Origin of the sequence: Pseudomonas sp. MWU12-2319, assembly GCF_023242525.1 — a bacterium.
Classification (GTDB): Bacteria; Pseudomonadota; Gammaproteobacteria; order Pseudomonadales; family Pseudomonadaceae; genus Aquipseudomonas; species Aquipseudomonas gingeri_D.
On sequence record NZ_JALJES010000002.1, the window covers coordinates 228,750 to 283,102 of the forward strand.

Annotated in this window: 56 protein-coding genes, 1 tRNA gene and 1 pseudogene (2 of these 58 cut by a window edge); 28 read left to right on the forward strand and 30 right to left on the reverse strand. The window is 63.0% G+C overall.

The genetic code is table 11. From position 1 onward, the window contains the following. Positions 1-97, reverse strand: partial view of a transglycosylase SLT domain-containing protein gene (locus M5C01_RS03715; protein WP_103497819.1) — the start only. Its footprint begins 1,310 nt before the window's first position; the window shows 97 of its 1,407 coding nt (coding positions 1-97); the start codon lies at positions 95-97; its stop codon lies off the left edge, out of view. Positions 98-195: 98 nt separating this feature from the next. Further along, positions 196-975, reverse strand: coding sequence for a hydroxyacylglutathione hydrolase (gene gloB / locus M5C01_RS03720; RefSeq protein WP_152737338.1), 780 nt, complete (start codon positions 973-975; stop codon positions 196-198). A gap of 74 nt (positions 976-1,049) precedes the next feature. On the opposite strand from gloB, the gene M5C01_RS03725 reads away from it, so the two are divergent. From M5C01_RS03725 to M5C01_RS03740, 4 genes are all read left to right on the forward strand, one after another. Beyond that, positions 1,050-1,808: a methyltransferase domain-containing protein gene (locus M5C01_RS03725; protein ID WP_103497821.1), complete on the forward strand. Its 759-nt coding sequence runs from the start codon at positions 1,050-1,052 to the stop codon at positions 1,806-1,808. A gap of 94 nt (positions 1,809-1,902) precedes the next feature. After that, positions 1,903-2,355 (forward strand): ribonuclease HI, encoded by a 453-nt coding sequence (rnhA, locus tag M5C01_RS03730; protein WP_100942753.1) that lies wholly within the window; start codon positions 1,903-1,905, stop codon positions 2,353-2,355. Continuing rightward, positions 2,348-3,103: a DNA polymerase III subunit epsilon gene (gene dnaQ / locus M5C01_RS03735; RefSeq protein ID WP_103497822.1), complete on the forward strand. Its 756-nt coding sequence runs from the start codon at positions 2,348-2,350 to the stop codon at positions 3,101-3,103. The genes rnhA and dnaQ overlap by 8 nt, the downstream gene beginning before the upstream one ends. Before the next feature lie 165 nt (positions 3,104-3,268). After that, positions 3,269-3,841, forward strand: a complete 573-nt coding sequence (locus M5C01_RS03740; RefSeq protein WP_100942751.1) for a GNAT family N-acetyltransferase — start codon at positions 3,269-3,271, stop codon at positions 3,839-3,841. A 12-nt stretch (positions 3,842-3,853) separates the two neighbouring features. Here the strand turns inward: M5C01_RS03740 and M5C01_RS03745 are convergent, their stop codons facing one another. Continuing rightward, on the reverse strand, positions 3,854-4,744 hold the full coding sequence (locus tag M5C01_RS03745) for a LysR substrate-binding domain-containing protein (protein WP_152737339.1): 891 nt from the start codon (positions 4,742-4,744) through the stop codon (positions 3,854-3,856). Between the two features lie 99 nt (positions 4,745-4,843). Beyond that, entirely contained in the window at positions 4,844-5,080 is a 237-nt protein-coding gene (locus tag M5C01_RS03750; protein ID WP_103497825.1) for a hypothetical protein, read from the reverse strand. A gap of 217 nt (positions 5,081-5,297) precedes the next feature. Between M5C01_RS03750 and M5C01_RS03755 the strand changes: the two genes are divergently transcribed. Beyond that, a complete protein-coding gene (locus M5C01_RS03755; protein ID WP_103497826.1) occupies positions 5,298-5,858 on the forward strand; it encodes an NADPH-dependent FMN reductase in 561 nt (186 codons plus the stop codon). Here the strand turns inward: M5C01_RS03755 and M5C01_RS03760 are convergent. Next, the gene (locus tag M5C01_RS03760) at positions 5,855-6,517 is read right to left on the reverse strand and encodes a TetR/AcrR family transcriptional regulator (RefSeq protein WP_152737340.1); all 663 of its coding nucleotides are present in this window, start codon (positions 6,515-6,517) and stop codon (positions 5,855-5,857) included. The genes M5C01_RS03755 and M5C01_RS03760 overlap by 4 nt on opposite strands. Before the next feature lie 53 nt (positions 6,518-6,570). Between M5C01_RS03760 and M5C01_RS03765 the strand changes: the two genes are divergently transcribed. Next, a complete protein-coding gene (locus tag M5C01_RS03765; protein ID WP_152737341.1) occupies positions 6,571-7,674 on the forward strand; it encodes a DUF2855 family protein in 1,104 nt (367 codons plus the stop codon). A 125-nt stretch (positions 7,675-7,799) separates the two neighbouring features. On the opposite strand, the gene phnX is transcribed toward M5C01_RS03765, so the two are convergent. Together phnX and M5C01_RS03775 are read right to left on the reverse strand one after the other, a co-directional pair. Then, positions 7,800-8,627, reverse strand: coding sequence for a phosphonoacetaldehyde hydrolase (gene phnX / locus M5C01_RS03770; protein WP_103497830.1), 828 nt, complete (start codon positions 8,625-8,627; stop codon positions 7,800-7,802). 155 nt (positions 8,628-8,782) lie between these two features. After that, positions 8,783-9,892 (reverse strand): 2-aminoethylphosphonate--pyruvate transaminase, encoded by a 1,110-nt coding sequence (locus M5C01_RS03775; protein ID WP_152737342.1) that lies wholly within the window; start codon positions 9,890-9,892, stop codon positions 8,783-8,785. 113 nt (positions 9,893-10,005) lie between these two features. Here M5C01_RS03775 and M5C01_RS03780 point away from each other — a divergent pair, with 113 nt between their 5' ends. Then, positions 10,006-10,890: a LysR substrate-binding domain-containing protein gene (locus M5C01_RS03780; protein WP_103497833.1), complete on the forward strand. Its 885-nt coding sequence runs from the start codon at positions 10,006-10,008 to the stop codon at positions 10,888-10,890. Here the strand turns inward: M5C01_RS03780 and tssI are convergent. Further along, entirely contained in the window at positions 10,836-12,668 is a 1,833-nt protein-coding gene (gene tssI / locus M5C01_RS03785; protein WP_152737343.1) for a type VI secretion system tip protein TssI/VgrG, read from the reverse strand. The two genes, M5C01_RS03780 and tssI, sit on opposite strands and share 55 nt — an antisense overlap. Positions 12,669-12,882: 214 nt before the next feature. Between tssI and M5C01_RS03790 the strand changes: the two genes are divergently transcribed. Next, positions 12,883-13,587 (forward strand): YebC/PmpR family DNA-binding transcriptional regulator, encoded by a 705-nt coding sequence (locus M5C01_RS03790; protein ID WP_100942741.1) that lies wholly within the window; start codon positions 12,883-12,885, stop codon positions 13,585-13,587. A 44-nt stretch (positions 13,588-13,631) separates the two neighbouring features. Here M5C01_RS03790 and M5C01_RS03795 read toward each other — a convergent pair whose 3' ends face one another. From M5C01_RS03795 to M5C01_RS03835, 9 genes are all read right to left on the reverse strand, one after another. Next, on the reverse strand, positions 13,632-14,942 hold the full coding sequence (locus M5C01_RS03795; protein WP_152737344.1) for a leucine-rich repeat-containing protein kinase family protein: 1,311 nt from the start codon (positions 14,940-14,942) through the stop codon (positions 13,632-13,634). 88 nt (positions 14,943-15,030) lie between these two features. Then, on the reverse strand, positions 15,031-16,176 hold the full coding sequence (zapE, locus tag M5C01_RS03800; RefSeq protein WP_103497836.1) for a cell division protein ZapE: 1,146 nt from the start codon (positions 16,174-16,176) through the stop codon (positions 15,031-15,033). Between the two features lie 315 nt (positions 16,177-16,491). Further along, on the reverse strand, positions 16,492-17,544 hold the full coding sequence (locus M5C01_RS03805; protein WP_103497838.1) for an ABC transporter substrate-binding protein: 1,053 nt from the start codon (positions 17,542-17,544) through the stop codon (positions 16,492-16,494). A gap of 33 nt (positions 17,545-17,577) precedes the next feature. Beyond that, entirely contained in the window at positions 17,578-18,693 is a 1,116-nt protein-coding gene (locus M5C01_RS03810) for an FAD-dependent oxidoreductase (protein WP_152737345.1), read from the reverse strand. Further along, positions 18,690-20,045 (reverse strand): FAD/NAD(P)-binding oxidoreductase, encoded by a 1,356-nt coding sequence (locus M5C01_RS03815; protein ID WP_152737346.1) that lies wholly within the window; start codon positions 20,043-20,045, stop codon positions 18,690-18,692. The genes M5C01_RS03810 and M5C01_RS03815 overlap by 4 nt, the downstream gene beginning before the upstream one ends. A gap of 54 nt (positions 20,046-20,099) precedes the next feature. After that, entirely contained in the window at positions 20,100-20,390 is a 291-nt protein-coding gene (locus M5C01_RS03820; RefSeq protein WP_152737347.1) for a (2Fe-2S)-binding protein, read from the reverse strand. A 7-nt stretch (positions 20,391-20,397) separates the two neighbouring features. Continuing rightward, positions 20,398-21,192 (reverse strand): ABC transporter permease, encoded by a 795-nt coding sequence (locus M5C01_RS03825; protein ID WP_100942727.1) that lies wholly within the window; start codon positions 21,190-21,192, stop codon positions 20,398-20,400. Then, positions 21,193-22,068, reverse strand: coding sequence for an ABC transporter permease (locus M5C01_RS03830; protein WP_152737348.1), 876 nt, complete (start codon positions 22,066-22,068; stop codon positions 21,193-21,195). Further along, positions 22,065-23,093, reverse strand: coding sequence for an ABC transporter ATP-binding protein (locus M5C01_RS03835; protein WP_103497848.1), 1,029 nt, complete (start codon positions 23,091-23,093; stop codon positions 22,065-22,067). Before M5C01_RS03835 ends, M5C01_RS03830 begins: the two co-directional genes overlap by 4 nt. A gap of 242 nt (positions 23,094-23,335) precedes the next feature. On the opposite strand from M5C01_RS03835, the gene M5C01_RS03840 reads away from it, so the two are divergent. Beyond that, positions 23,336-24,175: an IclR family transcriptional regulator gene (locus tag M5C01_RS03840; RefSeq protein ID WP_178129769.1), complete on the forward strand. Its 840-nt coding sequence runs from the start codon at positions 23,336-23,338 to the stop codon at positions 24,173-24,175. Between the two features lie 164 nt (positions 24,176-24,339). On the opposite strand, the gene M5C01_RS03845 is transcribed toward M5C01_RS03840, so the two are convergent. Together M5C01_RS03845 and M5C01_RS03850 are read right to left on the reverse strand one after the other, a co-directional pair. Continuing rightward, complete coding sequence (locus M5C01_RS03845; protein WP_152737350.1) at positions 24,340-25,089, reverse strand: anti-sigma factor; 750 nt, start codon at positions 25,087-25,089, stop codon at positions 24,340-24,342. Next, entirely contained in the window at positions 25,086-25,592 is a 507-nt protein-coding gene (locus M5C01_RS03850; RefSeq protein ID WP_152737351.1) for a sigma-70 family RNA polymerase sigma factor, read from the reverse strand. The genes M5C01_RS03845 and M5C01_RS03850 overlap by 4 nt, the downstream gene beginning before the upstream one ends. Before the next feature lie 185 nt (positions 25,593-25,777). Between M5C01_RS03850 and M5C01_RS03855 the strand changes: the two genes are divergently transcribed. After that, positions 25,778-26,857: a catalase family peroxidase gene (locus tag M5C01_RS03855; RefSeq protein WP_152737352.1), complete on the forward strand. Its 1,080-nt coding sequence runs from the start codon at positions 25,778-25,780 to the stop codon at positions 26,855-26,857. Continuing rightward, on the forward strand, positions 26,854-27,393 hold the full coding sequence (locus M5C01_RS03860) for a cytochrome b (RefSeq protein ID WP_152737353.1): 540 nt from the start codon (positions 26,854-26,856) through the stop codon (positions 27,391-27,393). Before M5C01_RS03855 ends, M5C01_RS03860 begins: the two co-directional genes overlap by 4 nt. A 139-nt stretch (positions 27,394-27,532) precedes the next feature. Here M5C01_RS03860 and M5C01_RS03865 read toward each other — a convergent pair whose 3' ends face one another. Then, complete coding sequence (locus M5C01_RS03865; protein WP_152737354.1) at positions 27,533-28,747, reverse strand: MFS transporter; 1,215 nt, start codon at positions 28,745-28,747, stop codon at positions 27,533-27,535. 98 nt (positions 28,748-28,845) lie between these two features. Here M5C01_RS03865 and M5C01_RS03870 point away from each other — a divergent pair, with 98 nt between their 5' ends. After that, positions 28,846-29,298 carry a helix-turn-helix domain-containing protein gene (locus tag M5C01_RS03870; RefSeq protein WP_103497860.1) on the forward strand — a complete coding sequence of 151 codons (453 nt, stop codon included), beginning with the start codon at positions 28,846-28,848 and terminating at the stop codon, positions 29,296-29,298. Between the two features lie 137 nt (positions 29,299-29,435). Here M5C01_RS03870 and M5C01_RS03875 read toward each other — a convergent pair whose 3' ends face one another. Then, complete coding sequence (locus tag M5C01_RS03875; protein WP_103497862.1) at positions 29,436-30,152, reverse strand: FadR/GntR family transcriptional regulator; 717 nt, start codon at positions 30,150-30,152, stop codon at positions 29,436-29,438. A gap of 353 nt (positions 30,153-30,505) precedes the next feature. On the opposite strand from M5C01_RS03875, the gene M5C01_RS03880 reads away from it, so the two are divergent. The 4 genes from M5C01_RS03880 to M5C01_RS03895 all read left to right on the forward strand — a co-directional run bounded on the left by M5C01_RS03880 (position 30,506) and on the right by M5C01_RS03895 (position 35,240). Beyond that, the gene (locus tag M5C01_RS03880) at positions 30,506-31,861 is read left to right on the forward strand and encodes an MFS transporter (RefSeq protein WP_178129748.1); all 1,356 of its coding nucleotides are present in this window, start codon (positions 30,506-30,508) and stop codon (positions 31,859-31,861) included. Between the two features lie 28 nt (positions 31,862-31,889). Further along, complete coding sequence (gene gudD / locus M5C01_RS03885) at positions 31,890-33,242, forward strand: glucarate dehydratase (protein ID WP_152737355.1); 1,353 nt, start codon at positions 31,890-31,892, stop codon at positions 33,240-33,242. Between the two features lie 242 nt (positions 33,243-33,484). Further along, positions 33,485-34,477 (forward strand): diaminopimelate epimerase, encoded by a 993-nt coding sequence (locus M5C01_RS03890; protein ID WP_103497865.1) that lies wholly within the window; start codon positions 33,485-33,487, stop codon positions 34,475-34,477. A 172-nt stretch (positions 34,478-34,649) separates the two neighbouring features. Then, the gene (locus M5C01_RS03895; RefSeq protein ID WP_152737356.1) at positions 34,650-35,240 is read left to right on the forward strand and encodes a hypothetical protein; all 591 of its coding nucleotides are present in this window, start codon (positions 34,650-34,652) and stop codon (positions 35,238-35,240) included. A 6-nt stretch (positions 35,241-35,246) separates the two neighbouring features. Here M5C01_RS03895 and M5C01_RS03900 read toward each other — a convergent pair whose 3' ends face one another. The 3 genes from M5C01_RS03900 to M5C01_RS03910 are packed head-to-tail and all read right to left on the reverse strand — an operon-like array spanning position 35,247 to position 38,262. Then, positions 35,247-36,218 (reverse strand): hypothetical protein, encoded by a 972-nt coding sequence (locus M5C01_RS03900; RefSeq protein ID WP_103497869.1) that lies wholly within the window; start codon positions 36,216-36,218, stop codon positions 35,247-35,249. Next, positions 36,215-37,459: a cytosine deaminase gene (gene codA, locus M5C01_RS03905; protein WP_152737357.1), complete on the reverse strand. Its 1,245-nt coding sequence runs from the start codon at positions 37,457-37,459 to the stop codon at positions 36,215-36,217. Before codA ends, M5C01_RS03900 begins: the two co-directional genes overlap by 4 nt. 26 nt (positions 37,460-37,485) lie before the next feature. Next, positions 37,486-38,262 (reverse strand): helix-turn-helix transcriptional regulator, encoded by a 777-nt coding sequence (locus M5C01_RS03910; RefSeq protein WP_152737358.1) that lies wholly within the window; start codon positions 38,260-38,262, stop codon positions 37,486-37,488. A gap of 110 nt (positions 38,263-38,372) precedes the next feature. Between M5C01_RS03910 and M5C01_RS03915 the strand changes: the two genes are divergently transcribed. Then, positions 38,373-39,182 (forward strand): sulfite exporter TauE/SafE family protein, encoded by an 810-nt coding sequence (locus M5C01_RS03915; RefSeq protein WP_152737359.1) that lies wholly within the window; start codon positions 38,373-38,375, stop codon positions 39,180-39,182. Positions 39,183-39,304: 122 nt separating this feature from the next. Here the strand turns inward: M5C01_RS03915 and uvrB are convergent, their stop codons facing one another. Continuing rightward, entirely contained in the window at positions 39,305-41,320 is a 2,016-nt protein-coding gene (gene uvrB / locus M5C01_RS03920; protein WP_152737360.1) for an excinuclease ABC subunit UvrB, read from the reverse strand. Between the two features lie 325 nt (positions 41,321-41,645). Between uvrB and M5C01_RS03925 the strand changes: the two genes are divergently transcribed. Both M5C01_RS03925 and M5C01_RS03930 read left to right on the forward strand, forming a co-directional pair. Further along, positions 41,646-42,842, forward strand: a complete 1,197-nt coding sequence (locus tag M5C01_RS03925) for an amino acid aminotransferase (RefSeq protein ID WP_152737361.1) — start codon at positions 41,646-41,648, stop codon at positions 42,840-42,842. Positions 42,843-43,187: 345 nt separating this feature from the next. Beyond that, on the forward strand, positions 43,188-44,516 hold the full coding sequence (locus tag M5C01_RS03930) for an OprD family porin (RefSeq protein WP_178129749.1): 1,329 nt from the start codon (positions 43,188-43,190) through the stop codon (positions 44,514-44,516). On the opposite strand, the gene M5C01_RS03935 is transcribed toward M5C01_RS03930, so the two are convergent. Genes M5C01_RS03935 through M5C01_RS03950 form a run of 4 tightly spaced genes read right to left on the reverse strand, consistent with a single transcriptional unit; the run spans position 44,517 to position 47,549 of the window. Beyond that, positions 44,517-45,332, reverse strand: a complete 816-nt coding sequence (locus tag M5C01_RS03935) for a GGDEF domain-containing protein (protein WP_103494200.1) — start codon at positions 45,330-45,332, stop codon at positions 44,517-44,519. A 22-nt stretch (positions 45,333-45,354) separates the two neighbouring features. Continuing rightward, a complete protein-coding gene (locus M5C01_RS03940; protein WP_100942705.1) occupies positions 45,355-45,744 on the reverse strand; it encodes a DUF1987 domain-containing protein in 390 nt (129 codons plus the stop codon). Positions 45,745-45,763: 19 nt separating this feature from the next. Continuing rightward, on the reverse strand, positions 45,764-46,333 hold the full coding sequence (locus M5C01_RS03945) for a SiaB family protein kinase (protein ID WP_103494199.1): 570 nt from the start codon (positions 46,331-46,333) through the stop codon (positions 45,764-45,766). Then, positions 46,326-47,549: a SpoIIE family protein phosphatase gene (locus M5C01_RS03950; protein ID WP_247263017.1), complete on the reverse strand. Its 1,224-nt coding sequence runs from the start codon at positions 47,547-47,549 to the stop codon at positions 46,326-46,328. Before M5C01_RS03950 ends, M5C01_RS03945 begins: the two co-directional genes overlap by 8 nt. Before the next feature lie 311 nt (positions 47,550-47,860). Between M5C01_RS03950 and M5C01_RS03955 the strand changes: the two genes are divergently transcribed. From M5C01_RS03955 to M5C01_RS03995, 9 genes and pseudogenes are all read left to right on the forward strand, one after another. After that, positions 47,861-48,133 (forward strand): DUF2282 domain-containing protein, encoded by a 273-nt coding sequence (locus M5C01_RS03955; protein WP_103494197.1) that lies wholly within the window; start codon positions 47,861-47,863, stop codon positions 48,131-48,133. Continuing rightward, a pseudogene (locus tag M5C01_RS03960) lies at positions 48,130-48,563 on the forward strand (DoxX family protein). The gene M5C01_RS03955 and the pseudogene M5C01_RS03960 overlap by 4 nt, the downstream one beginning before the upstream one ends. A gap of 56 nt (positions 48,564-48,619) precedes the next feature. After that, positions 48,620-49,384 carry an alpha/beta hydrolase gene (locus M5C01_RS03965; RefSeq protein WP_152737362.1) on the forward strand — a complete coding sequence of 255 codons (765 nt, stop codon included), beginning with the start codon at positions 48,620-48,622 and terminating at the stop codon, positions 49,382-49,384. A 58-nt stretch (positions 49,385-49,442) separates the two neighbouring features. Further along, the gene (locus tag M5C01_RS03970) at positions 49,443-49,709 is read left to right on the forward strand and encodes a hypothetical protein (RefSeq protein ID WP_103494194.1); all 267 of its coding nucleotides are present in this window, start codon (positions 49,443-49,445) and stop codon (positions 49,707-49,709) included. 206 nt (positions 49,710-49,915) lie between these two features. Then, on the forward strand, positions 49,916-50,761 hold the full coding sequence (locus M5C01_RS03975) for a DUF692 domain-containing protein (RefSeq protein WP_152737363.1): 846 nt from the start codon (positions 49,916-49,918) through the stop codon (positions 50,759-50,761). After that, positions 50,758-51,504 (forward strand): DNA-binding domain-containing protein, encoded by a 747-nt coding sequence (locus M5C01_RS03980; protein WP_152737364.1) that lies wholly within the window; start codon positions 50,758-50,760, stop codon positions 51,502-51,504. The genes M5C01_RS03975 and M5C01_RS03980 overlap by 4 nt, the downstream gene beginning before the upstream one ends. Before the next feature lie 98 nt (positions 51,505-51,602). Further along, positions 51,603-51,884, forward strand: coding sequence for a metal-sensing transcriptional repressor (locus M5C01_RS03985; protein ID WP_103498967.1), 282 nt, complete (start codon positions 51,603-51,605; stop codon positions 51,882-51,884). Between the two features lie 64 nt (positions 51,885-51,948). Continuing rightward, complete coding sequence (locus tag M5C01_RS03990; RefSeq protein ID WP_152737365.1) at positions 51,949-53,256, forward strand: MFS transporter; 1,308 nt, start codon at positions 51,949-51,951, stop codon at positions 53,254-53,256. Positions 53,257-53,329: 73 nt separating this feature from the next. After that, positions 53,330-53,405: transfer RNA gene (locus tag M5C01_RS03995), tRNA-Asn, on the forward strand. A 104-nt stretch (positions 53,406-53,509) separates the two neighbouring features. On the opposite strand, the gene M5C01_RS04000 is transcribed toward M5C01_RS03995, so the two are convergent. Beyond that, a protein-coding gene (locus M5C01_RS04000; protein ID WP_152737366.1) for an aldehyde dehydrogenase family protein crosses the window boundary here: on the reverse strand, positions 53,510-54,353 show its 3' portion. The gene runs 548 nt beyond the window's last position; only the last 844 of its 1,392 coding nucleotides appear in the window; its start codon lies beyond the right edge, outside the window; its stop codon occupies positions 53,510-53,512.

Consider the following 54,353-nt stretch of genomic DNA (forward strand, 5'->3'; position numbering starts at 1 on the left):
AACAGCCGGCCAGGGCTGCGGACACAGCCACGGCAACAGCTTGAGCCAATCGCGTCAATGCGTCTGAATGGGTGGGTTTTCGGTTGGATGACGACATTGGCTGGAAGTGAGTTCCGGGCGAAAATGTCGGGCGATTCTAGAAAGCGCTCAGGGTGCGGTCAACCATTCAGATTTTTTGTGTTGACCGCACCTCGATCAGAAGCTGTCTTTCCAGCGGCGCAGGGCCGCAAAAACCTCACTCGGCGAGCCGTTGTCGAGGCCGTTCCGTTCGTCTGCTTTTTCTTTAACAGATGTTTCGCCGACCCGCAGAAACGGGTTGGTCTTCAATTCCAGTGCCAGGTTCGAGGGCAGGCTGATGCGTCCCTCGGCCCGCCATTGGCTGACCTGTGCCATTCGTTCGGCGATGTCCGGGTTCTGCGGTTCGACCGCCTGGGCAAAACGCAGGTTGCTCAGGGTGTACTCGTGGGTGCAGTACACGCCGGTGGTCGCCGGCAGCGCCGCCAACCGGCCGAGGGAATGGTGCATTTGTTCTGGCGTGCCTTCGAACAGGCGACCGCAGCCGGCGGCGAACAGCGTGTCGCCGCAGAACAGCAGCGGGCGGGCGGCATCGCCATGGTAGAAAGCGATATGCCCCAGGGTATGACCGGGCACGGCGAATACCTGGAACTCGAGGCCGAGCACCGTGACGCTGTCGTTATCGCTCAGTGCCAGGTCGCGAGCCGGGATGTTTTCGCTGGCCGGACCCAGTACCCGGGCGCCACTGGCCTGTTTCAGGCGCTCGACACCGCCGACATGGTCGTGGTGGTGATGGGTGACCAGGATGTCCTCGAGTTGCCAGCCCGGATGCTGTTCCAGCCAGGCCAGCACCGGCCCGGCATCGCCCGGGTCGACCACGGCGCAGCGGCGGCGGACGGTATCCTGTAACAACCAGATGTAGTTGTCGGTGAAGGCGGGCAGCGCGTCGATCTGTATCATGGTGCAATTCCCAAGCGCAAAACAATGGCGCATCTTAGTGCTTGTAAAGCACCTGTGGCGAGTTGGAGAAGGCAATGACCGATAAAGCGTTCGCTCAGGCTGATCCTGACTGGCTGGCACTGATCAGCGCGGCCCGCGACTGGCTGTCCGGTCCCCTCGGGCAACTGCTGCTCGATGAGGAGCGGCGCATGCTCGAGGACGAGTTGGGGCGGTATTTCGGCGGCTACCTGGTGCATTACGGCCCCTCGGCCGAGACCCCGCCGCAGGCCGACCAGGTGCGCCGCAACGTGCGCCTCGGCGCGCCGCTGCCGGGGGTGGAGATCGTCTGCGAGGAGCAGGCCTGGCCGCTGAGCGAGCATGCCGCCGATGTGGTGGTGCTGCAGCACGGCCTGGATTTCTGCCTGTCGCCCCATGGCCTGCTGCGTGAGGCGGCCGCCGCCGTGCGTCCCGGTGGGCACCTGCTGATCCTCGGCATCAATCCCTGGAGCGCCTGGGGGCTGCGCCATGTTTTCGCCCATGACGCGCTGCGCCAGGCCCGCTGTATTTCACCCTCGCGGGTGGCTGACTGGCTCAACCTGCTGGGCTTCGCGCTGGAGAAACGCCGCTTCGGATGCTATCGTCCGCCGCTGGCGTCGGCCGCCTGGCAAGCGCGGTTGGCGGGCTGGGAGCGGATCGCCGGCGGCTGGCAGCTGTCGGGTGGCGGCTTCTATCTGTTGGTCGCGCGCAAGATCGTGGTCGGCCTGCGGCCCGTGCGCCAGGTACGCCGCGAACCGGTCGGCAAGCTGGTACCGCTGCCGATGGCCAAGGTCAACCGGCGACAAAGCGAAGAGTAAGCATTTTTTTCCTTGAGGGTCGAGCCTGCTCGGCCCGGGATGCGTCGGTCAGTTACCGGCGCGCCACGGGGTCATTTTCGATGGAAAGGTTGTAATGAGCGATACTGTTGAACTCTTCACCGACGGTGCCTGCAAGGGCAATCCCGGCCCTGGCGGCTGGGGTGCCTTGCTGGTCTGCAAGGGCATCGAGAAAGAACTCTGGGGCGGCGAAGCCAACACCACCAACAACCGCATGGAGTTGATGGGGGCGATTCGCGGCCTCGAAGAGCTCAAGCGTCCCTGCGAAGTGTTGCTGGTGACCGACTCGCAGTACGTGATGAAAGGCATCACCGAGTGGATGGTCAACTGGAAGAAACGCGGTTGGAAGACCGCGGCCAAGGAACCGGTGAAAAACGCCGACCTTTGGCAGCTGCTCGACGAGCAGGTCAGTCGGCACACGGTGAAATGGAAGTGGGTCCGCGGGCATATCGGCCATCACGGCAACGAGCGTGCCGACCAGTTGGCCAACCGTGGCGTGGATGAAATACGGGGGATCAAACATGCGTAGCGTGGTGCTCGATACCGAAACCACCGGTATGCCGGTCACCGACGGCCATCGTGTCATCGAGATCGGTTGCGTCGAGTTGATGGGGCGCCGCCTCACCGGCCGGCATTTCCACGTGTACCTGCAACCTGACCGCGAAAGTGATGAAGGCGCCATTGGCGTCCACGGTATCACCAACGAATTCCTGGTGGGCAAGCCGCGTTTCGCCGAGGTGGCCGACGAGTTCTTCGAATTCATCAAGGGCGCCCAGCTGATCATCCACAACGCGGCGTTCGACGTGGGGTTCATCAACAACGAATTCGCCTTGATCGGTCAGCAGGACCGTGCGGACATCACCCGCCACTGCAGCATCCTCGACACCCTGATGATGGCCCGGGAACGTCACCCGGGGCAGCGCAACAGCCTCGATGCCCTGTGCAAGCGCTACGGCGTCGACAACTCCGGCCGCGAACTGCACGGCGCCTTGCTCGACTCGGAGATTCTCGCCGACGTCTACCTGACCATGACCGGCGGTCAGACCAGCCTGTCCCTGGCCGGCAACGCCACCGATGGCAATGGTTCCGGTGAAGGTTCGGGTAACCAGGCCAGTGAAATCCGCCGCCTGCCGGCCGATCGCCAGCCGGCGCGGATCATTCGTGCCAGCGAAAGCGACCTGGCCGAACACCTCGTGCGTCTCGAAGCGATTGCCAAGTCCGCCGGCGCCCCGGCGCTCTGGACCCAACTGGCCGAGGCCGACGCGCAACGCCACTGAGCAGCGCGCGGATGATCTTTTGTGCAGCGGCGATTGACCTTCTAAGCTGAAGGGACCGGTGCAGCGAGGTCCACTGTCCGGGGACCGGATGTCCCCGGACAGGAGCCCGACGTTTCTCCTCCCGATCGTGCACCGTGACATCAAGGCTTGAGGATGATTGGCCCAATGCATTTAGTCACGAACCCGAAGTATCCCGAGGTATCGGTCCGTGTAGCTGACGCTGGTTTCTCCGAGTACATCTGGGGCAGCGATTTCAGTTTTCAGGTCAAGGCCCATGGCTTGGCCGAAATCGGCAAGCGGGTCGACCAATGGCCACTGGTGCCGGTGGCGCCCTATCGCAAGTGTTATGGCATCGACCCCGAGGAGTTCGCCAGCTATCGCGCGGCGGTGGACAGCGAAATCTTCATGGCCTACCTGGACGGTCGTGCGGTCGGCCATGTGGTGGTCAGTACCAACTGGAACGGTTTTGCCCATGTCGACGAGCTGGCGGTCGACGCCTCGGCGCGGCGCCACGGCGTGGCCCGGGCGCTGCTGGATGTAGTGCGCTTCTGGAGCCACAAGAAGAACCTGCCGGGGATCATGCTGGAAACCCAGAACAACAACCTGGGCGCCTGCCGCCTGTACGAACGTTGCGGTTATGTACTGGGCGGGATCGATCATCTGCGTTATCGCGGAATCGATGCGCAAACCGCCGAGGTGGCGGTCTTCTGGTACCTGTTGTTTGCCGGACAGCCCTGACGGGCGGCCGGCTCAGAGCAGCATCGCGGTGGCTTTCTCGCCGACGATTTCCAGCAGGGCCTTCAAGGCGGCGCTCGGTTCGCGGTCCTTGAGGGTCAGGGCGTACAGGGTGACACCAATGGCCGGTGACATCGGGCAGACATCCAGTCCGCCGGCCCTGGCCCCGACCGCTGTGAACGGGTCGACAATCGCCAACCCTTCACCGGCTTCGACCATGCTGCGCATCATCTGGTAGGTCTGCACCCGCGTCTGTACCTGGGGCGCCGGCCGCAGGGCCTGCAGCTTGCTGTCGAGCATCAGGCTGAGGGTGTCCTGCTCCTCCAGGCCGACCATCGATTGCCCGGCCAACTCCTGCAGGGCGATGTATTTCTGCTTGGGTTGCAGCCAGCCGTGGGGCGCCAGCAATTGCAGCTTGCCCTCGGCCAGGGCCTGGGCGTGGATCTGTGGATGATCGGGATTGTGCAGGCTCAGGCCCAGTTCGACCTCCCTGAGCAGTAGCTCACGGACGATCTCGCGGGTGTGCTGGCTGGCGAGGGTGCAGGGGGTTTCGCGAAAGCGTCGGCGCAAGGCCGCCAGGCTCTGGGGCAGCAGTTGCTGGGCCAGGGTCGGTGTACAGACCACCCGCAGGGCGGGGTCCTGATGTTGACGCAGGCTGCCGGCCAGTCGCCGCAGCGGTTCCACTTCCGCGTACAGGCGGTGGAGCAGGGGTTGCAGCTCGCGGGTTTCCCGGGTCGCCTGCATCCGCCCGCGCACGCTGGCGAACAACAGGAAGCCCAACTGCTGCTCGGCGTCCTGCAGGGTCGCGCTGACGGTGGCCGCTGGCAGTTGCAGCAACTCGGCGGCGGTGCCGAGGTTGCCGGTCTGCAGGAGGGCCTGGATTACTTCGATATGGCGTAAACGCATGCTTGAAGTCCGTGTCCAGCCGGGAGGGGGTCAGTGGACTGATCCTAACTCAAGTCTGCGCACATGACTTCAGGTGGCTGTTGCGCCTGTTGTCCCAGATCAGGAAGCGGTCGAGGTCTCGGGTTCACGGGTGAGCGTGACCCCGGATTGAACCAGCTGAAATGAGTTGTGGTCGATTTTGTTGACGCGATCGCCAATGGCCAGTTTGTAGGTGGTGACAGGCTCCGTGCCGGCCAGGCCTTCGGCTGAAGGCGTGGATTCCTGGAATTCATGCACGGAATAGACGCGACCTTCCGCATCCCTGGCATGAAATTGTCCGACGAGTACTGCGGCCATCTGTTTAGAACCTCTGGAAATGAAAACCCGATTTGCGGCTCAGTAGACCGTGGTTTGGCGGGGGAAGTTTTGCAAGGTGGAAAATATAGTCGCTCTACTCTACAGGCTCCGGGGCATCGAAGGGGAAAGCAGTGGACTGACGGGAGAAAATCGTCGGAACAATAGCGGCCGATCATCTATAACTACTGTTCCTTCGCCCAGATAGTCGGGAGTTCTTATGAGCAACGTCTACACGGTCGCTGTGCTGGTTGGCAGCTTGAGAAAACAATCCATCAATCGCAAGGTGGCGCTGGCCCTGGCCGGGCTGGCACCGGCGAACCTGAAGCTGACGATTGTCGAGATTGGCGATCTGCCACTTTACAGCGAGGATATCGATACCGACGCGCCGCCGGCGGCCTACAAGGTCTTTCGCGAACAGGTCCGGGCCACCGATGCGGTGCTGTTTGTCACCCCGGAATACAACCGTTCGGTGCCTGGAGTCCTGAAAAACGCCATTGATGTTGGCTCGCGGCCCTATGGCAAAAGTGTCTGGAGCGGCAAGCCGGGGGCGGTGATCAGCGCCTCGCCGGGAGCGATTGGCGGTTTTGGCGCCAATCACCACTTGCGCCAATCCCTGGTGTTCCTCGACGTACCGTGCATGCAACAGCCGGAAGCCTATCTGAGTGGGGCGGGCAGTGCGTTCGACGAGGCGGGCCACCTGTCGGAGACGGTCAAACCTTTCCTGCAGAGCTTTATCAATGCCTATGGGCACTGGGTCGAGCGCAACAGGAAGATCTAGAGGGGATTTGCCAGGCGCTGATGGATCAGCCCCTGGGTTTCCCGCAGCCAAGCCTCCACCTGTGTCGCGGACAATTGCGCGGTGATGCAGTAACGCCGCCCGCCCCAGACCAGCACCAGCCAGGCATCGATGGCCTGGTCCGAAGGTCTGGAGGCGAGGTCCGTGCAGGCGTCGAAGGCCTCCCGCCATTTCTGCGACAGTTCCTGGAATACCCGTTGATGGTGCTTGGGCTCCGCGATCTCATGTTCGAGCATCAGCAGCGGGTAGTCGAACAGCGGCTGCTCGGAGCTTGCCGGATGACCGCTGAGCTGTACCAGACGCTCGACCCGTGCCTGCCAGTCCAGGCCCTCGGCACGGATCACCTGGTCATCGAGCTGACACAGCAAGCGCTCGACGCTATGGCGCACATAACCGGACAGCAGCGCGGCCTTGCTCGGGAAATAATCGTACAGCGTACCGATGGCCACCCCGGCTTCCAGGGCGACCGCGCGGGTGGTCAGGGCGGACCAGCCGTTGCGCTGCCAAATCCGAACAAAGGCTTCGTAAATGGCCTCGACGGTGAATATCGCCCGGGCCTGACTGGGCCGCTTGAGCGGCTTGGCGCGGGGCTTGAGGCTATGTGCAGCCGGCTTGCCGGCGTTTCCGAACCCGTTCTTCATGGTCTGCCATTAAGCTGGTTCCACCCGCAATCGTCGCAGAGAGGAGTCTGATTATGCCAAGTGCCAGCACGGTAACACGACTGATCACCCGCAAGAACGACCTCGGCCAGAGCCGGATCGAAACGCAGGAACGTGCCCTGGTGGTCGGTCCCGGCGAGGCGATCCTCAAGGTCGAACGTTGCTCCCTGACCACCAACAACATCACCTACGCCGCCTATGGCGACTCGATGAACTACTGGGGCTTTTTTCCTACCGCGGAGGCGGAGTGGGGGCATATACCGGTCTGGGGCTTTGCCGATGTTTTGCTGTCGAATGTCGATGGGGTGGCGGTGGGGGAACGCTTCTACGGTTACTTTCCGATGGCCAGCCATTTGTGGATGAAACCGGAACGGGTGACCGAACGGGGCTTTTATGACGGTGCCGAGCACCGCAAGGACCTGACCTCGGCCTACAACCAGTACACCCGTTGCAATTGGGACCCTTACTACAGCCCGGATACCGAGGACCTGCAGATCCTGCTCAAGCCGTTGTTCCTGACCTCGGCGATGCTCGCCGACTTCCTTCAGGACAACCAGTTCTTCGGCGCCACGCGCCTGGTGTTTTCCAGTGCGTCGAGCAAGACCGCCTTTGGTACGGCGGTGTGCCTGGAGGGGCGGCCCGAGTTGACCCGTGTGGCGTTGACGTCCTCGGCCAATCGGGCGTTTGTCGCCGAGCTGGGCTGTTATGAGCAGACCTTGGCCTACGATGAACTGGACCGGCTGGAAACCGACCAGCCGACGCTGTATGTGGATTTTTCCGGTGATCTGGCGTTGCGTGACCGGGTGCATCAACGCCTCGGCCGGCAACTGGTCTACAGCTGTTTCGCCGGCTCCGCGCAAACCACCGGCGAGGCGCAACTCACGGCGATCGAGGGACCGCAGCCGGTGTTCTTTTTTGCCCCCATCCAGATCCGCAAGCGCAATGCCGAATGGGGGCCGGAACGGGTCAGTCAGTATATCGGCGAAGGCCTGCAGCGGTTCTATCAGACGGTGAGCGAAGGGCCGGCGCCGCTGCTGGAGGTGGTCGTCGATGAAGGCTACGAGGCCGCCCGACAGTTGGTCTCACGCCTCTATCACGGGCAGGTGCCGCCGACCCAGGGCAATATCATCAAGCTCTGACGCACGGTTTTGTGGGAACGGTGCTTGCCCGCGAAGCTTCTGGTGTCCTCAAAGGCCTCTTCGCGGGCAAGCTCCGCTCCCACAGGATGTGCTTCGGCTTGAGTGAGCAGTGCTGGCTGTCGCGATCAGTTGCCCTGGGGCATTTCACCCTTCGCCAGACGCTTGTTGATATCGTCGATTACCTGCGGCAGATCGTTGAGGGTGTCGATCAGGTAATGCGGCCGGGAGCCGGCGAACAGTTCGTGGATACGCTGGCGTTCGGCGTCCAGGGTCGCCCGGTCGAGGTCGCGGTACTGCTCGTAGGTCAGTCCCAGCGCATTGCCGGAACAGACCAGGGCGACGGTCCACATGCCGGCCCGACGGCCTTCGAGGATTCCCGGTACGGTGTCGTCGACCTTGACGCAGGCGGCGACATCGTCGATGCCCAGCGCGATCACGTTGGCCAGGGCCTGGGCCGGCCAGGGGCGACCGTTCGGCACCTCGTCGGTGGCCACTACATGGTCGGCAACATAACCGTTGCCGGCGGCCAGGGCCACGACCTTTTCCATGACCCGGGCCGGATAACCCGAGCACGAACCGATCTTCAGGCCTTGCTGGCGCAGTGTGGCGATGGTCTCCAGGGCTCCTGGAATCAGCGCCGAGTGTTCGGCGATCTTCTCGATCTGCAGGGGCATGAAGCGCTGGTAGATGGCGGTGACGTCTTCATCGCTCGGGGCGCGGCCGAAGGCTTGGCGGTAGCGTTCGGTGATCGCCGGTTGGTCGCACAGCGTGCGGATATGGTCCCATTTGCCCATGCCCATGGGGCCGCGGGCTTCTTCGATGGAGACTTGTACGTCGAACTCGGCGAAGGCCTCGACAAAGATCTGGGTCGGGGCGAACGAACCGAAATCGACGACGGTGCCGGCCCAGTCGAGGATCGCGGCTTGCAGTTGGGTGGGGTTGCGGTAGTTCATGTCGATCAGCCTTGAATACAATAAAAGAGTTGGAATACAAACCTGTAGGAGCCGGCTTGCTGGCGATGCGATCTGATCGTCGCCATCGTTGTCGCCTGGAAAAACGCTATCGCCAGCAAGCCGGCTCCTACAGGGGGCGTGTTCAGTCTTGGGTTCTAGATATCCAGCACTTCCATTTCCCGCAGGACCTCGGCGATAGCGGCAACCGCCGCCTGCATATCGCCGCGCCCGACCTGGCCGATACAGCCCACGCGAAACGTCTCGACCCGGGTCAGCTTGCCCGGATAAAGAATGAAACCCTTGGCCTTGACCCGTTCGTAGAACGCCTTGAACTGGTAATGCGGATCTTTCGGCGCATGGAAGGTCACGATGATCGGCGCCTGGATCGCCGCCGGCAGGAAGCTGCGCAAGCCGAGCCTGGCCATTTCTTCCAGCAGCACCTGGCAGTTGTCGGCATAACGCCCGAGGCGGGCGGGCAGGCCACCTTCCTCGTGGTATTGCAACAGTGCCTCGTGCAGCGCCGCGACCACATGGGTCGGCGGGGTGAAACGCCATTGGCCGGTCTTGGCCATATAGGCGTGCTGATCGTGCAGATCCATCGCCAGCGAATGGGAGTTGCCGGCGGCCGCGGCCAACGCTTCCTTGCGGGCAAACACAAAACCCATCCCGGGCACGCCTTCCAGGCATTTGCCGGAAGCGGCGATCAGCGCATCGAACGGCACCTGGCGGGCGTCGATGGGCAAGGCGCCGAACGAGCTCATGGCGTCGATGATCAGGCGTTTGCCGTGGCGCGCGACCACCTCGGCGATCTCCGCCAGCGGGTTGAGAATGCCAGTGCTGGTTTCGCAGTGGATCAGCGCGACATGGCTGACGGTCGGGTCGGCGAGCAGCAGGTGCTCGACATCAACGGCGGTGGTCGGTTGGTCTTCGGCGGTTTCGAAGGTGCTGAACGAACGGCCCAGCACTGCGCAGATCTTCGCCAGGCGCTGGCCGTAGGCACCGTTGATCAGCACCAGCACTTTGCCGTCCCGTGGCACCAGGGTACCGATGGCCGCCTCCACGGCAAAGGTGCCGCTGCCTTGCAAGGGGACGCAGTGATGGCTGTCGGCACCCTTGACGATTGCCAGCAGTTGCTCGCACAGGCTCGCGGTCAACTGGTTGAAGCCTTCATCCCAGGAACCCCAGTCCTGGCTCATTGCCTGGCGAGTGCGGGCCGAAGTGGTCAGGGGGCCCGGGGTGAGCAGGATGGGAGCGGCAGTACGCATGCGGGTTTCTCGCGGCGGGGATCGTTGACGGGATACAGGGCATAAATTGCCGTTTGGCTTGTCATCAATCAAATTGTTTGTTGTTATGCGAGCTATCAGTGAGGCCGATAGCTATGAACCTGTTCCAACTGCGCGCATTCGATGCCGTGGCCCGCGAGGGCAGTTTTACCCGTGCCGCGGCCCGGTTGTTCATCAGCCAGCCGGCGGTGACCGGACATATCAAGGCCCTGGAAGAGCACTACCAGATCACCTTGCTCAGGCGCACGGCGCGACGGGTGGAACTGACCGCCGAGGGCACCCGGCTGGCGGCGATCACCCGGGCCATGTTCGGTCTGGTGGAGGAAGCCCAGGCGATGCTCGAAGCCAATCGACAACTGCTGACCGGACGCCTGGAGATTGCCGCGGACGGGCCCCATATGGTCATGCCGATGCTTGCGCGGCTGCGGGCGCGATACCCGGGGATCACCGTCAACCTGAGGCTCGGCAATGCCCAGGAAACCCTGGCGGCGCTGTTGTCCGAGCATGCCGATGTGGCGGTGCTGACCGAGGTCGAGCCGCGCAAGGGCCTGTACCTGCAACCCCTGAGCGAGTCGCGGATCTGTGCGCTGGTGCCCCAGGGGCATCCGTGGTTGGCCGAACCACAGGGCATTGCCCTGGAGCAACTGGACCAGGTGATCATGGTGCTGCGCGAGCCGAGCTCGATCACCCGGCGCACCTTCGATCAGGCCTGTGCCCTGGCCGCCGTGAGTCCACGGGTGCTGCTGGAACTGGACAGCCGCGAGGCGGTGACCGAAGCGGTGGCCGCGGAGCTGGGGGTGGGTATCGTCTCGTCGTTGGAAGTCAGTCCCGACCCCCGGGTACGGGCGCTGCCGATCAGCGGTGAGGGGCTGGGCAACCGGCACCAGATCGGTTGCCTGGAGCGCCGCAAGGAACTGCGGCTGATTCAGGCATTCCTTGGGCTGGTGCCGCAAACGCCGGGGGCATTCAGCCCGTCCTGAAGAAAGGCCTGGCGCTGGCGCTGGCTCCAGTGCTGCTGGATGTAGGCGTGCAGGGCCACGCATTGTCCTGGGTAGAGCAACCACAGCTGTTCCGGCGTGGCGGCCAACTCCAGGGCCAGTCGCCGTCTGTCGGCGGGGCTCAGCAAGGCCGCGCCACGGCTGTCACTGCGGCCTTCCAGAAGGATGTCATCACGGCTCAGGCGCGCCAGTTCCTTGAGTCCGGGCCGGGGCATTCGCACGACGTACCAGATGTTTTCGCCCAGGCAACGGGCGGTGGTTGTCGGCGGTTCATGGGGTTGCTCATACAGATAGAACTCCCCGGGGTCATCATCCGGTGCGCCGCCGCTCTCCTGTCCCTCCCACGGCGCGGCGCCGCCAGGCGGCCGGTCGGCCAGGGGCGGCGGGTCAATGGCGGCGTACAGGTCCCGATCGGTGAGAAAACCACAGATCACCGGTTGCTCCGCCTCGTTCTCGACAAAGTCGATCAGCACCTGGCTGCCAACCCGGGGGGCCTGGCTTTGCGCGACGCCGGGCGAGGCCCAGCAGCCCGGTGCGCGGTCCGCGGGCTGGACGCTGTTCGACAACTGTACCCGCAGGCGCCCCTGGGCATCCGGCCGGGCGGTGCCGGCATGCGCACCCAGTAGCGTGCCGATCTGATAACCCTGCGCCGCCGGGCGTTTTTCCCGTAAGGAGGGGCGAAACGGCGTGGCCCAGGGGATGGCCCTGAAGTGATTGCTGTAGCCGTCGCTGAAACACTCGTCATGCAGGCCGTCGTCCGCCTCGACACTGAAGGCGTCGACGGGGTATCGATCCAGGCACTGTTCGCCCAGATGCTGCACCTCGGTGATCAGCCATTGATCGTTGAGCGCCTGTCGTGGATGGCCGCCGATCCGCCGGACTTCGCCGCTGCGCAGGCTGTCCAGGTTGCTGTAGCCCTGGATCTGGCGTTGTTCGCAACGCAACCGTTCGAGGCTGCGCTGGCTGAGTTGCTGTTCGTGGCGCTGGCGCGGTGTGGGGGGGGCGGTGTGCAGGCCATAGGCGTTGGCCTGGTTGGCGGCGCCGTCGTCGGGTGCTTCCGGCGGCCAGGCGGGAGCATGCCCGGGCAGTCGGCTGTCATGGCTGGCGAGCATCTGGTGACGCTCGTAGAGTTGGCTGATAAAGGGCTGTTCCAGTCCCGCGGCACTGTCGTGACAAGGCACCACGCCGGCTCGTTCGGGAAAGCTTTGCGGGTCTTCGGCGAACACCAGGACATGTCGGTGCGGCGCCTGTTCGAAGTGATAGTGGATGCCTTCTTCCTCGCAGAGCCGGTTCAGCAATTGCAGGTCGTTTTCATCCTGTTGCAGGCACAGGGCCCGGCGGGGGTACAGGCCACGCTCAAGCTCGAAGCGGTAATCGGCGGCCTCCAGGTCGTGGGCTTCAAGCAGTCGCAGGAGAATCGCCGGTACGCTCAGGTCGCAGAAGGCCCGACGTCGTTGGCAACGTGCCAGGGCTTGCAGGCGCGGCACCAGCACCACCTGGTAATGACAGAGCCGTGGCTCCAGGTAGCGACTGCTGATCTCCTCAATGATCCCATGCCAGCTGGTCTGCCCGCAGCCCAGACTCAACAGGGCCGGACGATGCAGCAGGGGTTCCAGGTCCAGGGCGGTGTCGCCCAGCAGTTCCATTTCGAAGCGGAAGGGTTCGTTCAAGGCCTCGCGGCCCTTGAAGCGGATGACCGGCAAGGGGTCAGGGAGCAGGCCGATGGTCAGTGAGATCTGTCGTTCCTTGTCCTGAGGCATTTCGTCTCTTCTCCACGGATTTGTGGCAGAGGGTACGAAAAGCCGTGGGCGCCTGGACACCGCAAAACGATGTTTGGGAAATTGCCTACGAACATCAGGGTAGAGTCGTAATCTTCGTCAGGTTTTGGTCGATTGGCGGGGACTGGCCGTATAAACTGGGCGGCAAAGCGTCGGCCAATAAATGTCACGACGCCTCTGATCGAGAGAGTGAGTAATGGGCGCACAGTGGAAGGTTAAACACAAAGAAGCGGCGGCCAACGCCAAGGGCAAGATTTTTGGCAAGCTGGTCAAGGAAATCACCATCGCCGCGCGCAACGGTGCGGATGTCTCCACCAACGCACACCTGCGGTTGGTGGTCGAACAGGCGAAAAAGGCCTCGATGCCTCGCGAGACCCTGGAACGCGCCATCAAGAAAGGCTCGGGCCAGTTGGGCGAAACCGTGCAGTATCACCGCGTGACCTACGAAGGCTTCGCCCCGCACCAGGTGCCGCTGATCGTTGAATGCGTCACCGACAACATCAACCGTACCGTGGCGGAAATCCGCGTGGCGTTCCGCAAGGGCCAGTTGGGCGCGTCGGGTTCGGTGTCCTGGGACTTCAACCATGTCGGCCTGATCGAGGCGTCTCCGGACAGTCCGGATGCCGACCCGGAAATGGCGGCGATCGAAGCCGGTGCCCAGGATTTCGAGCCGGGCGAAGAGGGCGCGACCCTGTTCCTCACCGAACCGACCGATCTCGACGCGGTGCAGAAAGCCCTGCCGGAGCAAGGTTTCACCGTGTTGTCGGCCAAGCTGGGTTACCAGGCGAAGAACCCGGTCAGCGGCCTGAGCGACGAGCAGATGGCCGAAGTCGAGGCTTTCCTCGAAGGCCTGGACAACCACGACGACGTGCAAGACATGTTTGTCGGCCTGGCGGGCTGATCCGCCAAGCCCCCCTTGTCACAAGGGGGGCTGATGCCCGGCAGTTATGCCAGGGTTGCGCAGATCGCCTCGAACCCCGGCCGCGCCAGCACATCCGGCTGGATGCAGCGCAACTGCAGGTCCTTGAGCGATTCAAGCACGCGCGGCTCCATCGCCCCGTCGATCCGTTCCAGCAGCTCGCCGAGCAGAATCCCGAACGCACGCACCTCGATCCGTTGCAGCGCGCGGGTTTCCAGGCTGTCGGTCGGTGCATGGAACGACGCGGCGCCAAAGTCCCCGAGCAGGCAATCCCCGGCCTCGTTGTAGAGAATATTGTGTGCGTACAGGTCGCCATGGCAGAGCCCCAGGCGATGCAGATGCGCGCCCACCGAGGCGATCCCGCGGGCCATGCGCAAGGCTTGTTCCGGGCTGAAGCGGGTCTCGTCCCGGTACACATCACGGCTGCACGAATCGAGGCTCGGCAGTGCCGCAAGATTGGCGAACTGCGGATCGATCAGTTCCATCACCAGGCCGGCCTGGGCATCGGGGTGACCGCCGATGCGCCCTTCGACCTTGATCAGGTTCGGATGCAGGCCCGCCGCGATGCAGGCATTCATTTCATTCAAGGGCGAACCGTCGCTGGTCATGCTGCCCTTGTACAGCTTGACCGCCACCGGCAAGGCCGGCGCCTCTGGACGGCTCCAGCGTGCCTGGCTGATCACCCCCGAGGCGCCTTCGCCCAAGCGTTGCGCCAGTTGCAGCTGGCTCCAGTCGATGCTCGGGGTGGTGTCGCCGACCAGCACCTCACCGGTGTGATCAAGCTTCGGGTTACCGGCATAGGCGATCCAGGCCAGGCCCGGCAGGGTCAGCAGCCACTCGGGCAACTCGTCCAGCTGGTTGGCGGCGATGCGGATCAGCTCCAGCCGGTGACAGTCCGCCAGGCTGGCGGGCAGGGTGCGCAGGCGATTGCCTGCCAGCATGAGTTTCTGCAGCAGGGGCCGGCGGCCGAGTTCTTCCGGTAGCTCGGTGATGCGGTTGTCGGTCAGGATCAGCCAGCGCAGCTGGGGCGGCAGGGCGGCGGTCGGCACTTGCTCGATGCGGTTGGCCTTGAAGGCGACCATGCTCAGTCTGGCGCACTGGCCCAGGCACACCGGCAACTCGGTGAACTGGTTGTCCGAGCAGAACAGGATGCGTAGGTGTGGCAGCCGGTACAAGTCGTCCGGCAGGCTGCTCAGGGCATTGCCGCTCAGATTGAGGATTTCCAGGGAGTCGGCCAGCTGGAAAATCTCCCGGGGGAACTCGGTCAGCCCGCAGGACAGGTCGAGTCGCTTGATACCGGTCAGTTGACCGGCGCGCAATTGGGCAAGGGTATCCATAAGCGGGCGTGAGTACTCGTCGCGATCATCGAAAAAAGATCGCCATGATAGCAATGTTGTTCAGCAACGGCGCTGTGATGAGTGGGTGTCAGCCCTGGTTGAGGGACTCGGGTCCGACTTCGACCAGTTGCCCCAGGCGGCTGCGGGTCCGTGCCAGGTCGATGGCATTACCGCCCAGGCTGTCGCGCAGCGGCCGTTCGCCGATCAGCAGCAGGCGTTTGTCCTGGTCGTACAGCACGTCGATCAGGTTGATAAAACGCTGCTGGGCCGCGATCGAACAGTCTTCCAGGCTGGGCAGTTCATCGACGATCCAGGTGTCGAAGCGTCGGCACAGTTCCAGGTAGTCCATCACGGCGGTGGGCTGGTCGCAGAGGTCGGTGAACTCGAAACGCACGGTGCGTTCGCTACACAGACGCGCCTTCAGTTGCCGGGCGCCGACCTGCAGGGCAAAGGCCGGAGCCTGGCGCTGCGGCAATAGCAAGGCCTGGCGTTGTTCCGCAGTGCCCGGCCAGACGTACTGGCCCTGGGTGAATTGCTGTTGGCTATGGCTGCGTGGTTGGCTGCGGTAGTCATGGGGACCGCCGACCTCCATGACCTCCATGCGGGCATTGATCAGGTCGATTACCGGCTTGAAGCGGGCGTGATAGAGCGGGTTGGGCAACAGGCCTTCGGGCGGGTAGTTGGAGGTCACCAACAGCAGCACGCCACGTTGGAACAGCGCCTTGAACAGCCGATTGATGAGCATGGCATCGCCGATGTCATGGACATGGAACTCGTCGAAGCACAGCAGCCGGCAGTCTTTGAGCAGCTCATCGAGGGTCCGGCCCAGGGCATCGGGGGTTTCCCGGTGGAGGAACATGCCCTGGTGCAGGTGGGTAAAGAAGTCGTGGAAGTGCACCCGCTGTTTCTCGGCAATCGGCACGGCCTGGAAAAAGCCGTCCAGCAACCAGCTCTTGCCACGTCCGACCGCGCCGTGCAGGTACAGGCTGCGTTGGCGGCCCTGATGCGCGCTGTACAGCAGCGCGCTGGCCTGCTGTGCCATGCGTTCGATGACCCGCTGCTGGCTCAGGCTCAGGGTGTAGCCCTGGTGGTTGGCCTTGCGTCGGAAATACTCGTGCACGTCGTGGGACAGCGGTGCGGCGCTGCCCTTGCCGGCGAAAGCCTTGCCGAAAAAGCGGCGCAAGGCTGGCCAACGGGATTTCACGCCAGGGCGATGGGGGGGCAGAGCAGCCAACGGAGAGAATCCCCTTGCATGAAGGTCCGGAGCGAGTTCATTCGTCAGATAGATCAGAAAAGGCGTGAAGGCATATCGATTAATCTTTAACCAGTTTCAAGTTTTACCTTGACGCTTCAATCAAGGCAACCACTATCCAACAGGAATGATGCCTTGGAAGGCTCTATTGTTTTGGTATTGTCCCTTGTGCATCGACGATGCATTTGTGGTGGCTGGCACCAAGGGTTGCTCGAGGGTCTACACCGACCAGAGCACGCCGTCGGCAGGGACCTGCACCGACAACGTGATTCTGGATGTGGGTTTTTGAAGGGGGGGCTAGCGCTCGATACTGCGGTTCCAGCGCGCGTTCCACTCAGGCCGCAGCAGGTTGACCTGATCCCAGTCGATGGCCACCGCGGTGTCCAGGTATTTTTTCATGGCCTCGACCTGGCCGCGGGTCTTGTCGGTGGTCGGGGTGTTGGGGTTGGACGGGATCTGGTCGCCATCTTCCAGCGCCGCCGCCTGGGCCTCGGGAGTCAGGAGGAACTCGGCGAGTTTCTGCGCCAACGCCGGCTCAGTGTTGTTGGCGATCGCACATTCGGCGACGTTCAGCACCACCGCGCCTTCCTTGGGTTGCGCGTACTCCACCGGGATGCCCTTGAGCTTGAGCGCGGTAACCTGGGTCGGGGTCAGCGGGAACAGTGCCGCTTCATCGGTCTGGACCATCTCCGAAAGCTTGGCCGAACTCGGGATGTACTCCAGCACATTACGCCCTACGCTGTTCGGCCAGGCCTTGAAACCCGGTTCGACATTGGTCTCGCTGCCGCCCTGGAGCCGGTTGAACATCAGGAAACCGTGCAGGCCGAAGGTCGAGGACGACATCGACTGGAACACCAGCTTGTCCTTGTACTTGCTGTCCGCCATGTCCATCCACGAGGTCGGCGCGGCCCAGCCTTTGGCCTTGAACAGCCGCGTGTTGTAGGCCAGCCCGGTCACCCCCAGGCTGACCGCCACGGCCTGGTCCTTGATCCGGCCCTTGGCCGGGATCTGTGCCAGGGTCGGGCTGTCTTCGAGCTTGCTGCACAGGCCCATGGAGATCGCCCGGTACATGATCCCGTCATCGAGGAAGATCACGTGCAACTGCGGATTGTCCTTGCTCGCCTGGACCTTGGCGAGGATGTCGGCGGAGGTGCCTGGCACAATGACTACCTTGACGTGATTGGCCTTTTCGAAGGGCGGCAGCACCTCGTCGGTGTACAAGCGTTCCATGGTCCCGCCGTTCATGCCCAGGTACAGCGTGGGCTCGGCCTGGGCCGGCGCGGCGCCCAGCAGGGCCATGAGAGGCAGGCAGGACAAACCGATCAGGGCATTGCGTTGAGTCTTCTTCATGGCGCGATCTTCCTCTGGGTTCTGACGGCCCGCTCAAGCGGCGGGAGTGGCGTGGAAACGGTTAATGGAAAAAGCTTCTATCGGCGTCGACGACTGGCCCTGGCACACCAGTTCGGCGAGGACTTCGCCTACCGCCGGAGCGATCTGGAAGCCCGCCCCGGCAAAACCGAAGGCGTGCAGCAGGCCGGGTTGGGTACTGCTCGGGCCGATCACCGGCTGGCGGTCGGGCAGGTAGCCTTCGGTGCCGCTCCAGGTACGAATCGCCTGGGCCCCTTGCAGAAACGGATAGAGCTCGACGGCCTGGCGCAGAATCTCCAGCACGGCGCTTTGTCCCGGCCGGGCACGGGCGTGGTCCAGGGCAAAACCCTGGCCGCCACCCAATACGCAGTTGCCGCGACTGACCTGGCGGGCATAGATACCGCCGCCCTCGACACCGGTGCTGGCGTCCATCACCAGGGGCAGGGGCTCGGTCACCAGCATCGCCGGATGGCCGGAGTGCATCGGCACCGCTTCTCCGAACTGCGCGGCGAGGCTGCCGGCCCAGGCACCGGCGCAATTGAGCAGCCAGGGCGCGCGGACTTCGAGGCCCTTTTGCGTGCGCAGGAGAAAACCTCGGCCGTCGTGCTCGACCTGGGTCACTTCGCTCTGTTCCAGCACCGTCGCGCCGAGCAGACGAGCCGCCCGGGCAAACGCCGGGGAGACCAGCCGGGGGTTGGCATGACCGTCGTCGGGACAGAAGGACGCGCCCTCGGCGACCTGGCCGACCCACGGAAAACGTCGGTGCAACTGTTCGCGGTCAAGCACTTGCAGATCGAGCCCGAAGCCCTGGCTGCTGTCGGCATAGGCTTGCAGGGCGGCCAGGTCGTCGAGGCTGCGGGCCAGCTTGAGATGCCCCGAGCGCTGGTATTCGCCGTCGATGCCGATCAACTCAGGCAGGCGAGCCCAGATCCCGTGGGCACGCTGGGACAGCGGCAACTGCGACAGCGGCCGACCCTGGCGGCGCACGCCGCCGTAGTTCACGCCGCTGGAATGCGAGCCGCAGAAGTCCCGCTCCAGCAGCGCCACGCTACGGCCTTGACGGCTCAAGGCGAGGGCCGCCGAAGCACCGACAATGCCGCCGCCGAGAATCACCACGTCGACTTCGATCATGGCGCGACCTCCACGCCGAACGGCAGCGGCTTGATTGGCGCCTGGGCCCGCAGACGGCCAATACTGTCCAGGCCCAGGCCGCTTTCACAGGCAATGATTTCCGCCGCCGCCGCGCCGCAGATCCGGCCCTGGCAGCGGCCCATGCCGACCCGGCAATGGGCCTTGACCCGATTGATCTCCCAATGACCTTCGCGGACCACCCCACGTACCTCGCCGACGCTGACTTCCTCGCAGCGGCACAGCATCAGCGTGTCCGGGGCGTCCGCGGCCCAGCGCTCGGGGAAGGGGAAGGCCTGTTCCAGGCCTTGGCGGAAGCCATCGATATGTTGCAGGCGAGTTTCCAAAAACGCTGTCCGCTTTGGATCGACAGCGCGTCCCAGGTCTTCCAGCAGCGCCAGGGCAGCCCGCTCGCCGGCCATTTCCGCCGCATCGGCGCCCATGATTCCAGCGCCATCACCGGCCAGGTAAACCCCCGCCACACTGCTACGCCCGGCGCTATCGCGCTCCGGCAGCCAGGCGCGGTTCAAGGGGTTCCAGGCGAAACGACAGCCGAGCAGATCGGCCAATTGGGTTTCGCTGCGCAGCCCGTGGGCGAAGGCCAGTGCGTCGCAGTCAAGCGAGCGCAGGCGTTTGCCCTGGCGCCAGCGCAACGACTGCACGCGTTGTTCGCCGTCAATCTGTTGCAGATGGGCGTCCTGATGTACCGGGATACCGTGGGCCGTCAGCCAACCGCGGTAGTACAGGCCCTTGGCGAGGGTCAGTGGCTGCCTGAGCAGACCGGGCAGGGCACGGCACTGGGCGCTGAACGGCGTGCTGTCGAGCACCGCGACCACCTTGGCCCCGGCCTTGGCGTATTGGTAGGCCACCAGGTACAGCAGCGGTCCGCTGCCGGCGAACACCACCCGTTGGCCGATGGCACAGCCCTGGTATTTCAGGGCAATCTGCGCGGCACCGAGACTGTAGGCACCGGGCAAGGTCCAGCCGGGGATCGGCAACATCCGGTCGGTAGCGCCTGTGGCGACGATCACCTTCGTGTAGTCCAGGCGCCCGGCACGGCCTTGCTGCAAGGTGTCGAGGGCGCCGTCTTCGGCATTCCACACCAGTGTGTCGGGCCGGTAGTCGAGTTGTTCGCGCAGACGGTCCAGGGTCTGGTGAATCGCTACCGCCTTGCGGGCTTCGAACCCATAGAGTTTCACCGGAGAACGGCGGAAGTTCTCCGGTTGACGGCGATAGATCTGCCCGCCGCCGCGTGCGGCTTCATCCAGCAGGCAGGGGCGCAGGCCATGGGCAACCAGGGTTTGTGCGGCGCGGATACCGGCCGGTCCGGCACCGACGATCACTATCTCAGACATGCTCGACCCGCCGTCTTCTGGAAAAAATGCCACGGCCTTTTACCGACGTGCGGGTCATGCTGGCTTTCTCCCTTCCCGACTCACCTGCTGCCCGGCTTCGAGCATCGTCGAACAGGCGCGCACCCGGCGCCCGTCGGCCAGTCTGACCCAGCAATCCTGGCAAGCACCCATCAGGCAGAACCCGGCACGGGGTTCGCCACTGAAGTCGCTGTGGCGCAGATATTCACCGGCGGTCAGCAGCGCGGTCAGCAGGGTATCGCCCTGCAATCCGCTGGCCGGTTCGCCGTCGAGGGTAAAGTCCAGGGCCGGGCGTTCGCCTTCGGCCAGTCGTGTCAGCAGCGCCATGTCGGCCTCATTGTTTGCCTACCAGTACCCGGTCCAGGCCATAGACCCGGTCGAGCAGAATCATCGTCAGCGCGGTCAGCGCGATCACCAGGGCCGAGACCGCCGCCATCATCGGATCGATGGATTCGGTGGCGTACACGTACATGCGCACCGGCAGGGTCTGGGTCGAGGGGGAGGTGACGAAGATCGACAGCGTCACTTCGTCGAAGCTGTTGATAAAGGCCAGCAGCCAACCACCGGCCACGCCGGGGAGGATCATCGGCAGGGTGATCTGGCGGAACAGCGTGAAGCGTCCGGCCCCCAGGGATTCGGCGGCCTGCTCGGCGCTGCGGTCCATGCCGATGGCGGCGGCCAGTACCAGGCGCAGCACATAAGGCGTGATCACCAGCACATGGGCGGCGATCAACCAGGCGAAGCTGCCGTTGACCCCCATCAGGGCGAACAGGCGCAACAAGGCGACCCCGAGCACCAGGTGCGGGATGATGATCGGCGAGAGAAACAGGCCATTGAGAAAGTCCCGCCCGGGAAACTGATGACGGGTCATCGCCAGGGCCGCTGGGACCGCGATCAGGGTCGCCAGGCTGGCGGCGCTGAAGGCCAGGATCAGGCTGTTGTAGAACGCCTGGACAAAGTCCGCGCGTTCGAACACCGCGCGGAACCAGCGCAGCGAGAAGTGCGTGGTCGGCAGGCTCAGGGTGTTTTCCGGGGTGAAGGCCACCAGGCACACCACCACCAGCGGCGCCATCATGAACACCACGATCAGGCTATGGAACAGCAGGGCCAACGGGCCGTTTCTGGACATTTACGCGGCCCCCAGGGATTTTTTGTAGCGACGCTCGATCATCCGGTTCCACGACAGCATGATCAGCAGGTTGAGCAGCAACAGCACCACGGCAATCGCCGCGCCCATCGGCCAGTTGAGTTCCGAGAGGTACTGGTCGTAGACCAGGGTCGCGACCATCTTCAGCCGGCGTCCGCCGAGCAGGCCGGGAATCGCGAAGGAACTGGCGGACAGGCCGAACACGATCAGCGTGCCGGACAGCACCCCGGGCATCACCTGCGGCAACACCACCAGGCGCATCACCGTGGTGTGGCTGGCACCGAGGGACAGCGCGGCCTGTTCGGCGGCCGGATCGAGCTTTTGCAGCGAGGTCCAGACCGGAATGATCATGAACGGCAACATCACGTGGACCAGGGCGATCACCACCGCGAACGGCGTGTAGAGCAGTTTCATCGGCGCCAGGCCGAAGGCTTGCAGGCTCTGGTTGACCAGGCCGTCGGCACCCAGCAGCAGGCTCCAGCCGAAAGCCCGGACCACCACCGAAATCAGCAACGGGGTGAGGATCAGGATCAGGAAGATCGAGCGCCAGGGCGTGCCCATGCGGCTGAGGATGTAGGCTTCGGGCACCCCGATCAGCACGCAGAGCAGGGTGGTCAGGCCGCTGATCCAGAAGGTCCGCAGGAAGATTTCATAGAAGTACGGATCGCTGAACAGCAGGCCGTAGTGTTCCAGGGTGTAGGCGTGGTCTTTGACCCCGGTCTGGTAATCGAAGACGTTGAACGACAGCACGGCGGTCAGGCCCAGCGGCAGGATCAGCAGGCCGAGGTAGAGCAGCAGGGCCGGCGCCGACAACAGGTAGCCACGGCGCCCCTGGCGCATCCGCGCGAGCAGGTTCATGCCGGCACCTCGCCGTGCTCCAGCACCCGCAGCAGCTCGGCCGGCCAATCCAGGCCCACCGCCGTGCCTTCGTTCAGCGGTGCCGAACCGTCATTGCGGCGCACCACCGTGATCTCGCCGATGGCGGTGTCGATCCGGTACAGCCACTGGCTGCCGAGAAAGAACCGGCTGAGGATTTTGCCGGGCAGACGTCCGCTACCCGCGGCCAGCAGGTCGATCTTTTCCGGGCGCAGGCTCAGGGTCAATTCGCCTTCGCCCGGCAGTTGCCGCACTTGCGGGCAACCACTGGCATCGCGGTCTCCCGGTAGCAGGTTGGCCTTGCCGACGAAGCCGGAAATAAAGCGCGTGCGCGGGTGTTCGTAGAGTTTGTAGGGTTCGTCGATCTGGGTGATGCGCCCGGCCTGCATTACCACCACGCGGTCGCTGATGGACAGCGCTTCGGCCTGGTCGTGGGTGACCATCAGGGTGGTGATACCGACTTCGCGCTGGATGCGGCGAATCTCGAACTGCATCTCTTCGCGCAGATTGGCGTCGAGGTTGGACAGCGGTTCGTCGAGCAACAGCACCGGCGGTTCGATCACCAGGGCCCGGGCCAGCGCGACGCGCTGGCGCTGGCCGCCGGACAGTTCGCGCGGATAACGCTCGGCGTGCTGGTGCAGGCGCACCAGCTGCAACACCGTCGCCACCCGCTTGCGCACTTCGGCGGCCGGCACCTTGCGCATGCGCAGGCCGAAGGCGACGTTGTCCTCGACACTCATATGGGGAAACAGCGCGTAGCTCTGGAATACCACACCGAGGCCGCGACTGCTGGGCTTGGCGTGGGTGATATCGCGGTTGTCGAGAAGAATCGCGCCGGCGCTGACTTCGACGAAGCCGGCGATCATTTGCAGGGTCGTGGTCTTGCCGCAACCGGAGGGACCGAGCAGCGAGACGAACTCGCCCTTGTCCACCGAGAGATGCGTGGCGACTACGGCTTCGATCTCGCCATAACGCTTGCACACGCCTTCAAGTCGTAGAAAGGCCATAACTGCGTTCCACCTGTGTGTTGTTGTGTACGCCGGGGCGCACTTTTTTGTCATGGGCAGAGACGAAAGGGTATTGCCGGGGTGCGTGGTGCTCGACCTGTGTCGGCTACCGGTGTTGTTCGAATCGCCCCTTGTGGACGCAGAGTAGGACGAAGCCTAGGATGTGCGAAAGAGTGAATTTCACTGAAAGAATGATTATTTTCGCTTTCATTCATTGAATAAATTTTCAGATGGGAAAAGCAATAATGGATTCCACTGAGCGGAATGATAAGAAAAGTGAAGTCGGTGTCAGCGCGGTGTCTCGGCTGTTTGCCGTGTTGCGCAGCCTGGGGGAGACGCCGGAGGGTGGTGAACGGGTGACCCAGTTGGCCGAACGGGTCGGTTTGTCCCAGCCGACCACGCATCGGTTGCTGCGCAGCCTGGTGGACGAGGGCATGGTCGAGCAGGACGGGCGCAGCAAACGTTATCGCCTGAGCCTGGACTTTTTTGCCCTGGCGGCCCGGGCCGGGCAGACCGGCAATCTGCGTGAACTGGTGCGGCCGGCGTTATTGCGTTTGTCGGCATCGCTGGGGGATTCGTTGTTTCTCCTGGCCCGCAGCGGCTTTGATGCGATCTGCCTGGACCGTAGCGAAGGACCGTTTCCGATCCGCACCTTTACCGGCGATATCGGTGGGCGCGTGGCCCTGGGGGTGGGGCAGGGCAGTTTGGCGATTCTCGCCTTCCTGCCGGAGGAGGAGCGGGAAACGGTGATCCGCTACAACCTGCCGCGACTGCGGGATTTCCATCTGTATGACGAAGTGCTGCTGCGTTCGGAAGTGGAGAATGTGCGCAAGCTCGGGTATGCCGGTCGCAACACCGGGGTGCTGCAGGGCATGGCCGGGGTGGCGGTACCGATCCTGGATCGCGAGGGCCGGGCGGTGGCGGCGTTGAGCGTGGCCACCATCAGCGACCGCCTGGGACCGGATCGCCTGCCGACGGTGGTGGAGTTGCTCAAGCGCGAGGCCGCGGCGATCGGGCCACGGATCAATCCGTTTGATCCGTTGTTGCGGCGACCGTCGCAGATATTTGGTACTGCACAGTAGGGGGTTCAGCTTGGAAATTCTTGGGTGGATTTGAGGGCCTCTTCGCGGGCAAGCTCCGCTCCCACAATATCGGCGTAGAACTCAAAATTTGTGTACAACCGAGGTCCTGTGGGAGCGGAGCTTGCCCGCGAAAGGGCCCTCAAGAACAGCGAAAACCTCAGACCCTAGAACCGTGTGGTCTGCTGCAACAGCTGCGCCGCCGGGCTGTCCGCCGGAGCCACCATCGCGTAGTTGTAGCCGCTGCCGGACCAGTACTCGGTCTGCAGCTCACCATCCCGCCGCCCACCGCGGTCCAGCAGATGATTCTGCGGGCCCGGTGGCCGTACGTAGTAGCTGATCCGCTGCCCTTGCGGGTTCTCATACAGCACCATCGCCGCCGCACCCTGCTCGGTGCTCAGCAAGCGCGCACTGACCGGCTTGAACCCGGCGTTCTGCAGGTTCGGTAAACGGTTGGCCTGGGTGAAGTAACGATCGAGCCAGCCTTGCAGGTCGCCGCTCTGCTCGACCTTGAAGTCAGCCGGCAGGATGTCCTGGGTGGCGAACATGCGATAGGCCTGGACCGCGTCGGCCATCGGCGCGGGCAGCGGGAAAGTCATCTGCCGCGCCTGCCAGCCGCTGACACCGCCGATGCTCACGGCAATCAGCAACACCGCGGCGCTGGCGAAGTGCCGACGGGACTGACCGCGCAGGCGTCGGCGAATCACGCTCGGATCCAGCGCCGGGTTCGCCGGCATCTGCAAGGCACCGCCCAGGGCCGCGCGCAAGTGCTGGGCATCACGCTGCCAGTCGCGGACCTGTTCGGCCAGTTCCGGGTGGCTCGCCAGGTACGTCTCCAGCAACTGCCGGTCGGCATCGCTGAGCTGATGATCGACGTAGGCGTGCAGGTCGCGTTCGCTTGGAGGAATAGTGATCATTTCAATATCCGCAGGGAGGGGCTGGTGATTTCGCCTTCGCTGAGCTGACGCAGGGCCTGGCGGGCGCGGGACAGACGCGACATCACGGTGCCGGTGGGGACGTCGAGAATCTCGGCGACCTCCTTATAACTCAAACCTTCCACCGAGACCCAGAGCAACAAGGCCCGTTGCTCGGTGGGCAGCAGCTCGAAGGCTTCCAGGGTCGACTGGGCCACCACCGTGCGTTCCACCGAGGGCTGGGCATCGTCGCGGCCGGTAAAGAACTCGAGCATCCGCGCATAACGTTTGCCGCGACGGTGGGCGTCGATGAATTGGCGATACAGGATCGAGAACAGCCAGGCCCGCAGGTCGCCCTCGGCACGCTTGTCGCCCCAACTGGACAGGGCGCGCTCCAGGCTGGCCTGGACCAGGTCGTCGGCACTGCTGGGATTGCGCGTCAACGACACGGCGAAACGCCGCATTCGCGGGATCAATTCACGTAACTGCTCATCGAGATCGTTCATGGAATCCTGCGGGTTTTTAACCAGTCACTACGCTTGGACTAGCAAGACGCCTGGCCTCGAAGGTTATTCCAACGGCCGGAAAATAAATATTCGAAAAATAAATCGGGGCGCCTGGAATAAACCGGGACGGCCTTCGTCTTATAGCTCCTTCACCCTGTGGCCGCCTGAGGCCCTGGAGTTTTTTCATGGTAGATCACACACCACCGGCCCTCAGCGGTTCGAGCAAGGTCTTGCGCCTGGTGGGCATCGCCGTCGTGCTCGCCGTCCTGGTCGGGGCCTTTGCCTATGTCAACGGTCGGCTCGATCCGGCGCGCCTGACCCCCGGACGGATCGTCAATACCTTCGAGAAAAACAACGGCCTGCATGCCGGCTTCAGGCGTAATCATGCCAAGGGCGTGTGTGTGGCCGGGTATTTTGAAAGCAGCGATGCCGCCCGTGCCTATTCCACCGCCCAGGTCTTCCGCGAAGGCAGCGTGCCGGTGGAAGGACGCTTCGCCTTGCCCAGCGGTAACCCTTACGCGCCGGACAGCAGCGTACCGATTCGCAGCCTCGGTTTGCGTTTCACCCAGGCCAACGGCCAGCAATGGCGCACCGGGATGAACAGCATGCCGGTGTTTCCGGTGGGCACCCCCGAGGCATTTTTCCAGCAACTCAAGGCGGCCTCGCCCGATCCGAGCACCGGCAAGCCGAACCCGGCGGCCATGGCGGCGTTCTTCGCCAGCCACCCGGAAACCGCGCCATTCCTGCAATGGGTCAAGACCGCCAAGCCGTCGGCCAGCTATGCCACCGAAAGCTATAACGGTTTGAATGCCTTCTATCTGGTCGACGCGGCCGGCCGGCGCCAGGCCGTGCGCTGGGGACTGGTGCCGTTGAGCCAGGATGCCGCGGGGGCGACGGCGCCGGACGGTGCCGACTTTCTCGCCAAGGACCTGGCCCAGCGCCTGGCGGCAGGCCCGCTGAAATGGCAATTGCGCCTGATCCTGGCCAATCCCGGCGATCCGACGGACGATGCCAGTCGGCAATGGACCGGCGAACACAAGGTGCTCAACGCCGGCACCCTGGTGCTGGAAAGCACCCAGCCCCAGGACGACGGCGATTGCCGCGATATCAACTACGACCCGCTGATCCTGCCGAGCGGTATCGAGGCTTCGGCCGATCCCCTGCTGGCGGCGCGTTCGGCGGCCTATGCCAGTTCCTATCTGCGTCGCACCAGTGAAGTTGGCTCCCTGCCTGCCGCCCATTCGTCACAGGAGTCCCGCCCATGAGCGCCCCTTCGAATCACTTCGCGCCCCTGGCGCGCCTGCTGCATTGGTTGATGGCACTGATGATCCTGGCGATGCTGTTTATCGGTGCTGGGATGGTGGCCTCGGTGTCCGAGCGGCATGAATGGTTGCTGCACCTGCACAAGCCGCTGGGGATTGCGATTCTGCTGCTGGTGGTGGTGCGCCTGGTGGTGCGTTTCAGCACCCGTCAGCCAGTGCTGCCGAGTGACTTGCCGGGATGGCAGGCGCTGGCGGCGAAGCTGTCCCATGTGTTGCTGTATGCGTTGATGCTGGTCTTGCCGCTGCTGGGCTGGGCAATGATTTCGGCGGCGGGGGATCCGGTGATGTTGAGCAGCTCGCTGCAGTTGCCGGCGATCATGTCGGCCAATCCGACGACTTTTGCCTTTTTGCGCAAGGCCCATGGGTACCTGGCATATCTGTTGTTCCTGACGGTGTTGGTGCACCTGGCCGCGGCGCTGTTCCATGGCTGGATTCGTCGGGATGGGGTGTTGGAAAGCATGGTGCGCGGCAAGGATTGAAGTCATTGGTTGTTCGGGCGGGCCTCTTCGCGGGCAAGCCCTGCTCCTACAAGTTCCGGGTGTACGCAAGATTTCGGTACGACTCGATCCTGTAGGAGCAGGGCTTGCCCGCGAAGGCGTCCGTCCCGGCACCACTGATTCAATGGTTTTTCACCACCCTCAGCGACCACCCCCAATACCCCAACGCCAGCGTATTGAGGCCCGCCCCCAACAGACAAACCCCCAACCAACCTGCCCAGGCATACATCGCCGTCGCCCCGATCGACCCCGCCGCGCTACCCACTGAATAAAACACCATATAACCCGCCGCCAGCCGGCTTTGCGCCTGCGGCCTGACGCTATAGATCAGCGTCTGGCTGGTGACATGCACCGCCTGCAAGCCCAGGTCCAGGGCAATCACTCCCAGCAGCAAGGCCCACAGCGACGATTGGGTAAAGGCAATCGGCAGCCAGGACAACAGCATCAGCAACAAGGCGCCGCCGCTGGTCCACTGCGCCCAGCCGCGATCCGCCAGTTGTCCGGCCCGGGCGGCGCCCAGGGCGCTGGCGGCACCGGCCAGGCCGAACAGACCGATCTCGGTATGGGACAGCGACAGCGGCGGGGCGCTCAGGGGCAACACCAATGGCGTCCACAACACCGTCGCGGCGGCAAAGATCAACATCGCCAGCACGGCCCGATCCCGCAGGACCTTTTCCTCCTTGAACAGCGTGAAGACCGAAACGATCAGCGCTCCATACGCCCGCCGTGGCCGGGGCGGCTCGACCCGCGGCAGGGCCCGCCACAGCAGGCCCGCCATTAACAGCGTCAGGGCACCGGACAACCCATAGACCGAGCGCCAGCCGGCCAGGTCGGCCATGCCGCCGGCCACACTGCGGGCCAGCAGCAGGCCGACCACGATGCCACTGGTGACTGTCCCGACCACCTGGCCGCGCTCACCCGGTGCTGCCAGATGGGTGGCGTAGGCCACCAGCACCTGGGTCACCACGGCCAGCAAGCCGACGCCGGCCAACCCGATCAGCAGCCAGACACTGCTGGGGGCCAGGGCAGTGACCAGCAGCGCCACCACCGAAAGCAGCATCTGCCCGACGATCAGACGTCGGCGGTTGAACAGGTCGCCGAGGGGGACCAGCAACAGCAGGCCCAGTCCATAGCCGATCTGGGTCAGGCTGATCACGATGCCGACGCTGGCAGGGTCCATGGCAAAGGTCTCGGCCATGGCGTCCAGCAGCGGCTGGGCGTAGTAGACATTGCCCACCGACAGCCCGCAGGCAAAGGCGAACAGCAGCACCACCGCGCCGGGCAGGTGTGTGGCAGTGTCCAGGGCATGGGAGGTGAGCGGTGCTTCAGATTCCATGATCGGCTCCGGGATTTGTGGTTGCTTTTTGAAACTACTTGTACCCTAGAGTGACTGGTTTTATATTGCAACCACATTTGTCGGCGGAGCTTCAGGCCATGGTCAAGCGTTCGAGTCTGGAGGGGGGCGAATGTCCGGTGGCCCGGTCACTGGACGCCATCGGTGATGGTTGGTCATTGTTGATCATCCGTGATGCATTTGACGGCATCCGTCGTTTTGGCGAGTTCCAGCGCAATCTGGGCATGGCCAAGAATATTCTCGCGACGCGACTGAAAAGCCTGGTGGCCCATGGCGTGCTGGAGATCGTCCCGGCGTCCGATGGCAGTGCGTATCAGGAGTACGTGTTGACGACGAAGGGTAAGGCCCTGTTTCACCTGATCATCGGTTTGCGCCAGTGGGGCGAGGCGTATCTCTACGAGCCGGGAGAGCGCCATTCAGTGATGGTGGATCAGCAGCAGGGTGCGGCGTTGCGACCGCTGGAGTTGCGTGCCGAGGATGGCCGCTTGCTGGGGCCGGAGGATTGTCGGCGGATTCCGGCGGATGAGGTGTGACCACCGCTGACCTTGAAGTCGACGCCGCTTTTGCAGGAGCCGGCTTGCTGGCGATAGCAATCTGCGGGGCGCCGCCAGAACCTCAGCCTATCGGCTGATCGCCAGCAAGCCGGCTCATAAAGATCAGCGTATGGCGATTATTCGCGGGAAAACCGCTCGCGGCTGTTGCTCAAGTGCGTCCACATCGCCGCACGCGCCGCATCCGGGTCCTGGCGGCGGATGGCGTTGAGGATCGCCTCGTGCTCCAGGCTGGCGAGCTGGCCCAGTTGCGCCAGGTCGGCATCGCCGCGCTCCGCCCCCGGCACCCGGGTGCGCGGAATCATCGAGCTGCCCAGGTGCAGCAAAATCTCGGAAAAATAGGCGTTGCCGGTGGCTTCGGCGATCAGCAGGTGAAAACGCTGGTCGGCCGCCACACAGCTATCGTTGTTGGCCAGCAGGCTCCGATACTCGTCCAGCGCCGCACGCATCTGCTTGAGGTGCTCATCGCTGCGCCGCCGCGCCGCCAGCGCCGCCGCCTGGGTTTCCAGACCCAGGCGCAGTTCCAGCAGATCGCGCACGCTCAACGCGGTTTCCACATTCAGGCGCAAGCCGTGGGGCTCCTGGCGCTCCAGCACGAAACTGCCGACACCATGATGGGTTTCCACCCAGCCGGCGGCCTGCAATTTGGAAATCGCTTCGCGCACCACCGTACGGCTGACCTTGTGCTCAGACACGATGGCACTTTCCGACGGCAGTTTGTCGCCCGCTTTCAAATGTCCCAGGCGAATCTGCTGGGTCAGATGATCGACCAGGTCATGGGCCAGGTTGGGGCTGCGTTTGCGCCGCGGCGCAGAAGGGGCGGTTTCAGTGTTCATGGGCGTGTCACACAGGAGCGAGGGCAAAGCTTAACACTCGTATGACAAGAGGCGTAGGGGGGGGGCGCCAGCATGTATGACAACTTGAAATCAGGAGCGGCTGACTTCGAATGATGGCTTTGGACAAACATCCCCGGATGATTTTTTTGGGTATTTTAATTTTAAAAAAAGTATTTATAAATCAATTATATAGATATTTTTTTGAATGTTTTTACGTTCAGCATCGGTCATTTGTCCCAGGAAACCCCCGCAGGAGCACTTGTTGAGCTATTTTTCTACTCGTATGATGACTGTCGACTGGCTCGTCTGATCCAGCACCCCCGCACACAAAAATAACCCGTGGGAGACCTGTCGTGAACAACACCCTAGATCCGTCCGCAGCAGCGGAACGCGATTCCCTGCTGGCCGTCGCCGTGGCGAAGGTCAAGCGCCATGTGCTGCCGCTGTTCGTCATCATGTTTATCATCAACTATATCGACCGGGTAAACATCGGCTTCGTGCGCACGCACCTGGAACATGACCTGGGGATCGGCGCTGCCGCCTACGGTTTTGGTGCTGGGCTGTTCTTCATCGGTTATGCACTGTTCGAAGTTCCATCCAATATTTTCTTGCAGAAGGTCGGTGCACGGTTCTGGTTGACCCGCATCATGTTCACCTGGGGGCTGGTGGCCACGGCCATGGCCTTTGTCCAGAACGAAACCCATTTCTATATCCTGCGTTTCCTGCTCGGGGTGGCCGAGGCCGGCTTCTTTCCCGGGGTGATCTACTACTTCACCCGCTGGCTGCCAGGGGTTGAGCGCGGCAAGGCGATCGCCATTTTCCTCAGTGGTTCGGCCGTGGCCTCGCTGATCTCCGGCCCGCTGTCCGGGGCCTTGCTGCAGATCGAAGGCTTCGGCTGGCACGGCTGGCAGTGGATGTTCATCATCGAGGGTCTGGCCTCGGTGGTGCTTTGCGGGTTCACCTGGTTCTGGCTCGACTCCACGCCCAAGGACGCGAAGTGGCTGAGCGTCGCCGAGCAGCAGGTGCTGGTGCAGGTCATCGAGGACGAACAGCAGCAGCGCGACGCCTCGATGCCGGTCAAACCGTCGATCTGGAGCCTGCTCAAGGACCGCCAGATCCTGCTGTTCTGCGTGTTGTATTTCTGCATCCAACTGACCATCTATGCCGCCACCTTCTGGCTGCCGAGCATCATCAAGAAGATGGGCCAGATGAGCGACCTGCAGGTGGGCTTCTTCAACTCGATTCCCTGGCTGATATCCATCATCGCCATGTATGCCTTCGCGGCCGCCTCGGGCAAGTGGAAACACCAGCAGGCCTGGGTCGCCTCGGCCCTGCTGATCGCGGCGCTGGGGATGTTCATGTCCACCACCGGCGGGCCGATCTTCGCCTTTGTCGCGGTGTGCTTCGCGGCCATCGGCTTCAAGTCCGCCTCGTCGCTGTTCTGGCCGATTCCCCAGGCCTACCTGGATGCGCGCATCGCCGCGGCGGTAATTGCCCTGATCAACTCCACAGGCAACCTCGGCGGCTTTGTCGCGCCGGCCACCTTCGGCCTGCTGGAGGAACGCACCGGCTCGATCCAGGGCGGCTTGTACGGCCTGGCGGCGGCCTCAGTGATCGCCGCGATCCTGGTGTTCTTTGCCCGGACCCAGCCCAAGCCGACCCAGACATTACCGGGATCGGTCAGCCCGGCCCTGAACAAATCCCATTGAAGACTGCGGTTGAACACAGGTACGAATCATGACGACAAACACTCTCCACGCGGCCGGCCAGGCCCCCGTCATCACTGGCTTGCAGGTCATCCCGGTGGCCGGCCACGACAGCATGTTGCTGAACCTGAGCGGTGCCCACGGCCCGTTTTTCACCCGCAATATCGTGATCATCACCGACAGCAGCGGCCGCACCGGCGTCGGTGAAGTGCCGGGAGGCGAACGTATCCGCGCGACCCTGGAGGACGCCCGCTCGCTGTTGCTGGGGCAGTCCATCGGCAACTACCAGAAGCTGCTCAACGAGGTGCGCCGCACGTTCGCCGAGCGCGATGCCGGCGGTCGTGGCCAGCAGACTTTCGACCTGCGGATCACCATCCATGCGGTGACGGCACTGGAAGCCGCGCTGCTCGACCTGCTCGGTCAGTTCCTCGGCGTACCCGTGGCAGCCTTGCTGGGCGAGGGGCAACAGCGTGATGCGGTGAAGGTGTTGGGTTACCTGTTCTATATCGGTGATCGCGGCAAGACCGACCTGGCCTACCGTCACGAAGCCGAGGCGGATGACGCCTGGTTCCGCCTGCGTCATGAAGAGGCGATGACCCCCGAAGCCATCGTCAAGCTGGCTGAAGCCGCCCAGGCGCGCTACGGCTTCAATGACTTCAAACTCAAGGGCGGCGTGCTTAGTGGCGCGGCGGAAATCGAAGCGGTCACGGCGTTGGCCGAACGCTTCCCCCTGGCGCGGATCACCCTCGACCCCAACGGCGCCTGGTCGCTGAAGGAAGCCATCGCCCTGTGCCGTGATCAGCATCATGTGCTGGCCTATGCCGAGGACCCTTGCGGTGCCGAGAACGGCTATTCGGGTCGTGAAGTCATGGCCGAGTTCCGCCGGGCCACGGGCCTGCCGACGGCGACCAATATGATCGCCACCGACTGGCGGGAAATGGGTCATGCGATTCAGTTGCATGCCGTCGATATTCCCCTGGCCGATCCGCATTTCTGGACCATGCAGGGCTCGGTTCGGGTCGCGCAGATGTGCCATGAATGGGGGCTGACCTGGGGTTCGCACTCCAACAACCACTTCGATATTTCCCTGGCGATGTTCACCCATGTCGCCGCTGCCGCGCCGGGTGAGATCACTGCCATCGACACCCACTGGATCTGGCAGGACGGTCAGGGCCTGACCCGGGATCCGCTGCAGATCGTCGACGGTTTTATCCAGGTTCCGCAAAAGCCGGGGTTGGGCATCGAACTGGATATGGACGCGGTGGCCAAGGCCCATGAGTGCTACAAGAACATGGGCCTCGGTGCCCGCGATGACGCCGTGGCGATGCAGTTTCTGATTCCCGGCTGGTCGTTCAACAACAAGCGCCCGTGCCTGGTGCGCTGAGGCCTATTCGGGGCTGAACAGGGTCACGGCGACGATCTGCTCGCCGTCGACGCGTACTTGCAACACGCTACGGAGGCCTTGCTGTTTATGCTCTGTCCTCCGCGAAAAAGTAGGGTTCGCGCGTCGACGTCAGCAGGATATCAACGGGTGGACACCTAGCCAATCCGTTGGAAAATACTCCCGGGAAGCGAGGTTTTGCCACTAGAGTGGCGGGTCTGAAAGCAGGATTGCGGAGAGGCTGCATGCCAACGTTTTACGATGCGCGCGGGAATATCTATGCCGTGGCCAGTCCCGGGGAAGTGCGGGCATTGGGTCTGGATGTGCCGACGAATGCCGCGCAGGCGGCGCTGTCACGCCAGGACTGGGCGCTTGAGGCGGTGGAGGCACTTTGTGGCTGGGGAGGGCAGGTGCCTGCGCGAGGTGGCAAACACCATCGTTCCGATGGCCTGCTGGTCGGGCCGTTCCAGAGCGAAGCGCCGTTCGACCTGTTGATTATCAATACCGACGGCACCCTGGCCGAGCGCAGCGGCAACGGCTTGACGATTTTCGCCCAGGCGCTGACCGAGCAGGGCTTGATGCCGGTTCAGGGCGCTTGTCTGTTGCGGGTTCATCACGATCAGCCGGGGGGCCTCTCTCCGGTCGCCACCTTGGTCGAGCCGGCGCAGGTCGAGGATCAACAGGGGTTCTGGCTGGACCTGGGGAAACCGGCGTTCGGTCCGGAGGCCGTGTCTGCCCGGCGTGTCGGTGAGGCGCAGTTGAATGGCCGCCAGTTGAGCCATGTCGCACAGTTGTCGAGTTTGAACGCCGGCTGGCAGCGCAGCCAGTTTGTGCGTATCGGCAATCCGCATTGCGTCACCCTGGTCGACGAGCCGACGTTGCTACCGAGCAACGCACAAATGGGCGAGTCGGCCCTGGAGCCTGGCCTGACCCGCATCGCCTTTGCCCCACCGACCGGTGCCGGCGAACCCTGTCCGGCGGGAGTGAATCTGCAATGGGCAACCCGGGTGGCGCCGGGACAATTGCAGGCCCGGGTGTTCGAGCGCGGTGAAGGACCGACGGCGTCTTCCGGCACCAGTGCCAGCGCGGTGGCCTGTGCGGCCTGGCGGGTCGGTTGGGTCGAGGCCGGCGAAGTCCGGGTCGGCATGCCGGGCGGCACGGCGCCGATCCGTCTGGTGGCCCTGGACGACGAGTTGCAGAGTGTCCACCTGTTTGGCGCGGCCCGGCGTCAATCCTGAGGCCGACATCGAGACCAGAAAAAGCCCGCCCTGCGCAGGCCTGTTTGGCCCTTGTCCGACCCTGGCGGTTTTGGCTTGATGAGTCGGCAGGGTGGAAGGCCGACGAGCGCCTTGCCCTGATCGGCCCGTGAGAACGGGTCCGAATTTCCGACTCGTTTAAAGGGAATTTACGATGAGAGCAGTTAAAGGTTTATTCAGCGCGCTGGCGTGTGCCGGGCTGGTGTTCAGCACCGCCTCCACGTGCGCTCAGGCGGTGCCCGAGCCGGCCATCAGCGATAAGAAAGTGGTTTCCTCCAGCACTACCGATGCGGTTGAGTCCAGCCCGGCGGAACTGCTGGAGGGCAGTCGAACCGACTATTTTTCATGCTCGGTGGGCCGCTTCAGGGGCGAACTCGAGGCGAGGGTGGTGTTCGCCTCCGCCGGCAGCACGGCTTACTTCGATGTCAGTACGGTGCGCTACCGGATTGTCCGCAGCAGCGGCCAGGGTGGCGGCAACAAGGCCAATATCAACTTTCACCTGGACACCCTGAACAAGCAGGGAGTGACCAGGGCCAGCGACCAATACCGTTCGCCGGACTCCTTGCGCCAGGATGGCAGCTGGCACCTGCTGGACGTCAACCGGATCGTCCGCACGGATTATCAGGGGGCGGTGACCTTCGAGTTCGTGTTCGACCGCTCGGTGGCCAGTGACACCCGATGTGCGGCCCACAAGACCTACCAGTGGGCCGGTGCCTCGACCGCGCGCACCGGCGCGGCGGATTGAGCCGGTTCAAGGGGCATCAAGTCCTGGCGCCTGGCGAATCAGGAAGTGATCCAGGTTGTCGATTTCACAACTGAACACGCTGAAGGTCTGGTCCGGGTTCTTCTTGCTCGGCACTTGCTTCAATTGCGGCGTGACACCGTAGAAGAAGCAATACAGGTCTTCAGCCTGGTCGATGACACTCTTGATCTCTTCCAGGAACACCGTGCGCTGGCGGTAGTTCTCGATCAGGCTTTTGCTCAGGTAGACATTGATCGAGTAGCGCTTCTTGTCGGCCCACACCGGTTTGTCGAAAACCACGCTGAAGCTGGTCTTGTAGTCCTTGATTTCCTTTATTTTTCCCCAGTAGATCAGGCCCTGGCGGTCTTGGCAGTATTCGACCTTCTTGAAGAAGGTGTTGTAGTTCAGGGTCAGGTCGCCAATGGTCAGGGGCATGCGTTTGAGCAGGTCCTTGTTGGCGTGGTTGGAGACGAAGCACTCCACCGGATGGGCGAACACGCTGGTGCGGTTCGGTGGGGCCTTGGTTTCCTGGACGGCGGGAGTATCGATGATGACTGGCGTCGGTTCCGCTATTGGTTGCGCCGGTCGGGTGTCGACGCTGGCCGGCGTCTTGCGGGCATAGGTGCGGCGGGTCAGTAGCAGCTCGACGGGGAAGTTCTGTTCGCCTTCGATATCGTCCGGCGGCTGTTCTCCATCGAGCCCGCTCGGTGCGGTTTCCGCGCTCAGGTACGGGCAGTCCGCCAGGTGCCGGGTACTGGGCATGTTCTTGAAATGCGGGGTGCGTTTGAAGCGTGGGTTGCTGGCGTTGTAGGTGGTCAGCCGGTTGCTGCTGTCGAACGCCGCGCGGCAGGCATCGTTCGGGCACTGGAAGCTTTCCCGGCTGGAATCGAACTCCACCGTCTCGTCGAAGTTCAGATCGCGGACGTCATAGATCGTCAGTTTTTCGTCGAGGCTGATGCAGTAGGCCTTGTCGAATTTCATACCGGGTCCTGCCACTGCAACTGTGCCGGCTGGCGTTTCACCAGGACCTTGCCGTCACGGATCGAATACAGCGGCAGTCCCTGGCTGCGGATCATCTCGTAGTCGCTGTCGGCCGAGAGGATCAGCAAGTTGGCCGGGCGTCCGACTTCCAGCCCGTAGCGTTCACCCAGGGCCATGGCCTTGGCACTGTTGTCGGTGACCAGGTCCAGCGCGCTTTGCAGATTGCGATAACCGAGCATATGGCAGATATGCAGCCCGGCTTCCAGCACCCGCAGGATATTGCCGTTGCCCAAGGGGTACCAGGGGTCGACGATGGAGTCCTGGCCGAAACAGACATTCATCCCGGCATCCAGCAATTCGCCCACCCGGGTCACGCCCCGCCGCTTCGGAAAGTTATCGAAGCGGCCCTGCAAGTGAATGCTCTCGGTGGGGCAGGAGACAAAACTGATCCCCGAGGCTTTCAGCAAACGGAACAGCTTGGCGCAGTAGGCATTGTCGTAGGAGCCCATGGCCGTGGTGTGGCTGGCGGTCACCCGCGAACCCATGTCGCGGCTGCGGGCTTCTTCGGCCAGCACTTCAAGGAAACGTGAGTGCGGATCGTCGGTTTCGTCGCAATGCACGTCCACCAGGCAGCCGGTTTTTTCCGCCAGGTCCATCAGGAACTTCACTGAGGACACGCCCTGGTCCCGGGTGTATTCGAAGTGCGGGATGCCGCCCACCACGTCGGCACCGAGATTGATCGCCTCGACCATCAGTTCCCGGCCATTGCGATAGGACTCGATGCCTTCCTGGGGAAACGCCACGATCTGCAGGTCGATCAGGTGCCGGCTTTCCTCGCGCACTTCGAGCATGGCCTTGAGCGCGGTCAGCTGCGGATCGGTGACGTCGACATGGGTCCGCACATGCTGGATGCCATGGGCGGCAAGGCTGCGAATGGTTTTCTTCGCGCGGGTCTTGGTGTCTTCATGGGTGATGGTCGCCTTGCGTTCGCCCCAGCACTCGATGCCTTCGAACAGGGTGCCGCTCATGTTCCAGCGTGGCTCGCCGGCGGTGAGGGTGGCGTCGAGGTGGATATGCGGTTCGACGAAAGGCGGGACCACCAGGTTGCCCTGGGCGTCGAGATCGTCCGGGCCGGCGCTCAACGGGCCGGTTTGCGGGGTGATGCTCGCGATCCGTGCGTGTTCCAGGTGCAGGTCATACAGGCCTTCGCGGTGACGCAGCTTGGCGTTGAGGATATGCATGGGCGGGGTCCTTGTCGTACGTGTCGTCATAAGGTATCCGAAGTCTGCAGGAAACTGCTCGGAGATCGGCCGAGAACTCGGCGGAACATGGTCGAAAACGCCGCCGGGCTCTGGTAGCCGAAATCCAGGGCAATCCGCGTGACCGACTCGCCTTGACTCAACCGGGCCAGGGCCAGGACCACGCAGACCCGTTGTCGCCATTGGGAAAAGCTCAGGACGGTCTGGTCCTGGAACAGGCGCCCGAAGCTGCGCAGGCTCAGGTGCAGGCGGTCCGCCCAGGCCCGGGGGGGCTGGCGGATGTCCGGTTGCTCGACAAAGGCCTGGCACAGCGGCAGCAGGCGCGGGTCCTGGGGCAGGGGGATATGCAGAGGCAGGCTGTGGGCGCGGGCCAACTCATGCAGCAACAGGGTGATCAGCGCGCCATCGCGGCCCTGTGGGTCGTAGTCCACCGGCATGTCGACGGCGGCGATCAGCAACTGCCGTAGCAGGGCCGAGACTTCCAGTACCTGGCAGGCCTGGCTCATCTCGCCGATGGCATCGGGCTCGATATACAGGCTGCGGGTGCTGACACCGAGCATCAGCACCTGATGGGGCACGCCGGGAGGAATCCACACCGCGCGTTGCGGCGGGACGATCCAGTTGCCGCCATCGGTGAGCACATGCATCACCCCCGTGGCGCCATAGAGCAATTGCGCCCGACGGTGCTGGTGGCGGGCCAGCAGGTGCCCGTGGGGGTAATCGGTGCCGATGGCGATCACGGCCTGGGGCAGGTGATCGAACTGAGCGAGGGACGTGTTGCGCATGGCAGGGTCTGTCTGGCCGAAACGCAAACAGTATTGACGGACTTGCGCAAGCGCGCCAAGTGTCAGCTGCTTAAGGTTGGGGTTCTCTCTTTCTGAAAGGACCCGACGTGATGCTTTATGGGCTGTTGGCATTGTTTGGCGGACTGGCTGGGGTGACCAGCGTGCTGTTCGGTTTTGGTGGCGGTTTTGTGGTGGTGCCGTTGTTGTACTGGGCCCTGAGCGGCAGCCCGGACCCGGCGATCAGCACGGCGGCGATGCAGATTGCCGTGGCGACCTCGACCTGCGTGATGATCGCCAATGCCCTGATCGCCACGGGCAAGCACCGGCGTGCCGGAAATCTGCGGCGCGCTTATATCTGGCCGCTGGCGGGGTTTATCGGGCTGGGTTCGGTGTTGGGGGCGGTGCTGGCCAGTTTGGTCAGCAGCGGGACGGTACGTTGGGCCTTTATCGCTTATCTGGCGCTGACCATTGTCGATTGTCTGGCACGGCGCGGGTTTATGCAGCAGGGCGCGACGGGGTTGGTGCAACCGCTCAAGCCCTTTGTCACGGTGGGCGGAGGGTTGGTGATCGGTGTCGTGGCGACTTTTCTCGGTGTCGGTGGCAGCGTCATGACGGTGCCGCTGTTGCGACGCAGCGGCTTGAGCATGAACCTCGCTACGGCCATGGCCAATCCACTGAGCGTGCCGGTGGCGGTGGTCGGGACCCTGACTTATGTGGCGCTGGCCGGGTTCCGGCCACTGGGGCTGGGGCCCTGGTTTGCCGGGTATGTGGATCTGCTGGCGTTCGCGGTGCTGATCCTTGGATCGCTGGCGGGGATGCGCCTGGCGACGCCGTTGATCGGGCGCATTCCGGATCGGCTACATGCCAGGATCTACATCGGATTGCTGGCGCTGGTGCTGTTGGCGATGTTACTGAACTGACTCGCCCATCAATACGCCCCGAACCTGTAGGAGCAGGGCTTGCCCGCGAAGAGGCCCGCAAGATCGCTAAAAGCTTCGCGGGCAAGCCCTGCTCCTACAGGGGGCGGTGCTCGGTCTCAGGATCAGACGGTCAGCAAACGCTCGCGCAACTTGGCGACCTCGTCGCGCATCTGCGCCGCCGCCTCGAACTCCAGGTCGCGGGCCAACTGGTACATCTTCTCTTCCAGCTGGCGGATACGCTTGGTGATCTCGCTCGGCGAACGCAGTTCGTTTTCGTAGCGGGCGTTTTCCTCGGCGGCCTTGGCCATGCCCTTGCGCTTCTTGCTGCGCGAACCGGGCACGGTGGCGCCTTCCATGATATCGGCGACATCCTTGAACACGCCCTTGGGCGTGATGCCATTGGCCAGGTTGTGGGCAATCTGTTTGTCGCGGCGGCGCTCGGTCTCGCCGATCGCCCGCTCCATGGAGCCGGTAATGCGGTCCGCATAGAGAATCGCCCGGCCATTGAGGTTACGCGCCGCCCGCCCGATGGTCTGGATCAGCGAACGCTCGGAACGCAGGAAACCTTCCTTGTCCGCATCGAGGATCGCCACCAGCGACACCTCGGGCATGTCCAGGCCCTCGCGCAGCAGGTTGATCCCCACCAGCACATCGAAGGTGCCCAGGCGCAGGTCGCGGATGATTTCCACGCGCTCCACGGTGTCGATATCCGAGTGCAGGTAACGTACCCGTACGCCGTGGTCGGCGAGGTAATCGGTGAGATCCTCGGCCATGCGCTTGGTCAGGGTGGTGACCAGCACGCGTTCTTCCGCGGCCACGCGCTTGCTGATTTCCGAGAGCAGGTCGTCGACCTGGGTCAGCGCCGGGCGGATCTCCACCTGCGGGTCCACCAGGCCGGTGGGACGCACCACTTGCTCGATAACCCGGCCGGCGTGTTCGGCTTCGTAGTTGCCGGGGGTGGCGGAGACAAAAATGGTCTGCGGGCTCACCGCTTCCCACTCGTCGAAGCGCATCGGCCGGTTGTCCAGTGCCGAGGGCAGGCGGAAGCCGTACTCCACCAGGGTTTCCTTGCGCGAGCGGTCGCCCTTGTACATGGCGCCGACCTGCGGAACGCTGACGTGGGATTCGTCGATCACCAGCAGCGCGTCGGCCGGCAGGTAGTCGTAGAGGGTCGGTGGCGCCTCCCCGGAGGCGCGGCCGGAGAGGTAGCGCGAGTAGTTTTCGATGCCGTTGCAGTAGCCCAGTTCGAGGATCATTTCCAGGTCGAAGCGGGTGCGCTGTTCCAGGCGCTGGGCTTCCACCAGCTTGTTGTTGTCGCGCAGGTAGTCCAGGCGTTCCTTGAGCTCCTCCTTGATCCCGTCGATGGCGCCGAGCAGGGTTTCCCGCGGCGTCACGTAGTGGCTTTTCGGATAGAAGGTAAAGCGCGGCAGCTTGCGGATCACTTCGCCGGTCAGCGGGTCGAAGGCCGAGAGGCTTTCCACTTCGTCATCGAACAGCTCGATGCGGATCGCTTCCAGGTCGGATTCGGCCGGATAGACGTCGATCACATCCCCGCGCACACGGAAGGTGGCACGGGCGAAGTCCATATCGTTGCGAGTGTATTGCAGGTCGGCCAGGCGGCGCAGCAGGGCGCGCTGGTCGAGCTTGTCGCCGCGGTCCACGTGCAGGACCATCTTCAGGTAGGTTTCCGGGCTGCCCAGGCCATAGATGCAGGACACCGTGGTGACGATGATGGCGTCCTTGCGCTCCAGCAGCGCCTTGGTCGCCGACAGGCGCATCTGTTCGATATGGTCGTTGATCGAGGCATCCTTCTCGATAAAGGTATCGGAGGAGGGCACATAGGCTTCCGGCTGGTAGTAGTCGTAGTAGGAAACGAAATACTCCACGGCGTTGTTCGGGAAAAATGCCTTGAACTCGCCATACAATTGCGCGGCCAGGGTCTTGTTCGGCGCCAGCACCAGGGTCGGGCGTTGCACCTGGGCGATGACGTTGGCGATGCTGAAGGTCTTGCCCGAGCCGGTCACCCCGAGCAGGGTCTGGTGAGCCAGGCCGGCTTCGATGCCCTCAACCATCTGACGGATGGCTTCAGGCTGGTCGCCGGCGGGCTGGAAGCGGGTGACGAGCTGGAATTCGGACATAACCTACCTCTGGGTTCATTCCCGCCTGACAGTCGCGGCGAAAACGAGAAAGACCTCTTACGACCGATGTCGTAGGGAAAAAACATGATAATGCTGGATATGGTGCCCGGGAGGACAGCTTTCAAGGCAATCGTCACCCGGGCAGCTTGTTGCAATTGGACGGGCGTCCCGCAAATAAATCAAAAAACTTGTCACATTCCGACAATAGTCGGTCGCCCTGGCCGGTGATGGCCTCTATACTAGCTCCCCGTTTGTGCACCGCTCTAGTGCAATCGGCCGGAGCGTTGTCACTTCCCTCCACCCCCCATTCAGAGCCGCCGCAATAATGAGCCTGTTCTCCGCTGTCGAAATGGCACCACGCGATCCTATCCTGGGCCTCAACGAAGCATTCAATGCCGATACCCGTACCGACAAGGTCAATCTGGGTGTGGGTGTTTACTGTGACGAAAGTGGGAAAATTCCACTGTTGCGGGCCGTTGTCGAAGCCGAAACCCAGCGCGCGGCTCAGCATGCCTCCCGTGGCTACTTGCCGATCGACGGTATTGCCGCCTACGACAAGGCCGTGCAAACCCTGTTGTTCGGTCAGGATTCGCCGCTGATCGCCGCCGGTCGTGTGCTCACCACCCAAGCGGTGGGCGGTACCGGTGCGCTGAAAATCGGTGCGGACTTCCTCAAGCAACTGCTGCCGGACGCTACCGTCGCCATCAGCGACCCGAGCTGGGAAAACCACCGCGCGCTGTTCGAAGCGGCGGGTTTCCCGGTGCAGAACTATCGTTACTACGATGCCGCGAGCAACGGTGTGAACCGTGCCGGTCTGCTGGAAGACCTCAACGCGCTGCCGGCCAAGTCCATCGTCGTGCTGCACGCCTGCTGCCACAACCCGACTGGTGTCGACCTGACCCCGGCCGACTGGCAGGACGTGCTGAACCTGGTCAAGGCCAAGGATCTGGTGCCGTTCCTCGATATGGCGTACCAGGGTTTTGGTGATGGCATTGATGAAGACGCCGCCGCCGTGCGTCTGTTCGCTGAATCGGGCCTGACCTTCTTTGTCTCCAGCTCGTTCTCCAAATCGTTCTCGCTGTACGGCGAGCGTGTTGGTGCACTGTCGATTGTCAGTGAGTCGAAAGAAGAGACCGCCCGCGTCCTGTCCCAGGTCAAGCGCGTGATCCGCACCAACTACTCCAACCCGCCGACCCACGGTGCGACCATCGTTGCGGCGGTGTTGAACAGCCCTGAGCTGCGCGCCCAGTGGGAAGCGGAGCTGGCGGAAATGCGCCTGCGCATTCGCGGCATGCGCATGCAGATGGTCGACCTGCTGGCCCAGCATGGCGCCAAGCGCGATTTCAGCTTCGTCGGTCGCCAGCGCGGAATGTTCTCCTACTCCGGCCTGACCGTCGAGCAAGTGGCCCGCCTGAAAAACGAGTTCGGCATCTATGCCCTGGATACCGGCCGCATCTGCGTGGCGTCGTTGAACCAGCGCAATATCGAAGCGGTGGTGAAGGCGATCGTTCAGGTGATCTGACTCCGCCGGTAATACCCTGGCGCCCCATGAAAAAGGCCTGCAGCGATGCAGGCCTTTTTTTGTCTGGAGCAACATGAACCACAACTTAAAACTCGGTGAAGAAATTTTCACCGCTACTTAAATCAGTGTTCATGAAGGCCATGGGCAAAAAATTATATATAGGTGCTGGCAATCACAATAACAGCTGCACCCGCCACCTCCTTCGCTGACGCGAAGATTGTCCTTGCCTTCGGGCACTTTCTGCCCTTTACCGCTTTACGTTTCCACCCCTTCGCGCGGAGGACGGAGTGTACCCGTCGTTTGCACTAACAAGAGGGTGAAACATTATTAACCAGGGGAATTACAATGATGTCGACCAAACTCAACTTCCTGACGCTGGCGGTCTCGCTGGGCATGGCCCAGGCGGCCATGGCGACCACCGTGACGGATCAAGACGAGGCCAAGGGTTTCGTCGAGGACAGCAGCCTCAACCTGCATCTGAAGAACCAGTACTTTGACCGTGACGTGAAAAACGGTCCGGCGGACAAGAAGGACTGGACCCAGGGCATCTTCGGCAACTACAGCTCCGGCTTCACCCAGGGCACCGTCGGTTTTGGCGTGGATGCCTTCGGTTACTGGGGGATCAAGCTCGATGGCGGCGCCGGCACGGCCGGTACCGGTAACCTGCCGGTGGGTCGCAATGGCGAGCCCGAGGACGATTACGCCAAGGCCGGCGGCGCGGTGAAGATGCGGATTTCCAAGACCGAATTGCTCTACGGCGATATGCAGCCCACCGCGCCGGTCTTCGCCGCCGGCGGTACCCGGCTGATTCCGCAAACCGCCACCGGCTTCAACCTGCTGAGCAGCGAGATCAAGGACCTGGACCTGGAAGCCGGGCATTTCACCAGTGGCACCGGGGTGGTCTCCACCAGTAACGATCACTCGCTGTATGCCACCTACGCCAACGTCACCGCCAGCGCCGTCAACTACCTCGGTGGCAAGTACAAGGTCAACGACAACCTCAACTTCACTCTCTACGGTTCCGAGTTCGAAGACGTCTGGCGCCAGTACTACACCAACGGCAACTACACCCTGGCGCTTTCGCCGGGTCAGTCGCTGAACTTCGACTTCAACCTGTACAAGACCAATGACGAAGGTTCGGCCAAGGCTGGTCCGATCAACAACACCGCGTTCTCCTTCGCCACGGCCTACACCTTCCTGACGGCGCATACCGTGACCCTGGCGTTCCAGAAGATCCATGGCGACACGCCGTTCGACTATGTCGGCTTCGGCACCAACGGCCCTGGCGACGGCGGCGACTCGATCATGCTGGCCAACTCCGTGCAGTACTCGGACTTCAACGGTCCGGGCGAGAAATCCTGGCAGGCGCGTTATGACCTGAACATGTTGACTTATGGAGTGCCGGGCCTGAGCTTCATGACCCGTTATATCTACGGTGACGATATCGACGGCACCAAGATGGCCGCGGACAGCGCTTACAACCAGCTGCACTACGGTGCCAACGGTACCCACCACGAGACCGACGTCGAGGCCAAGTACGTGGTGCAAAGCGGTCCGGCGAAGGACCTGGCGCTGCGCCTGCGCCAGTCGTTCCACCGTGCCAATGCCGATCAGCCTGAAGGCGACAACAACGAACTGCGCCTGATCGCCGATTACCCTATCTCGATCTTCTGATCACAGGGTGGGAAGAGGAGGGCTCAGGCGCTCTTCTTCCTGTTGTTCCAGCGGGCAGACATCCGCTTCTGGCCGCGCGGCCTCGACGCGATTCCTGCCCGAGCGCTTGGCCTGGTACAGGGCCGCATCCGCCAAGCCATAGGCCGTGTCGAAACTGGTGCCCATGGGACTGGCACTGACCCCGAAACTGGCGGTGATCTGCCGGTTCACCGGTTGCCCGAAGACATGCGAGGCAATGCAGTCACGCAGGGTCTCGGCAAGACTGAGGCCTTCCTCCAGCGTGCCGGCGGGAATCAGCACGGTAAATTCCTCTCCGCCCACGCGACCAATAAATCCCGCATTGCCCACGGCCCGGCGCAGGCAGCCGACGATGCCTTGAATCACCGCGTCGCCCGCCGGATGGCCGAATTCGTCGTTGACTTGCTTGAAGTGGTCGATGTCCAGCACCACCATCGCCGCCCCGGTCTTGCGTAGCGCTTGCACGGTCAGGTCAATCACCGCGCCGCGGTTCAGCACATCGGTCAGTGCATCGTGGGTGGCACGGTATTCGAGCTGGCGGGCGAGGGTTTGCAACTGCGCATTGAGGGCGTTCATTTCGCGCTCGGCACGGTCGCTGCGGCGTATCAGCCGGCGCGTCTCGCGCATGAGCCGCTCGAAGTGCACGGTCAGCTCGCCGAGGGCTTGCTGGTACACCGGGGCGTCGGCTTCAGTCAGGGCCAGAATCGAACGGGCGTGTTCCAGGGCGTCGGTTTCGCTCCTGAACAGGTCGTGTGCCGCGTCATCCTGTGCGCCGGCGGAAGTGACTGAAGCGGTCATGCTCACCATCCTTCTCCAGGAATCATTGGAGAGTCGTTGCGTGGTCGTTGAAGATGATGGCGGTAAAATCGGCCTTCAGTTCTTCACCGAATTCGAAGATGGTTTCATCTTCTTCGTCGTGGTACCAGTTCACCTGCATCTCGTTACCCGATTGGGCGGCCTTGTCCAGGGCATCGAAAATGCTGAACAGCATCTTGGTGCTGGAGCTGTTGAAGTAGGCCAGCGCAATATGGGTGGTGATGGTGGTGTCCTCGCGGGCGGCGAGGTAGGTGCGCAGTTGCTGGAGGACAGGGGCATAGAAGGCGGCGGCATTTTCCGGGTAGGACTCGCCTTTTATCGTCAGCAGATTCTGATCGAAACGAAAGTCGACTTCCGGAGATGTGGCGGTTGCTTCAATGTAGAAATTATCCATGGCGATTGCGTCACTCTACTTAGATAGTGGCTTTAAGGCAGAACAGCGTGGTTCCCGGCTCGTCCGCTCTTGGGTAGAAATCGAATTCCAACGGTGCGCAGGCATCGCGCGCCATTGTCAGGAAGCCCAGGCCGGCCCCCTTGCTGTCCGCAGGGGTTTCCGCACGCAAGGTCACTTTGTACGCTTGCTTGATCTCCTCCAGCGACATGTTGCGCAGGGGCTCGAGCTTTTCCCGCAGGCGGTCGACATCACTGGTGGCGATCGGGTTGGCACAGAGCATCAGGTGGCGATCACCTTCTGCGCTGATGCACACGGCACCCTGGCGCAGCGACGACTCTTCACGCGGCTCGGTGGGCAACGAGTCGGAGGAATAGTGAATGATGTTTTGCGACAATTCGACGAAGGAGGAAAACAGTTTGCGCCGTGTCGGCCCGTTCACCCCTGAAATCTCCAGCTGCAGCCGCACCACCTCGGCCATCGCGGTAATGATGGTGTGGGAGAAATAACCCATGTGATAGAAAATCACATTACGTTGCTGGGCCAGGTCGAAGAAGTGGCAATCGGCGTGGGCTGTGTTCGAATTAATCATGATTGTTTCCAAGACGCGCGCAGAAGAGGGTGAGATCGTCACGCCGGTTTTGCTCTCCTTGCCAATTGGCCAGCGTGCGTTGCAAGGCTTCGCAGATGACGGTCGCTGGCTGATTGCGGTGTTCCAGTATCGTGTCGAAGGTCTTGCTCTTGCCGAACGCAATGTTGCGCGGGCCGCCAATCTGGTCGGTCAGGCCGTCGGTGGCGATGAATACCAGGCTGTCCGGCACGATCGTCACCTGGCTTACCGGCCATTGGTAGTTGATGTCACTGTCGACGTAGCCGACGCCGACACGCTGACCGGCGAGGGTTTCCAGTTGTTGGGCATCAGGCGGCAAGAGGTTGAGGGACATGCGCGCGCCGGCAAAGCTCAGGGTCTGGCTGGCGCTGTCGAACCAGAAGAAAGCGGCATCCAGGCCATCGTCGGACTCGGGGGTTTCATCGACGCCCTGGACCTGCCCCAGCAGTTCCTTGACGCTTTTATTCACCGCCGATAACAGCGCGCCGGGATCACGCGGTCCGAGCTTGGCCAGTGCCTGGGTCAGCGAGGAGGAGGCGATCAGGGTCATGAAGGCGCCGGGAACACCGTGCCCGGTGCAGTCGGCAATCGCCCCGAACCAGCCATCGGGGTAGGCGCAGAAATGGTAGAAGTCGCCGCCGACCACATCCCGTGGTTCCCACAGCAGGGTGGCATCGTCCAGGGTCGACTTCAGGGCATCCCGCGAAGCGCGCAGCATGGCGCGCTGGATAACGCTCGCATACTCGATGCTCTGCATGATCTGGCGATTTTTTTCGGCCTGCATGGCCGCGACCACTTCCATCAGTTGCAGGCCACTGCCCAGTCCGGCGAATTGGCCGTTGCGGGTAATGATAAAACCGTCGGCCAGGGTCTTTTCGCCAAATTCCACGGTCTTGAACGTCAGCTCTTCGATGCTCATTCCGGCATCGACGATCAAGGGTTCCTTGTCCATGAAGGCAATGCAGCTTTTCTTGTCGTACAGCTCGCGGTGAAACGGCTTGCTCATCATCGACAGGAAGATATTGCGGTTGATCAGGCCGATCGGGCGCTCGTCTTCGAGTACTGCCAGGCAGACGATTTCCTTGTGCGCGTTGAAGGTCTCCATCACCAGGGCATTGGTGCTGTTGGAGTCGATCACCGGCACTTCAATGCACAAGTCACCGGCGCAGCGATGATCTCTAGGCCGCTGTGGACGCATAAAGGGGAAGTTTTCTGCGCGCATGCTGGGGTCGCCGGGCGAGGTGAAGGCACAATGCTATCTGCGGAATATGAAGCTTATATGACGGCCTCCCGCTTGGTCGCCGAGTCGAGTCCGCGACGGGATGGCGGTCGTTGCACGGCAGGTGATGTATCACACTGTGTACGAACCGGCGGCGGATACATCCCGCGACGTGCTGCCCGGGTCCGCGACACAGAAGGGATACACGCTCGCGGTTAACTTTGCTGGTCGAACAACGCAGCCCACGACGCTGCTGGTTCGCGCCATTCATTGTTGATCGGGAGATGTCCATGAAGCGCCCCTACGCGGCCCTTGCCGCCACCCTTGCATTCTCGCTGACGGTTCTCGCCAGCGCTGCCCATGCCGCCGATGAAAGCCCCAAGGAAAAATGCTACGGCGTGTCCAAGGCCGGCCAGAACGATTGTGCCGCCGGCAAAGGCACCTCCTGTGCCGGCACCGCCGAGGCCGACTACCAGGGCAATGCCTGGGTGCTGGTGGACAAGGGCACCTGCCTCCAGATCAAGACGCCCAAGGGCGTCGGCTCCCTGACGGAGCAGCCATGAACCGCGGCAACAGCGGCGCGACTGCCGGCCTGAGGCGCCTGCTGCCTGAGCCACTGTTGCTGCTGGTGGCGCGCCTGGGGATCGCCTCGGTGTTCTTTCCGGGCGCACCAAGGTGCAAGGCCTGTTGACGATCAAACCGTCGACCTACGTGCTGTTTCGTTCGGAGTACGTGTTGCCGTTGATTCCGTCCGACCTGGCGGCGCACCTGGCGACCTATGCCGAGCACCTGCTTCCGATCCTGCTGGTGCTGGGTCTGCTGACACGACCGGCCGCCGCCGCACTGCTGGGCATGACCCTGGTCATCGAGATCTTCGTTTATCCCGATGCCTGGCCGACGCACCTGACCTGGGTAGGCCTGCTGTTGCCACTGATCGCTTATGGCGGCGGTCACTGGTCGCTCGATGCGCTGTTGCAGCGCCAAGGCCGCTAACGCACCACCCATCATCCACCATCACATCAGGCCCTGGCGGCCTGTGGGGAAACACCATGCGCAAGATTCCAACCCTGGCCCTGGCCGCACTGGCCCTGGCGACACCGATGTTTGCCGGCGCCGCCGAGGCGACGCCGCCCGTTGGCGCGAAAAACATCGTCATCGTCCACGGCTCCTTCGTCGACGGGTCGGGCTGGCGGGTCGTTCACGACATCCTGATCCACAAGGGCTACAAGGTCACCGTCGTGCACCAGCCGGCGACCAATATGGACGAAGACATCGCCGCCACCCGCCTGGTCCTCGACCAGCAGGTCGGTCCGGTGGTGCTGGTCGGCCACAGTTCCGGTGGTGCGGTGATCGGCATGGCCGGTGATCGCGACAAGGTCAAGGCACTGGTCTATGTCGCCGCGCTGCAACCGGAAGTGGGCGAAAGCCTGACCCAGTTGCTGGACTCCATGCCGGCGCCGAACAACGACATCCATGCCACCCGTGACGGGCACCTGTTCGTCGACCGCGCCAAGTTCGGCGAAGACTTCGCCGCCGACCAGACCAGCAATCGCACCGATTTCCTCGCGGCCTCGCAAGTACCGGCGACCACCGAGACTTTCGGCGCGCGGACCTGGGCCGCGGCCTGGCACCAGAAACCCAGCTACGGGATTGTCGCCACTGAGGACAAGGCCCTGAACCCTGATCTGCAGCGCTGGATGTACAAGCGCGCCGGTTCCACGGTGACCGAGATCAAGGGCAGCCACACGCTGTACATCTCGCAGCCCGAGGCGGTGGCGAAAGTCATCGAGCAGGCCGCGTTGAACGTCAAGTAACACCCATCCGGCACCTGAACTTTCACTGTTGTACCCCTGACTGAACTGGAGAAACATCATGGCTAGCACCGCATCCCGTTTGAGCCTTGCCACCGCCGCCGCGTTGATCGCACTGGCGTCCGCATCCTTTGCCGTATCGGCCAGTGCCGCCGAGAAAGAGCAGCCGGGCCGCTGCTACGGCGTCAACAGCTGCAAGGGCGAAAGCCTCTGCGCCACCGCCAGGAACGACTGCAAGGGACTGAACAGCTGCAAGGGGCAGGGCGTTATCGTCAAGACCCCGAGTGAGTGCCTCAAGGCCGGCGGCACCCTGACTGAGCCGAAGTAAGGGCAGGGCACCGGTTCCTCCTGCGGGACGAGCGCCCTACGCAAAATTTGCCTTCGACACCGTCCTTGTAGGAGCAGGGCTTGCCCGCGAAAGGGCCCGTGAGAACGCCAAAGCTTCACGGGCAAGCCGGGACGCCGGACCGCCTGCTCCTACAGGTTGCGCGGTGTTTTCAAAACAGTATTCCTCTCTCAAGCCGAGTACATGCGATGTCCACTACCCCCTTCTCGGGCTACGGCCTGGGCCTGCGCAAGGAGCACTATCGGGACTTCCTGGAGAGCCGGATCCCCGTCGACTTCGTCGAGGTGATTTCGGAGAACTTCATGGTCGACGGCGGTCAACCGCGGCATATCCTGCGCCAGATCCGCGAGCGTTATCCGGTCGCGCTGCACGGTGTCTCGATGTCCGTCGGCTCGGCGGACGGGCTCGACTCCGCTTACCTGCATCGCTTGAAGGCACTGGTCGACGAGATCGAACCCGTGTTCGTCTCCGACCACCTGAGCTGGTCGCGCATCGATCACTTCAATTCCCATGACCTGTTGCCCGTGCCTTATACCGACGAGGCGCTGGATCTGGTCTGCGCGAATATTTCCCTCGCCCAGGATGTCCTGGGTCGCACCCTGCTCTTTGAAAACCCCTCCAGCTACCTGGCCTTCGACGGCGCTTCGATGACCGAGTGGGAATTTATTGCTGCCATGTCCAGGCGCACCGGCTGCGAGCTGCTGCTCGACGTCAACAATCTCTTCGTCAGTGCAAGCAACCACCACTTTGACGCCCTGGCGTTTCTCGATGGCCTGCCGGCCGACCGGGTAAGGCAGATCCACCTGGCCGGCCACAGCCAGGGCAAGGAGCTGCTGATCGATACCCATGACAGCCCGGTCTGTGCCGAGGTCTGGGCGTTATATACCCTGGCGATGGCCCGCTTCGGCCCGTTGGCGACAATGATCGAACGCGATGACCGGATCCCGCCGCTGGCCGACCTGCTCAAGGAACTGACGATAGCCCGGACCCTCGGCGGCCTCGATGGGCGGGCCTGCTCGCGGAGTGGCGCATGAACCTGGCGCAATGGCAGCGTGAGCTGCGCAACTCTCTGGTCAGCGCCTCGGCGCAAGCGGCCGCCAATCTTGGCGCTACGGCGCAGGCCGGATTGTCCGTCTACCAGAACAACTACCGCGCGCAGTTGCTGGGATGCCTTGAGGAGGCTTTTCCCCAGGTCCGTGCATGGATCGGCGCCGAGGCTTTTTTTACCGCCGCCGTCACCCATATCGATCAGCATCCGCCCCATGCCTGGACCCTGGATGCCTACCCGCAAGGATTCGCCGCGACCCTGGCGACGTTGTTTCCCGACAACCCCGAGGTGCACGAGCTGGCCTGGATCGAGCGGGCACTCGATGAGTCGTTCGTGGCCGCCGATGCCGAGCCGCTGCCCATGGCTGTGCTGGCGAGCATGGATTGGGAGACGGCCTACCTGAGATTTACAGCGTCCCTCAGAACTGGTGCCCTGACCAGCAACGCCGAGCCGATCTGGTCGGCCCTCAGCGAAGGGCTGCCGCTACCCGCGCCCGAGCGCTTGGCCGAGACAGCGGGCCTGCTGATCTGGCGTCGGCAGAGGGTGGTGCGCCTGCGACCTGTCGAGGCACTGGAACACCAGGCGCTGTTGCGCTTGCAGGAGAACGGCAGTTTTTCCGGGTTCTGCGAATGGCTCGTTGAACGCCTTGGCGAAACCGCCGGTATTGCCAAGGCCGGATCGCTACTCGCCAGTTGGTTGGCCGGCGAGCTGATTGTCGGCGTCGACTGATTTCGCCCGACGCCGCTCGAAAACCGGGCACCTGCTCGATTGACTGTATCCTATGGGGGGGGATAGGATAAAAGCACATTCATTCGGAAACCGGCGCCATGAGCGAATCCTTGCACGTGCATCAGACACACGAGGCGATCATCAAACGGCTCAAGCGTGCCGAAGGGCACCTGCGCAGCATCATCGGCATGATCGAAACGGGGCGGCCCTGCGTGGACGTGGCCCAGCAACTCCATGCGGTGGAAAAGGCCGTGTGCCAGGCCAAGCGCACGCTGATCCAGGACCATATCGACCATTGCCTTGAAGACACCGTCGGGGCGATGACCGCCGCCGAACGGGCACCGCTGGAAGCATTCAAGCAGATCACCAAATACCTGTAGGCGGGGGTGGGTGTTCATCCCCGCTGCACGGGGTTGAAGGGCCCGGACACGTCGGAGCATCGCCATGCTGGATATCCTGAAAAACACTACCTATCGGCATCTGTTTCTCGCTCAGATCATTGCGCTGGTGGGGACTGGCCTGGCCACGGTTGCCCTTGGCTTGCTGGCCTACGACCTGGCCGGCGCCCAGGCCGGGGTCGTGCTGGGCACCGCCCTGGCGATCAAGATGAGTGCCTATATCGGCGTCGCCCCCGTGGCCGCTGCCTTTGCCGAACGCCTGCCGCGCCGGGCAATGCTGGTGGCATTGGATCTGATTCGGGCCCTGGTGGCGCTGGCCTTGCCCTTTGTCAGCGAGATCTGGCAGATCTATGTGCTGATCTTCGTGCTGCAATCGGCCTCGGCAGCGTTTACCCCGACGTTCCAGGCGACCATTCCCGACATTCTTCCCGACGAGGAGCAATACACCCGCGCTCTGTCGTTGGCGCGTCTGGCCTACGACCTGGAAAGCCTGGTCAGCCCGATGCTTGCCGCCGCGCTCCTCGGCGTGATCAGTTTCCATGGCCTGTTCGGCGGCACCGCGCTGGGTTTTTTTGCTTCGGCCATGCTGGTCGGCTCGGTGGTGCTGCCCAAGGCCAGGAGAGGCGTGCGGCGCAGCATTTATGAGCGCACCACCCGTGGCGTGCGGCTGTTCCTGGCGACCCCGCGTTTGCGCGGGCTGCTGGCCCTGAACCTGGCGGTGGCCGCCGCCAGCGCCATGGTGATCGTCAATACCGTGGTGTTGGTGCAGGCGCATTTTTCCCTGCCGCAGCGTTTTACTGCCTTTGCCCTGGCGGCCTTTGGCGCGGGGTCGATGCTCACCGCCCTGGCGTTGCCGCGTCTGTTGAGCCGCGTGGCGGACCGCACGGTGATGCTGCTGGGCGCCGGGTTGCTGGTGATCGGCCTGGGTATCGGCGCGACGCTGGCTTCCTACAGCGCGCTGTTGCCGCTGTGGTTCCTGCTCGGAGTCGGTTATTCCCTGGCGCAGACTCCCGGCGGCAGGCTGTTGCGTCGCTCGTCCCACGCAGAAGACCGTCCGGCATTGTTCGCGGCACAGTTTGCGCTGTCCCATGCCTGCTGGCTGATCACCTATCCGCTTGCCGGTTGGTTGGGCGCGCAGGTTGGTCTCGGTGCTTCGTTCATGGTCTTGAGCCTGCTTGCTGCCATGGCAGTGCTGGCCTGCCTGGTCATCTGGCGGCCGGCTCACGAGCAGGCCGCGCTCAGGCATAGCCATGATGACCTGCCATTGGATCACCCGCACCTGCAGGACGCCGGCGGTAAAATCCACGAACACGCCTATATTATTGACGACGAGCATCGTCGCTGGCCGGTGTGACGGGCGGGCAGCGGCCTGTTGCCGATCCGGCAGGGGTTGACTTCTCTTTTTATATCAGTAACATACACGGCATTCCGCAATAGCTCAGTTGGTAGAGCAAGTGACTGTTAATCACTGGGTCCCTGGTTCGAGTCCAGGTTGTGGAGCCAGATAGAAGAAAAGCCTGCAGCGATGCAGGCTTTTTTTTTGCGTTTTTTTCAGCCCTGTCGTCTATAGGCCCGGAGGCGGGTGCCCCCGAGGCCGGGCAATACCTTCAGCGGCGATCCAGCCACACCGTCTGCGCATTGCAGAATTCGCGGACTCCGAAGTGCGACAGTTCACGACCAAAACCGCTTTTCTTCACGCCGCCGAAGCTGACCCGAGGGTCGCTGGCGCTATAGCCATTGATGAACACGCCGCCGGTTTCCAACTCGCCAGCGAACTTGCGGGCCAGCTCCAGATCCGCGGTGTAGACGGTTGCCGTCAGTCCGAACTCGCTGTCATTGGCCAGCGCCAGCGCATGCTCGGCATCCCGCGCGGTAATGATGGATGCCACCGGGCCGAACAACTCCTGTTTGAACGAGGTCATCTGGTCGGTGACATCGGCCAATACCGTGGGCTCGTAGAAATTGCCGGAGCCGTCGGCCTTCTTGCCGCCGAGCAATAGGGTCGCGCCTTGCGCCAGGGTGTCCTGGACCTGTTGATCCAGTTCGTCACGCAGATCGAAGCGGGCCATGGGACCGATATAGGTCTCGGCTGCCAGCGGGTCGCCGACCACCAGGCGACGGGTGGCCTCGACGAACTTCTCGGTGAAGGCTGCGACTACGCCTTGCTCGATAATCAAGCGTTTGGCAGCCGCGCAGACTTGCCCTGTGTTCTGGTAACGACCGATCACAGCGGCCTTGACCGCTTCGTCGAGGTCGGCGTCATTGAGCACGATAAAGGGGTCCGAACCGCCCAGTTCCAACACGCATTTCTTCAAGGCCGCACCGGCCTGGGCGCCGATGGCCATGCCAGCGCGTACGCTGCCGGTAAGGGTGACCGCCGCAATACGTGGGTCGGCGATGGCCCGGGAAACGCCCTCCGGGGTGACATTGATGACTTCGAAGACGCCTTCG

Bases quoted from the DNA above. Each gene is read 5' to 3' on its own strand.
- gloB (WP_152737338.1), bottom strand. From the start codon at position 975: ATGATACAGATCGACGCGCTGCCCGCCTTCACCGACAACTACATCTGG.
- M5C01_RS03725 (WP_103497821.1), top strand. From the start codon at position 1,050: ATGACCGATAAAGCGTTCGCTCAGGCTGATCCTGACTGGCTGGCACTG.
- rnhA (WP_100942753.1), top strand. From the start codon at position 1,903: ATGAGCGATACTGTTGAACTCTTCACCGACGGTGCCTGCAAGGGCAAT.
- dnaQ (WP_103497822.1), top strand. From the start codon at position 2,348: ATGCGTAGCGTGGTGCTCGATACCGAAACCACCGGTATGCCGGTCACC.
- M5C01_RS03740 (WP_100942751.1), top strand. From the start codon at position 3,269: ATGCATTTAGTCACGAACCCGAAGTATCCCGAGGTATCGGTCCGTGTA.
- M5C01_RS03745 (WP_152737339.1), bottom strand. From the start codon at position 4,744: ATGCGTTTACGCCATATCGAAGTAATCCAGGCCCTCCTGCAGACCGGC.
- M5C01_RS03750 (WP_103497825.1), bottom strand. From the start codon at position 5,080: ATGGCCGCAGTACTCGTCGGACAATTTCATGCCAGGGATGCGGAAGGT.
- M5C01_RS03755 (WP_103497826.1), top strand. From the start codon at position 5,298: ATGAGCAACGTCTACACGGTCGCTGTGCTGGTTGGCAGCTTGAGAAAA.
- M5C01_RS03760 (WP_152737340.1), bottom strand. From the start codon at position 6,517: ATGAAGAACGGGTTCGGAAACGCCGGCAAGCCGGCTGCACATAGCCTC.
- M5C01_RS03765 (WP_152737341.1), top strand. From the start codon at position 6,571: ATGCCAAGTGCCAGCACGGTAACACGACTGATCACCCGCAAGAACGAC.
- phnX (WP_103497830.1), bottom strand. From the start codon at position 8,627: ATGAACTACCGCAACCCCACCCAACTGCAAGCCGCGATCCTCGACTGG.
- M5C01_RS03775 (WP_152737342.1), bottom strand. From the start codon at position 9,892: ATGCGTACTGCCGCTCCCATCCTGCTCACCCCGGGCCCCCTGACCACT.
- M5C01_RS03780 (WP_103497833.1), top strand. From the start codon at position 10,006: ATGAACCTGTTCCAACTGCGCGCATTCGATGCCGTGGCCCGCGAGGGC.
- tssI (WP_152737343.1), bottom strand. From the start codon at position 12,668: ATGCCTCAGGACAAGGAACGACAGATCTCACTGACCATCGGCCTGCTC.
- M5C01_RS03790 (WP_100942741.1), top strand. From the start codon at position 12,883: ATGGGCGCACAGTGGAAGGTTAAACACAAAGAAGCGGCGGCCAACGCC.
- M5C01_RS03795 (WP_152737344.1), bottom strand. From the start codon at position 14,942: ATGGATACCCTTGCCCAATTGCGCGCCGGTCAACTGACCGGTATCAAG.
- M5C01_RS03805 (WP_103497838.1), bottom strand. From the start codon at position 17,544: ATGAAGAAGACTCAACGCAATGCCCTGATCGGTTTGTCCTGCCTGCCT.
- M5C01_RS03810 (WP_152737345.1), bottom strand. From the start codon at position 18,693: ATGATCGAAGTCGACGTGGTGATTCTCGGCGGCGGCATTGTCGGTGCT.
- M5C01_RS03815 (WP_152737346.1), bottom strand. From the start codon at position 20,045: ATGTCTGAGATAGTGATCGTCGGTGCCGGACCGGCCGGTATCCGCGCC.
- M5C01_RS03820 (WP_152737347.1), bottom strand. From the start codon at position 20,390: ATGGCGCTGCTGACACGACTGGCCGAAGGCGAACGCCCGGCCCTGGAC.
- M5C01_RS03825 (WP_100942727.1), bottom strand. From the start codon at position 21,192: ATGTCCAGAAACGGCCCGTTGGCCCTGCTGTTCCATAGCCTGATCGTG.
- M5C01_RS03830 (WP_152737348.1), bottom strand. From the start codon at position 22,068: ATGAACCTGCTCGCGCGGATGCGCCAGGGGCGCCGTGGCTACCTGTTG.
- M5C01_RS03835 (WP_103497848.1), bottom strand. From the start codon at position 23,093: ATGGCCTTTCTACGACTTGAAGGCGTGTGCAAGCGTTATGGCGAGATC.
- M5C01_RS03845 (WP_152737350.1), bottom strand. From the start codon at position 25,089: ATGATCACTATTCCTCCAAGCGAACGCGACCTGCACGCCTACGTCGAT.
- M5C01_RS03850 (WP_152737351.1), bottom strand. From the start codon at position 25,592: ATGAACGATCTCGATGAGCAGTTACGTGAATTGATCCCGCGAATGCGG.
- M5C01_RS03855 (WP_152737352.1), top strand. From the start codon at position 25,778: ATGGTAGATCACACACCACCGGCCCTCAGCGGTTCGAGCAAGGTCTTG.
- M5C01_RS03860 (WP_152737353.1), top strand. From the start codon at position 26,854: ATGAGCGCCCCTTCGAATCACTTCGCGCCCCTGGCGCGCCTGCTGCAT.
- M5C01_RS03865 (WP_152737354.1), bottom strand. From the start codon at position 28,747: ATGGAATCTGAAGCACCGCTCACCTCCCATGCCCTGGACACTGCCACA.
- M5C01_RS03870 (WP_103497860.1), top strand. From the start codon at position 28,846: ATGGTCAAGCGTTCGAGTCTGGAGGGGGGCGAATGTCCGGTGGCCCGG.
- M5C01_RS03875 (WP_103497862.1), bottom strand. From the start codon at position 30,152: ATGAACACTGAAACCGCCCCTTCTGCGCCGCGGCGCAAACGCAGCCCC.
- gudD (WP_152737355.1), top strand. From the start codon at position 31,890: ATGACGACAAACACTCTCCACGCGGCCGGCCAGGCCCCCGTCATCACT.
- M5C01_RS03890 (WP_103497865.1), top strand. From the start codon at position 33,485: ATGCCAACGTTTTACGATGCGCGCGGGAATATCTATGCCGTGGCCAGT.
- M5C01_RS03895 (WP_152737356.1), top strand. From the start codon at position 34,650: ATGAGAGCAGTTAAAGGTTTATTCAGCGCGCTGGCGTGTGCCGGGCTG.
- M5C01_RS03900 (WP_103497869.1), bottom strand. From the start codon at position 36,218: ATGAAATTCGACAAGGCCTACTGCATCAGCCTCGACGAAAAACTGACG.
- codA (WP_152737357.1), bottom strand. From the start codon at position 37,459: ATGCATATCCTCAACGCCAAGCTGCGTCACCGCGAAGGCCTGTATGAC.
- M5C01_RS03910 (WP_152737358.1), bottom strand. From the start codon at position 38,262: ATGCGCAACACGTCCCTCGCTCAGTTCGATCACCTGCCCCAGGCCGTG.
- M5C01_RS03915 (WP_152737359.1), top strand. From the start codon at position 38,373: ATGCTTTATGGGCTGTTGGCATTGTTTGGCGGACTGGCTGGGGTGACC.
- uvrB (WP_152737360.1), bottom strand. From the start codon at position 41,320: ATGTCCGAATTCCAGCTCGTCACCCGCTTCCAGCCCGCCGGCGACCAG.
- M5C01_RS03925 (WP_152737361.1), top strand. From the start codon at position 41,646: ATGAGCCTGTTCTCCGCTGTCGAAATGGCACCACGCGATCCTATCCTG.
- M5C01_RS03930 (WP_178129749.1), top strand. From the start codon at position 43,188: ATGATGTCGACCAAACTCAACTTCCTGACGCTGGCGGTCTCGCTGGGC.
- M5C01_RS03935 (WP_103494200.1), bottom strand. From the start codon at position 45,332: ATGACCGCTTCAGTCACTTCCGCCGGCGCACAGGATGACGCGGCACAC.
- M5C01_RS03940 (WP_100942705.1), bottom strand. From the start codon at position 45,744: ATGGATAATTTCTACATTGAAGCAACCGCCACATCTCCGGAAGTCGAC.
- M5C01_RS03945 (WP_103494199.1), bottom strand. From the start codon at position 46,333: ATGATTAATTCGAACACAGCCCACGCCGATTGCCACTTCTTCGACCTG.
- M5C01_RS03950 (WP_247263017.1), bottom strand. From the start codon at position 47,549: ATGCGTCCACAGCGGCCTAGAGATCATCGCTGCGCCGGTGACTTGTGC.
- M5C01_RS03955 (WP_103494197.1), top strand. From the start codon at position 47,861: ATGAAGCGCCCCTACGCGGCCCTTGCCGCCACCCTTGCATTCTCGCTG.
- M5C01_RS03965 (WP_152737362.1), top strand. From the start codon at position 48,620: ATGCGCAAGATTCCAACCCTGGCCCTGGCCGCACTGGCCCTGGCGACA.
- M5C01_RS03970 (WP_103494194.1), top strand. From the start codon at position 49,443: ATGGCTAGCACCGCATCCCGTTTGAGCCTTGCCACCGCCGCCGCGTTG.
- M5C01_RS03975 (WP_152737363.1), top strand. From the start codon at position 49,916: ATGTCCACTACCCCCTTCTCGGGCTACGGCCTGGGCCTGCGCAAGGAG.
- M5C01_RS03980 (WP_152737364.1), top strand. From the start codon at position 50,758: ATGAACCTGGCGCAATGGCAGCGTGAGCTGCGCAACTCTCTGGTCAGC.
- M5C01_RS03985 (WP_103498967.1), top strand. From the start codon at position 51,603: ATGAGCGAATCCTTGCACGTGCATCAGACACACGAGGCGATCATCAAA.
- M5C01_RS03990 (WP_152737365.1), top strand. From the start codon at position 51,949: ATGCTGGATATCCTGAAAAACACTACCTATCGGCATCTGTTTCTCGCT.